The sequence below is a fragment of the Pseudomonas sp. NPDC088444 genome, assembly GCF_044900175.1.
Taxonomy (GTDB): Bacteria; Pseudomonadota; Gammaproteobacteria; order Pseudomonadales; family Pseudomonadaceae; genus Aquipseudomonas.
Genome location: NZ_JBJDNK010000003.1, coordinates 57672 through 113912, shown reverse-complemented (window position 1 = coordinate 113912; position 56241 = coordinate 57672). Strand labels below are relative to the sequence as shown.

The following is a 56241-nucleotide window of genomic DNA, read 5'->3' as shown; positions in this document are numbered from 1 at the left end:
CTGACCCTGTATCAGTTCAACGCCTGCCCGTTCTGCGTGAAAACTCGTCGTACCCTGCGTCGCCTGAACGTACCGGTCGCGCTGCGCGATGCCAAGAACAACGCGCTGGATCGCCAGACCCTGCTCAATGAAGGCGGCAAAATCAAAGTGCCGTGCTTGCGCATTGAAGAAGCGGGCAAGACCGTCTGGATGTACGAGTCCAAGGTCATCATCGATTACCTCGAAAAACGCTTTTCCGCCGTTTGACCCCCTCCTTGCAAGCAGCCTTGTCGATGACAGGGCTTGCTTGGCGATTGCCCTTTGGAGATCATGTATACAATAAAAACAAATATTGAATACATGAATGACTACTTCAGACACTGCCCCTACACATTACTGCCCCGACTGGGCGGAAGCGCTGCTCAATGGCTTCAGCCAAGTGTTACTGCAACGCAGCCCGCTGTGCGGGTTAATGTGCCTATTGGCCATTCTCATCAGCGCGCCCTCCTCCCTCGGCGGCGCCCTGCTTGGCGCAGTTGCGGGATTGCTGACCGCTCAGCGGCGCGGCTATGCCAAGGCTGATCGTCAATCCGGCCTCTACAGCTACAACGGTGTGCTGCTGGGCCTGCTGATCAGCTATCGCTTCGAATGGTCGCCTCTGCTGCCATTGCTGATCATGGCCTGCGGTGGCCTGAGCGCAATGCTGATGCACACGTGGCAGCAGCGAACACCGCGCGCTTCCTGTCTGAAGGCCTACACCGCGCCATTCGTGCTGTTCAGTTGGATTCTGCTGTTGTTCGCCGAACCGCTGCCAACCACCGGGTTGTTCGGTGCCAGCCTGATTCAGGCGCTGCCGCTGGGCTTGGGTCAGGTGTTTCTGCTGGATCACCCTTTGGCGGGCCTGTTGATTGGCGTCGGCTTGCTGATCTCCAACCGTACCGCTGCGTTGTGGGCGGCTGTAGGGTGTATCAGCGGGATCGCGTTCGCCCTTTGGCAGCAGGAAAGCAATCTGGCGCTACTGGGGCTGGCGAGTTACAACCCGGCGTTGGCAGCCTTGGCATTCAGCCATGTCCGCGATAAACCCTGGCTGCCGGGGATTGCCATCGTATTGGCGATTCTGTTGCAGCCGGGCTTTGCCGGATTGGGCCTGGCCACACTGACCGCTCCCTTCATTCTCGCGTGCTGGTTAATACAAGCGGGCAGTCGGCTGTTGCAGCAATCGGCCAGAGATTCGCGAACCTCTTCGTCGGGAAACTCATAAGCACAGACGTTTTTAATCTATTAACGAGCTGTGGGTTTTCGTTATAGTCGCGGCCATTAGCCATCGCTTTTTTCATAAGAATAATCACACGACACGACAAAGGAATTCGCAGTGAACAAATTCTTCGCCGCTTCACTACTGGCCGCCGGAATGGCTTTCGGCAGCGCTGCTCAAGCCGCACCGGAACTGATGAACGTCTCGTATGACGTGATGCGTGACTTCTACAAGGACTACAACGCCGCGTTCCAGAAACATTGGCAGGCCGAACACAAGGAAGACGTGACGCTGAAGATGTCCTTCGGCGGCTCCAGCAAACAGGCACGCTCGGTCATCGACGGTCTGCCCGCTGACGTGATCACCATGAACATGGCCACCGACATCAACGCTCTGGCCGACAATGGCGAACTGGTGCCGAAGAACTGGGTGACCCGCCTGCCGAACAACAGCGCGCCGTTCACCTCGGCGACCGTGTTCATCGTGCGCAAGGGCAACCCGAAAGCCCTGAAAGACTGGCCGGATCTGGTCAAGGATGGCGTTGAAGTGGTCGTGCCCAACCCGAAAACCTCGGGCAATGGCCGCTACACCTACCTCTCCGCCTGGGGTTACACCCTGAAGAACGGTGGCGATGAAGCGGCGGCGAAGAAATTCGTCGGCGAGCTGTTCAGCCATGTGCCGGTACTCGACACCGGTGGCCGTGGTGCGACCACCACCTTCATGACCAACCATATCGGTGACGTGCTGGTGACCTTCGAAAACGAAGCCGAGATGATTGCCCGCGAGTTTGGCCGTGATCAGTTCGAAGTCGTCTACCCGACCGTTTCCGCTGAAGCCGAACCGCCAGTGAGCGTGGTCGACAAGGTCGTCGACAAAAAAGGCACCCGCGCGCTGGCCGAGGATTACCTGAAGTACCTGTGGTCACCGCAAGGCCAGGAAATCGCAGCGGCCAACTACCTGCGTCCGCGTGACCCGGCAATTCTGGCCAAATACACCGACCGTTTCCCGAAAGTCGACTTCCTCAATGTCGAGAAAACGTTTGGCGATTGGCGCACAGTGCAGAAAACCCATTTTGTGGACGGCGGGGTGTTTGATCAGATTTATCCGGCGAAATAAGCAGCGCCCGGACATGAAAACGGCGACCTATTCAGGTCGCCGTTTTTGTTTGCCCAAACGTCCCCCATCAGAACAGGCTCCCACAGGGTGGGTGCCATTCACGAATCAATGGATAGACACAGGTCATTGTGGGAGCCGGCTTGCTGGCGAAGGCGGTGTGTCAATCAGCATTGATGTATCAGATGTACCGCATTCGCCAGGTCCTTTCGCTGCGTCTCTGATCGTTTATCAAATGGCTCAATCAATTCCCGAACTGGCGACTCAACCCCGGCGGCACGCCGCTGGAGTCGGTTTCCTGCCACGGACCGGCTGGTGAGGTGGACCAGCTCCAGCCGTTGTTCCAGCGGTAGTAGGTGCGCTGGCGGTAGAAGGTGTTGGGCACGTTATCCAGCACATGCACGCCCAGTTTCGCGTCCCAGTGGCTATTGCCACCCGGGGGTGGGGCGAAGTGGGATGAGGTTTTAGGCCCCGACGGAATCGGCGTCGAAGGCGGTGTCTGCGGCGTGGTGCGGGGTGTTCCCGGTTGCGGGGTCGGCTGCGGCTGAGGGGAGCCGCCGCCGGGGAGCGTCGGAATCGGCTCCGAACTTTGCGGCCCGGGACGCTGAACCGCACAGGCGGCGCTCAAGGCCACTACCACACTCAACAAGGCAAATCGTGCGACGCGATACATAGTTGCTTCTCTACTGTGTCTGGGCCGCACGAACAGGCGTTGCGAATGCGCTACTGATCGGGGCTGTCGATGGTCAGGGCCTGGCGGGCAGTGACGTTGCTGGGCAACGGCTGGCTGCGTCCGATCCACTCTCCGGAAGTGGGCTGGCCTGCGCGGGATACCCGAGCAACGAGTTGGACTTCGGGAAAGTTCGACAGTTTCAGCTGCGGCATCATGGCGTCAGCATCGGTCAGTTCCACTTCAACCGGCAGGTCGGCAACCGTCACCCGCTTGACCGCCAATGGCGCAGGCGGGCCAGACACCGCGCGGGCGAAGACGAACACGGTATCGCCCGGCTGGACCTTGCCTTTCAAGGCATCGGACAGGCTGACGCGTACCTTCAAATGCGCACCGGTCGCCGCGGCAACGGGCGTTTCCTGCAACGTGCCGCCACTCTTCACGAGATTATCGCTGGCTCGGGCGATCCCACCCTCCAGCGCCTTGCGGGACGGATCATTCGGCGGCAACACCGCCAGCAGGCGCGTCCAGTAATCCACGGCCTCCTGGAAGTGCTGACTCTCGAAGGCGTTGATCCCCTTGAGGCCCAGACTGGTGACTTCTTTCGGATCGAGCTTCAAGGCCTCGTCCGCCAGCCCCTGAATCTGTGGGGTCCAAGCCTTGTTCCCGGCGAAGTACAACGACTGCGCCCACTGCCCCAGCAGCTCCGGCTGACGCCCTGCCAGTTCAACCGCACGCTCAAACATCTTCGCCGCATCCGCCGGGCGATCCTGCGCCATGTAGGTTCGAGCGAGGAAATACAGGCTTTTCGCCGAATCCGGCTGAGCTTTTACAGCGCGCTCAAGACGATCGGTCATTTGCGCCAACGACGCCGGAGGCTGAGCGAACTCGCGAGTCAGCTCGACTTTATCGCTCGCACCGAAATGCAGGTACAGCGCCAATCCTGCCGCTGGCACCAGCAGCGCGACCAGCAGCGGCAATGGCTTGCCCAGACGGGAGACTCGCTCAGGCGCAGCGCCTTCGGTGTCGGCCAACAACTCACGCGCGGCTTCAGCGCGACCACTGTCCATCTGCGCCGCCGACAGCACGCCTTCGGCTTGCTGCTGTTGCAACTCGGCCAGACGCTCTTGATACAACGCGACGTTCAACGCCGTGCGATCTTCTTCGGATTGTGCGCGGCGACCGCGCACCAGGGGAATCAGCAGAAAACTCAGAGCCACCAGCAACAGCAGGCCGACCGCTAGCCAGAAATCGATCATTCGTGTGTGTTATCCAACAGATGGGCGAGGCGCTGACGCTCCTCGTCGGAAAGCTCATTGGCGCTTTGGGCGCGCTGGCCACGACGGCGCGCGACGATCACGCCAATCAACGCCACCCCGCCCAGCAACAGGCCGGCAGGACCGAACCAGAGCAGCCAGGTGTGGGCGTTCAACTCAGGCTTGTAGCGCACGAACTCGCCGTAGCGATCGACCATGAAGTCGATGATCTGCTGATTGCTCTGGCCTTCGCCAAGCATGCGGTAGATCTCTTTGCGCAGGTCGGCGGCGATGGGTGCGTTAGAGTCGGCGATGTCCTGATTCTGGCATTTAGGGCAACGCAGTTCGCGGGTCAGCTCGGTGTAACGGGCACGCTCGGCGTCGTTCTTGAAGGTGTAGGCGTCGATGGCGGCGTGGGCGGTCGTGACACAACTAAGCATCAGCACCACAGCAGTCAAACGCCGCACACCTTGTAGGCCTTCACTTGCTCGCGAGACGGCGGCACGGTCGACACATTTGCGTCGGATGTGAAAAAGCATCGCGAGCAAGCGAAGGCCTACAGGGGAACGTGAACAAGTCATGGCTTACCCTCATCCACCAGCCCCTGATACAACCCGGCCAGCTTTTCACGCCACACGGTCTCGTCAATCACACCCACGTGCTTGTAGCGAATGATGCCCTTGCGGTCGATCAGGAAGGTTTCCGGCGCGCCATAAACGCCCAGGTTCAGCCCCAGACTGCCTGCTTCGTCGTTGATGTTGAGCTGATACGGGTCGTGAAAATCCTTGAGCCACTTCAAGGCGTCGGCGTTGACGTCCTTGTAGTTGACGCCGTAGATCACCACACCCTGCTGCGCCAACTTGGTCAGCACCGGGTGCTCGACACGACAGGCGATGCACCAGGTGCCCCAGACGTTGACCAGCGCCGGTTTGCCCAGCAGGTCAGCACGGGTCAGGGGTTTGCCGTCCTGCACCGCAGGCAGGGAAAACTCCGGAAACGGTTTGTCGATCAGTGCCGACGGCAGCTCCGACGGGTCCAGGTACAGCCCTTTGTAGAGAAACGCTGCCAAGCCCAGAAACAGCACCAGCGGAATCAACAACACCCAACGCTTCATACCGCAGCTCCCGCCAGACCCAACGCTTCCCGTACTTTTGCCCTGACCTTGACCCGGTAACGCTTGTCCAGCGCCGCCAGTAAGCCACCCAACGCAGTGATCAAGCCGCCGAACCAGATCCAGCGTACGAACGGTTTGACGTGCACACGCACGGCCCAGGCGCCGTTATCCAGTGGCTCGCCCAGCGCGACGTACAGATCGCGGGTGAGGCCTGCATCGATTCCGGCTTCGGTCATCATCGAGCGCTGCACGGTGTACAGGCGCTTCTCGGGATGCAGCACGGTGATTTCTTTGCCGTCCTCCAGCACCCGAATCGTGCCTTGATCCGAGGTGAAGTTAGGCCCCTGAATGTGCTTCGCACCTTCGAAGACGAAGGTGTAGCCGCCCAGCTCGACCGAATCTCCCGGCGCCAGACGCATGTCGCGCTCGGCGCTGTTCTGGCTCGACAGCACCACGCCCAACGCCACCACGGCGATGCCGATGTGAGAAAGTTGCATGCCCCAGTAACTGCGAGTCAGCGACGTCATGCCTTTGACCAGGCCCTTGTGCCGGGTCTTGTCGAACAGGTCACGCACACCGGCCAGTAGCACCCAGGCCGCCAGCAGGAACGTGGCCAGCACCGCCCAATGGAAATCGGTCATGGCGAAACTGGCCACCACGGCCAGTACGGCACTGCCGATCAGCACTGGCGTCAGCATGTTCAGCAGCCATTTGAGCGGCGTGTCTTTCCAGCGCACCAGCACGCCGACCGCCATGACGAACATCAGCAAACCCATCAGCGGCACGAACAGCGCGTTGAAGTACGGCGGACCGACCGACATCTTCGCCCCGCTCAAGGCGTCCAGCACCAGCGGGTAAAGCGTGCCGAGCAGGATCATCGAGGCCGCCACCACCAGCACCAGGTTGTTGCCCAGCAGCAGGGTTTCCCGAGACCACAAGCCAAAACCGACGTGGCTTTTCACCACGGGCGCGCGAATGGCGAACAGCGTCAGCGAGCCGCCGACGACCATCAAGAGGAACACCAGAATGAACACACCACGGGCCGGATCGGAAGCGAACGCGTGCACCGAGGTCAGCACGCCGGAGCGCACGAGGAAGGTGCCCAGCAGGCTCAACGAGAACGCGGCGATGGCCAGCAACACGGTCCAGCTTTTGAACACGCCGCGCTTTTCCGTGACCGCCAGCGAGTGAATCAGCGCCGTACCCACCAGCCAAGGCATGAACGAGGCGTTCTCCACCGGGTCCCAGAACCACCAGCCGCCCCAGCCCAGTTCGTAATAGGCCCACCACGACCCCAGCGTGATGCCGATGCCGAGGAAGGCCCAGGCGACGATGGTCCAGGGCCGCGACCAACGCGCCCATGCTGCATCCAGACGCCCGCCGAGCAACGCGGAGATGGCGAAGGCGAACGCGACCGAGAAGCCGACATACCCCATGTAGAGCATCGGCGGGTGAATGATCAGGCCGGGGTCTTGCAGCAGCGGGTTGAGGTCGCGTCCATCTTGCGGAATCTGCGGCAACAAACGGCTGAACGGGTTGGAGGTGAGGATCAGAAACAGCAGAAAGCCGACGCTGATCATGCCCATCACCGCCAACACCCGCGCCAGCATCACTTGTGGCAACTGGCGCGAGAACACCGACACGGCAAAGGTCCAGCCGCCCAGAATCAGCGCCCAGAGCAGCAGCGAACCTTCGTGGGCGCCCCACACCGCGCTGAATTTGTAGTACCACGGCAAGGCGCTATTGGAGTTCTCGGCAATGTAGGTCACCGAGAAGTCGTCGACCATGAACGAATACGTCAAGCAGCCGAAAGCGAACAGCAGAAAGGCGAACTGGCCCCACGCCGCCGGTCGGGCCAGACTCATCCACAACCGATCACCGCGCCAGGCGCCGAACAACGGGACGACGGCCTGCACGATGGCGAAGCACAGGGCCAGGATCATGGCCAGGTGGCCGAGCTCAGGAATCATGGCTTACCCCTGTTTGGCCGGAATGGAGGGTGCGCCGGGCGCGGGCTGACCGCTGTCCTTCAACGCTTTTGTCACCTCGGGCGGCATATATTTTTCATCGTGTTTGGCTAGCACTTCATCGGCCATTACCACGCCATCGGCATTCAGTTTGCCCAGTGCGACGATGCCCTGCCCCTCACGGAACAGGTCGGGAAGAATGCCACGGTAGTGAATGGTCACCGACTTGTTGAAATCCGTGACCACGAAGGAGACGTCCAGCGAATCGGCGGATCGTTGCAACGACCCCTTCTCAACCATGCCACCGGCGCGAATTCGCGTGCCATGGGGCGCCTCGCCACTGGCGATCTGGGTTGGGGTGTAAAACAGGTTGATGTTTTCCTGCAAGGCGCTCAAGGCCAGACTCACAGCGATGCCGATCCCGGCGAGGATCGCCAGAATGATCAGCAGGCGCTTTTTTCGAAGCGGATTCACGTGTTGCTCTCCCGGCGCAGACGGCGCGCCTCTTGTTGCAGGTAACGCCGACGCGCCAGCAGCGGTGACGCGACGTTGATCGCCAGAACGGTCAGGCAGATGCCATAGGCGGTCCAGACGAACAGCCCATGCTTGCCCATGGCCAGAAAATCGCTGAAGGAATCGAAGCTCATGATGGGTCCCCTGAACGACCCAGGGCCTTGAGTACTTCATCCTTGACCCATGCGGCGCGGGACTCGCGCTTGAGCACTTCCAGGCGCATGCGCACCAATAACACCGCGCCGAAGAAGCAGTAGAAACCCAGGGCCGTGAACAGCAGCGGCAGCCACATCTCGGCAGGCATCGCCGGTTTTTCAGTCAGGCTGAAGGTCGCGCCCTGGTGCAAGGTGTTCCACCACTCCACCGAGTATTTGATGATCGGGATGTTGATCACGCCCACGATGGCCAGCACCGCGCAGGCCTTGGCGGCGCTTTCACGATTGCTGATGGCGTTGCCCAGCGCAATCAGACCGAAGTACAAGAACAGCAGAATCAACATGGACGTGAGCCGCGCATCCCAGACCCACCACGAACCCCAGGTCGGCTTGCCCCAGATGGCACCGGTGACCAAAGCCACGGCGGTCATCCAGGCACCGATGGGCGCGGCACACTGCAGCGCGACGTCGGCCATTTTCATTTTCCAGACCAGCCCAACGACGCCACAGCCCGCCAGCATCACGTAGCAGGACTGGGCCAGCATCGCCGACGGCACGTGGATATAGATGATACGGAAGCTGTTGCCCTGCTGGTAATCCGGTGGCGCGAAGGCCAGGCCCCAGACCACCCCGACGCCAATCAGCAACGCGGCGGCGATACTCAACCACGGCAGCCATTTGCCGCTGATGCCGTAAAACCACTTCGGCGAGCCGAGTTTGTGGAACCAGACCCAACTGATCCCGCTTTTCGTCTTGGCGCTGGTGTTCATCGCGCTGCCTTTTTCATCATGCTGTTCATCACGGTTTCATTCATGTGCGTGCGCTTCTGTTGACCGAAGCGTCATGTGCGGCTGTGCCAAAAGTGCAGGCCAAAAAGCTGTCCGATCGATCAGGAATCGATTATTCGCCAACACTGATTTTCAAGCCAGCGGCAATTGCAAAAGGTGTCAGCGTTATAGCGAGTGCTGTCAAACTGCCAAGCCAAAGCAGATAGCCGGTCGCAGGCATGCCCTGAAGTGCAGCTTGCAAGGCCCCGCTGCCCAGAATCAGCACCGGGATGTACAACGGCAAAATCAGCAAGGCCAGCAGCAAACCACCGCGCTTGAGCCCTACCGTCAGCGCTGCACCCACGGCGCCGAGCAGGCTCAACACGGGTGTGCCCAGCAACAATGACAATAGCAACACCGGCAGGCACGCAGTGGGCAATCCGAGCATCAGCGCCAGCACGGGCGACAACAGGACCAGCGCCAACCCGGAAAACGCCCAATGGGCCAACACCTTGGCCAATACCAGCAAGGCCAGCGGATGCGACGACAGCACCCACTGCTCCAGCGAGCCGTCTTCGAAGTCGCTGCGAAACAGCCCGTCCAGCGACAACAGCACCGACAACAGCGCCGCCACCCACACCAGCCCCGGGGACAGGGTCTGAAGCAGCTGTGCTTCCGGGCCTACGGCCAGCGGAAACAGGGCGATGACGATAGCGAAGAACACCAGCGGATTGAGTAATTCGGCGGGGCGGCGAAACAGCAAACGGGCTTCGCGGGCCACCAACAAGGTGAACACGCGACTCATACGGCCCACTGCCCCAGATCCAGATCGCGATAACCGGCCGGCGTGCGGCTCAGCGTGTGGTGCGTGGTCAAGACCACCACACCGCCCTGCTCACAATGCTGGACCAAATGCGCCTCCAGTTGCGCGACACCGTGCTTGTCCAGCGCGGTAAAGGGTTCGTCGAGCATCCACAGGCCGGGGCCTGGCAAATAAAGGCGGGCCAGGGCCACACGACGTTTTTGCCCGGCAGACAGCGTATGGCACGGCACGTCCTCGAACCCGCGCAGTCCAACCGCTTCGAGGGCCTGCCAGAGGGCGTGGACTTTAACGCTGTGGTGCAGCGCGCAGAGCCAGGTGAGGTTTTCCACGGGGGTGAGCAATTCTTTGATGCCTGCCGCGTGACCGACCCACAACAGGTTGTGCGCCAACGCGCTTCGGTGTCGTGCCAAAGGCTTGCCATCGAGCAAGACGTCGCCTGCGGTGGGCTGCATCAAGCCGCTGAGCAGGCGCAGCAGGCTGGTTTTGCCACTGCCGTTGGGGCCGCTGATCTGCACCATGTCACCGGCTGTCAGTCGCAGGTCGAGGTGCTCGAACAGCAAGCGCCCGTCGCGCTCGCACGCGAGTTCTGTGGCTTCCAGAACGGGGATCGGCATGTGGACCTTCTTTTCGGATGGCAGGTGTGCACGGTGGTTCAAGTCAGGCGCGCGGTGGCCGTTATACTTTGTTGCAGCTTAGCGAGTGCTGGATTATGCCAGCTTGAGCCATCGAGAGCGCAAATTTACCGAGTCGGGATCTGATGACAGGCGATATACCCAATCTTTCACCCGTTGCCGCCGCCACAGCGTTGCTGCGTGCGGGCGTCCCCCCGGGCGAAGTCCTCAAGCTGATGGAGCCGCGTGAAGGCTTGCTGAATGCAGGTCAGGTCGCCAACGCCGAAGTGGTCAGCCTCAAGCAACTGGGCCAGGACTTTCAGTTGTTGCTGAAATTGACGATGGACAACGGGCGCCAGACCACCCTGCCCGTCAGCAGTTCGCTGCCACTCACGCCCGGCACCACGGTGAATGTCGCTCAAGGTTCTGCCGACACGCTGACCATCAGCCTGCAAGACTTGCAAAAAGCCATCGCCAACAGCCTGACCAGCATCGACACCCGCCAGTTGCCCGCAGGTACGCTGTTGCAGGGCAAGGTATTGACCACTCAGGTCATCGCCCAGAATGTCGCGCAACTGGCCAGCCAGCCTTCGGCACCGCCCACCTACCGTTCGATTGTCCTGTTGCTCAACACTGCGCTGGCAGGCAGCAGCCTGACTGTCGACAGCCCGCAGCCACTGCGCGTGGGCACGCTGCTGAGCGCTCAGGTGCAAAACAGTCAGGCCCTGAACTTCGTCGCGTTGCCCAATCGCATGGACGAATTGGCGCTGGCCCAGCAATTGTCGACCCAGCAAAGCCGCCAAGGCTCGCTGCAAAGCCTGTTGACAGCGCTCCAGAATTTGCCTGCGCCCTCTGGCAATACACCTGACACGCTGACGCCATCACTGCGCGCCAGCATCGATCAACTGTTCGCTGACCTGCCAGACCTGCAACAGATGAGCACCGCCAAAGGCGTCGCTCAGGCATTGAATGCCAGCGGCCTGTTCATGGAGTCGCGCTTGCTGGCCGGGGAAAACCCAACCCTGATGCCGGACCTGAAAGCCAACCTGCTGCGGGTCATTTCCCAGATTCTTCCGGGCGTACCGGGGAACGTGACCTACAACGACGCTGCGGCCGCCAACACCCTGGCGCGGGCGATGCCGGGGTTCATCCGCAATGCGTTGGGCACGTTGGGACTGGTCGCGGCACCGAACATTCCGACCAACTTCCCATTACCATCCCGCACGCTGGGCAGCCCGCAAAGCCAGGACGATCTGGAGACCCTGCTCAAGTTGGCGGCGGGTGCCATTTCTCGCCTGCAAAGCCATCAATTGGGCGGTCTGGAACAGACCCGGACCAACGCCGATGGCACGCAGGTGACGACCTGGCAACTGGAAATCCCCATGCGCAACGCTCACGACGTGGTGCCATTGCAGGTCAAGTTGCAGCGCGAAGATGCGCCAGAGCGTGAAGAAAGCCCGGAAACTGCGACACAGGAGGTCAAGGAGAAGGAGAAGCTGTGGCGCGTCGAGCTGGCCTTCGATCTGGAGCCGTTGGGGCCGTTGCAGGTTCAGGCGCAACTGGTCGCGGGCAGCCTGTCGAGCCAAATGTGGGCGCAGCGGGAAGCCGCTGCCGAATTGATTTCTGCCGAGCTGGACGGCCTGCGCGCACGGCTGGTGGCCTGCGGCCTGAACGTGAAGGAACTGGCGTGCAATCGCGGGGTGCCGACTCAAGGCTCGCGGACTGTGGTGGAACAACGCTGGATCGACGAGAACGCCTGATGAGCAAGCCCGAACAGAACCCGCGCCAGGCGATTGCCCTGAACTACGATGGCCAACAGGCCCCGACCCTCACCGCCAAGGGCGACGACGCGCTGGCTGAGGCTATCCTGGCCATTGCCCGCGAATACAAGGTGCCGATCTACGAAAACGCCGAACTGGTGACCCTGCTCGCCAGAATGGAGCTGGGAGACAGCATTCCGCAGGAGCTGTACCTGACGATTGCGGAAATCATCGCGTTCGCCTGGCGCTTGAAAGGGAAATACCCCGAGGGGTTCGACCCGGATCCACAGCCGGTGGAGCGAGATATCACGCCGCGCTGAGCGACGCCAACTGTAGCGAATCGCCCGTTTTCCAGGCACAACACTGTCGCGCGGCAAACACACAATCCCTGTGGGAGCGAATTCATTCGCGATTGTGGTCGTTCAGCCGACCCACCTTTGTCGTCTGTCACAACCCATCGCGAATGAATTCGCTCCCACAGTTTCAGACCGTGCTTGCCAGGAAGAACCCTCGCGCTAGCCGATCTCACCCATTGCCATGCAACTTGCTCATCAACTGCGCCTCGGCCTGGGTCAGACCGCAGGACTGGGTCAGCTCATCGACACTGGCGCCCATGCTGACCAGACGCGCAGCCTGGGCGAAGGACAAGGTGGAAGGATCACGCTGTTCCAGGGCGGTGATCTTGTCCGGCAACGGTGCGACGATGGCCTGCAACTCGTGCAGGTCTTCGCCCATTTTCACCGTACCGCCCTGGTAGTTTTCCAGACGCCGGGCCAGTTCACGAATGCGCTGGTCACGCAGCGAGTCGGCTTCGAGCTGCTGCGTGGCCAGGGTGCGCTGACGCTTGGTATGGGCCATGAACATCGCAACGGTCGCGACCCACAGTACCGCCAGAAAAAGGACTGCAACCTCAAGGATCAATCAAATGTTCTCCAGCTCGGACCACTCTTCCTCGGTCATCATCTTGTCCAGCTCGACGAGGATCAGCAGTTCGCCGTTTTTGTTGCACACGCCCTGGATGAACTTGGCGGATTCGTCGTTGCCCACGTTTGGCGCGGTTTCGACTTCCGACTGACGCAGGTAAACCACTTCCGCGACGCTGTCGACCAGGATCCCGACCACTTGCTTGTCGGCCTCGATGATCACGATACGCGTGTTGTCGCTGACTTCAACCGGTGGCAGACCAAAGCGCTGGCGGGTATCGATCACGGTCACCACGTTGCCGCGCAGGTTGATGATGCCCAGCACGTAGCTCGGCGCTCCCGGCACTGGCGCGATCTCGGTGTAACGCAGCACTTCCTGAACCTGCATCACGTTGATGCCATACGTTTCGTTGTCCAGGCGGAAGGTGACCCATTGCAGGATCGGATCTTCGGAACCCTGTGCTGACGACTTCTTCATACCCCTAACCCCTTGCGTGTTGTGCTTTGCGAATGACGCCTTCGCGCCACCCTGTGTTTATTGGAGATGTTTATTTGCGCGTCTGCATCTGCTTGACCGCACCGCTGGCGATCAACTCGGCCAGTTCGGACACGTCCAGCAGCGCACACATGTGTTCAATCACGGTTCCAGCCAGCCACGGACGCTGACCACGATGGGTGCGCCATTTGATTTCATCAGGCTCCAGACGCAACGAACGGCTGACCTGATGCACCGCCAGCCCCCATTCATAACCTTGCACCGAGATCACGTATTGCAGGCCCTGACGGAAATCATCGCGATAGCGGTCCGGCATGATCCAGCGTGCGGTGTCCAGTACCTTCAGGTTGCCTGCCTGGCTGGGCAGAATGCCGAGAAACCAGTCTGGCTGGCCGAACAGCGGCGTCAGGTCATGCCCCGCCAGGGGATAGATCGACCCCAGGCACACCAGCGGCACAGCCAGCGTCAGACCCGCCACGTCGAACAGCAGGCACTCGAATGGTTCGGCCGCCCAGTCCGGGCGCTCGTTGGAGGTCGGTGGTGGCGTGGGCGTACGCTGCGACGGCAGGTGCACCTCGACGACCGGCTCCACCCGCGCCACTTCAGGCTCGACGACCACCGGCTCGACCACAGGCGGTGCCACAACGGGTGGCGCGATCACCGGCGGCAGAATGACCGGTTTATCCAGCACGCGAGCGACGACAGGCTCGGCCACGGGCACAGGGGCCGGGACTTCACGCGGCGCAGCGGGTTTGGTTTCTGGCGTGAAGGCAAGCGAAACCGGCGCAGGCCGAGTCACCGGCACGGCCGCCGCGACCGCTTCAGCCACCGCCGAACGCATGCGCGCGTCATGGGCCTGCTCTTCGAGCACGGCCGCTTGAAACTCATCGATGGCAGAGGCGTCTTCCAGCTCTTCGGTGGCGTCCTGAAGCAACGCGTCCAGATAGTTCTGAAGGGCCTTTTGTGGTCGTGATGCGATGTCCAGAGGGCGGTTGTTCATACAGAAGCCCGAAAATAAGTGAAGCGATGACCGCCTGCCTGAAGTATCGGCTGCACAATGGGCCGACTTGAGGACACCGCTACACGGCGCATGAATAAACGATCAGCGGCCATGTCACGCCACCTGCCCGACGAGTTGTTCGGTGAGCATGTGCTTGAGCAGGGCGCGGTAGGCCAGCACGCCCCGGCTCTTGCCGTCGAACTGCGACGGCGTGACCCCGGCCCGGCTCGCGTCACGCAGGCGGGTGTCGACCGGAATGTAGGCTTTCCAGACATGATCGGGAAAGCTGTCGCGCAGCAGCTTCAACGTCCCCATCGACGCCTGGGTGCGGCGGTCGAACAGCGTGGGCACGATGGTGTACGGCAGCGGCACTTTGCGCGAGCGGTTGATCATGGTCAGGGTGTTGACCATGCGTTCCAGGCCCTTGACCGCGAGAAACTCGGTCTGCACCGGCACCGCCAGTTGCTGACTGGCCGCCAGCGCGTTGACCATCAAGACACCCAGCAGTGGCGGGCTGTCGATGATCGCGTAATCGAAGTCCTGCCACAGTTGCGCCAGGCTCTTGGCGATCACCAGGCCCAAGCCGCTCTGCCCTGGCGTCTGACGCTCAAGGGTGGCCAGCGCGGTGCTCGACGGCAGCAGGGAAATGCGCTCATGGCTGGTGGGCAACAACAACTGGCCCGGCAGTCCTTCCGGCACCGTGCCTTTGTGCAGAAACAGGTCGAAACAGCTGTGTTCCAGCGCATCAGGGTCATGGCCGAAATAACTGGTCATCGAGCCATGGGGGTCCAGGTCGACGACAACCACGCGCTTGCCCGCCTCGGCCAGCAACCCGGCTAAAGCGATCGAGGTGGTGGTCTTGCCGACCCCGCCTTTCTGATTGGCGACTGCCCAGACTCTCATGTGTTCGTTTTCCCGCCGATCAGGACAAGGCGTGACCGGGACCGTTAAGGGGCAGATGACGAAGATTTGACGCCTTGCGGCGGTTTGGCTGGAGCCGGTGCAGTTTGTGTGCCAGCACGGCGCAATGCGGCATCGGGTTTTGCATTGGCCGTGGTGCCGGAACCGGTCAGGCTGCGGCGCACGTCCAGATTGCGCGAAATCACCAGCACCACACGGCGGTTACGAGCGCGACCATCGGCGGTGGCATTGGAGGTCAGCGGCTGGAATTCGCCGTAACCGACCGAGGCCATGCGCGCCGGGTTGATCCCGTCCATAGCCAGCATGCGCACGATGCTCGACGCACGGGCCGACGACAGTTCCCAGTTGCTCGGGTACTGCGCCGAGCTGATCGGCTGGTCGTCAGTAAAACCTTCGACGTGGATCGGGTTGTCGAACGGTTTAATGATCTTGGCCACTTTATCGATCAGGTCGAAAGCCAGGTTGCTCGGCATGGCATCGCCGCTGCCGAACAACAGGCTGGAATTGAGTTCGATCTCGATCCACAGCTCGTTGCCCCGCACGGTCATCTGATTGGAAGCGATCAGGTCGCCGAATGCGGCGTTGACATCATCGGCAATCGATTTGAGCGGGTCCTGAGCGCCCTGCCCCAATGCGGCGTCGGTCTGATCGCTGTCTTTGACCAGCGGATCGGCCGGGCGCACGGTTTGGGGTTTCTGCTCACCGATAGGGATCGGTCGCACGCTGCGTTCGGCTTCGTTGAAGACCCCGACCAGCGCCTCGGACAGCACTTTGTACTTGCCCTCGTTGAGCGAGGAAATGGAATACATCACCACGAAGAACGCGAACAGCAAGGTGATGAAATCCGCGTAGGACACCAGCCAGCGTTCGTGGTTTTCGTGCTCTTCGTGGTGGCGACGTCGACGGGCCATCAGTCCATCACTCCATGAAGCCTTGCAGCTTCAGTTCGATCGAGCGCGGGTTTTCACCTTCGGCGATCGACAGCAGGCCTTCGAGCAGCATTTCGCGATAGCGAGACTGGCGCAGGGCGACCGCCTTGAGCTTGTTGGCCACCGGCAACAGGATCAGGTTGGCCGACGCCACACCATAGATCGTCGCGACGAAGGCCACGGCGATGCCGCTGCCCAACTGATTCGGATCCGCCAGGTTGCCCATGACGTGAATCAGGCCCATGACCGCACCGATGATGCCAATGGTCGGCGCGTAACCGCCCATGCTTTCGAAGACTTTGGCGGCCTGAATGTCGCGGCTTTCCTGGGTCAGAAAATCCACTTCCAGAATGCTGCGAATGGCTTCAGGCTCAACGCCGTCGACCAGCAATTGCAGGCCCTTGCGTGAATAGGCATCGGGTTCGGTGTCGGCGACGGTTTCCAGCCCCAGCAGGCCTTCCTTGCGCGCAGTCAGGCTCCACGACACCACGCGATCAATGCCGCCTGCGAGGTCAACCCTTGGCGGAAACAGAATCCAGATGAAGATCTGAATTGCCCGTTTGAAGGCGCTCATCGGCGTTTGCAACAGGGACGCTGCGATGGTGCCGCCGATCACGATCAACGCCGCAGGCCCGTTGAGCAGCGCCCCAAGATGGCCGCCTTCGAGGAAGTTGCCGCCGATAATGGCAACGAACGCGAGAATGATCCCTATAAGCGTCAAAACATCCATTACAGACACGCCTCGACCAAGTGGCGCCCGATATCGTCCAGGCTATAAACGGCGTCAGCCAGATCGGCCTTCACAATGGCCATGGGCATGCCGTAGATCACGCAACTGGCTTCGTCTTGCGCCCAGATGTGGCTGCCGCCCTGTTTGAGCAGGCGCGCACCTTCACGGCCGTCCGCGCCCATGCCGGTGAGGACCACGGCCAGCACCTTGTCGCCGTAGGCCTTGGCCGCCGAACCGAAGGTGATGTCCACGCAGGGCTTGTAATTCAAACGTTCGTCGCCGGGCAGGATTTTCACCGCGCCGCGACCGTCGACCATCATCTGCTTGCCACCGGGGGCCAATAGCGCCAGACCGGGACGCAGAATGTCGCCGTCTTCGGCTTCCTTGACGCTGATGCGGCACAGCTTGTCCAGACGCTCGGCGAAGGCCTTGGTGAAGGCGGCGGGCATGTGCTGGATCAGCACGATGGGAGCCGGGAAGTTGGCGGGCAGCTGGGTCAGGACCCGTTGCAGCGCCACCGGACCGCCTGTCGAGGTGCCGATGGCCACCAGCTTGTAGGCCTTGCGCTTGGGCGCAGGCGACGATGCGGTGTGAGAAGCGTGAGGTGCAGGCGCCGCCGAGGGACGCGCAGGCGCGGGCGCCGGACGAGCCGCCCCCGCCGTGGGTGCCGGACTGCGCAGCGAACTGGAAACCGGTGCAGCGGGCGCAGGCGCTGCAGGCGCGCTGCTGTAGCCGCTGAAACGGCGGTTGCTGCGGGAGATGGTGTGGACCTTCTCGCACAGCATCTGTTTGACCTTCTCGGGGTTGCGCGAGATGTCTTCGAAATTCTTGGGCAGGTAATCGACGGCACCGGCATCCAGCGCGTCCAGGGTGACGCGGGCGCCTTCATGGGTCAGCGACGAGAACATCAACACCGGGGTCGGGCAACGCTGCATGATGTGGCGAACGGCGGTAATGCCATCCATCATCGGCATCTCGTAGTCCATGGTGATCACGTCAGGCTTGAGGGCCAACGCCTGCTCGATCGCTTCCTTGCCATTGGTGGCGGTGCCGACCACTTGAATCGTTGTGTCAGAGGAAAGAATTTCCGAGACGCGCCGGCGAAAGAAGCCGGAATCGTCTACCACCAGAACCTTGACTGCCATAAACACTCCAGAGGGTCTGCCCGGTAATCGGCGCAGCCCGTTTCATCAACCTCTGGTCCACCGGGGTTGCAAAGGTGGACAAGGAACCTGTGGAAGCGAATTTATTCGCGATTCGGAGTATCAGGCGCTACATCTCTGTGGATGTACTGGCCAATCGCGAATGAATTCGCTCCCACAGGGTCCATCGCTTTGCTGCAATCAAATACGCCGCGCAGCGTAGCGCTTGAGCATGCTCGGTACGTCGAGAATCAACGCGATGCGGCCATCACCGGTGATGGTGGCGCCCGACATCCCCGGCGTGCCTTGCAGCATCTTGCCCAGCGGCTTGATCACCACTTCTTCCTGGCCCACCAGTTGATCGACCACGAAGCCGATGCGCTGGGTGCCGACCGAGAGGATCACCACATGCCCTTCGCGTTGCTCCTCATGGGCGGCGTTACTGACCAGCCAGCGCTTGAGGTAGAACAGCGGCAGCGCCTTGTCGCGCACGATGACCACTTCCTGACCATCGACGACGTTGGTGGTCGACAGGTCCAGGTGGAAGATCTCGTTGACGTTGACCAGCGGGAACGCGAAGGCCTGATTGCCCAGCATCACCATCAGGGTCGGCATGATCGCCAGGGTCAGCGGCACCTTGATGACGATCTTCGAGCCTTGGCCCTTGGTCGAGTAGATGTTGATCGAGCCGTTGAGCTGGGCAATCTTGGTTTTCACCACGTCCATGCCCACGCCACGGCCCGACACGTCGGAGATCTCGGTCTTGGTCGAGAATCCCGGCGCGAAGATCAGGTTGTAGCAGTCGGTGTCGCTCAGGCGATCTGCCGCATCCTTGTCCATGACCCCGCGCTTGACTGCGATCGCGCGCAGTACCGCCGGGTCCATGCCTTTGCCGTCGTCGGAAATCGACAGCAGGATGTGGTCGCCTTCCTGTTCCGCCGAAAGCACCACACGACCGCCACGGGCCTTGCCCGACGCTTCGCGCTCTTCCGGCGACTCGATGCCGTGGTCGACCGCGTTGCGCACCAAGTGCACCAACGGGTCGGCCAACGCTTCGACCAGGTTCTTGTCCAGGTCGGTTTCTTCACCCACCAGTTCAAGGTTGATTTCTTTCTTGAGCTGACGCGCCAGGTCGCGAACCAGACGCGGGAAGCGGCCGAAGACTTTCTTGATCGGCTGCATGCGGGTCTTCATGACCGCGGTCTGCAAGTCAGCGGTGACCACGTCCAGGTTGGACACGGCCTTGGACATGGCTTCGTCGCCGCTGTTGAGGCCCAGGCGCACCAGACGGTTACGCACCAGCACCAACTCGCCGACCATGTTCATGATTTCGTCCAGCCGCGCGGTGTCGACGCGCACGGTGGTTTCCGCTTCGGTCGGTGCCTTGTCGCCGCCCGCCGCAGGGGCCGGGGCACGGGCCGGTGCCGGAGCGGCAGCCGGTGCAGGGGCTGCTTTGGCAGGCGCAGCGGGTGCCGCCGCCGCAGGCTTGACGGGTTCGGCTTTAGGCGGTTCAGCCTTCGCAGGCTCGGCTTTCTTGACCGGTGCAGCGGTCGCCGCAGCGGCCGCACTGGCCCCCACGTCTCCCGAGAACGCGCCCTTGCCGTGCAACTGATCGAGCAGCGCTTCGAATTCGTGGTCGGTGATTTCATCCGACGGCGTATCTGCCGACGCTGGCGCAGCGGCCTCGGTCGCAGCAGGCGCAGCCGCCCCCCCGGTGGCGTCGGCGGAGAACGTCCCCTTGCCATGCAACTGATCGAGCAGTGCTTCGAACTCGTCGTCGGTGATTTCGTCGCTGGCCGGCTCACTCGCCGCAGCGGACGCCGCAGGCGGAACCACAGCGTCGACCGCGAACTGGCCTTTGCCATGCAACTGGTCGAGCAAGGATTCGAATTCGGCGTCGGTGATTTCATCACTGGCCGCTTCATCCGCCGCCGCAGGGGCCGAAACCGGCGCCACAGGCGCAGACACGGCGGCACCGGCCGCTTCGGCCTTGACCGCATTGAGCGAGTCCAGCAGCTGTTCGAATTCCTGATCGGTGATGTCGTCGGAGGCTGGCTCCGCCACTGCTTCGACGACCGGTGCAGGCGCGGGTGCTGCGGCGACTTCGTCCGCCGACGCAGGCTCGGCCAGGCGCGACAGCGCGGCAAGCAATTCAGGCGTGGCAGGCGTAATGTCCGAGCGCTCACGCACCTGACCGAACATGCTGTTGACGGTGTCCAGGGCTTCGAGCACCACGTCCATGAGTTCCGCATCGACCCGACGCTCACCTTTGCGCAGGATGTCGAACACGTTCTCGGCGATGTGACAGCATTCAACCAACTCGTTGAGCTGGAGGAAGCCGGCGCCCCCTTTTACAGTGTGAAAACCGCGAAAAATTGCATTGAGCAGATCCGCATCATCCGGCCGGCTTTCCAGCTCGACCAACTGCTCGGACAACTGCTCCAGAATCTCGCCGGCCTCTACCAGAAAATCCTGAAGGATTTCTTCATCGGCGCCGAAGCTCATTGGGGGTGCTCCTAAAATTAACCGTCAACCGATCCAGGGGCCGCACCTTGGGTCTGCGCGGGTGGCCTTCGTCGAAGCCTTCACGCGCCACACCTGCGGCCACTTTCACATAGAACCTGAGCGCTGGAACTTCAGAACCCGAGGCTGGATAGCAGATCGTCTACATCATCCTGACCGGATACGACGTCTTCACGTTTATCGGCATGAATCTGCGGACCTTCACCCTTGGAATGAAGTTTTTCCTGTTCTTTTTGCTGCCGGAACGCTTCCTGATCGTGCTGGATACCGGCAAAACGATCGACCTGGCTGGCCATCAACACCAGCTTGAGCAAATTGCTCTCCACCTCGGTGACCATCTTGGTCACACGCTTGATCACCTGTCCGGTGAGGTCCTGATAATCCTGAGCCAGCAGGATGTCGTTCAGGTGGCTGGCGACCTCGTGGGTCTCCTTCTCGCTACGGCTCAGAAAGCCCTCGACGCGGCGGGCCAGATCGCGAAACTCTTCGGCGCCAATCTCGCGACGCATGAAGCGTCCCCAGTCTGCGCTCAAGGCCTTGGCATCGGCGCTCAGGCCATTCATCAAGGGCGTGCTCTGTTCCACCAGGTCCATGGTTTTGTTGGCCGCACCTTCCGTGAGCCTGACAACATACGACAAGCGCTCGGTGGCATCCGTGATCTGGGACACCTCTTCGGCTTGCGGCATGTGCGGGTCAATCTGGAAATTGACGATGGCACTGTGCAACTCGCGCGTCAGCTTGCCGACTTCCTGATACAAGCCGCGATCACGGGTCTGGTTCAGCTCGTGGATGAGTTGCACGGCTTCGCCGAACTGGCCTTTTTCAAGGCTGGTCACCAGCTCCTGTGCATGTTTCTTCAGGGTCGACTCGAAGTCACCCATTGATGAATCTTTAGGATCCATAGCGCCCTCGCAGCGAACATCAGCTATTGACGCGCTCGAATATCTTCTCGATCTTTTCTTTGAGTACCTGAGCGGTGAACGGCTTCACGACATAGCCATTCACACCGGCCTGTGCGGCCTCGATGATCTGCTCGCGCTTGGCTTCTGCCGTGACCATCAACACTGGAAGGTGACGCAGGCGCTCGTCGGCTCGCACCTGACGCAGCAGGTCGATGCCGGACATGCCAGGCATGTTCCAGTCGGTCACCAGGAAATCGAAAGCACCGCTCTGCAACATTGGCAACGCGGTAGTGCCGTCATCTGCTTCGGCCGTGTTGGTGAACCCAAGGTCACGCAACAGGTTTTTTATGATCCGCCGCATCGTTGAGAAGTCATCAACGATGAGGATTTTCATGTTCTTGTCCAATTCGACCTCCAAGCAGTCTTTAACGCGCCCAGCTCCCGGACGCGCGTTCAATCAATACCGGTGCAGCAACTTGACCGGTGACACGAAAACGAGAGGGCTTTGGAATCGAAAGGTACGAGCGCAGCGGAAAAGCGTCCTGAAGACCTGATCCGACCGGCTCCTGCCTTGTCTCTTTTGCTTCCCACATCACATCTTGCACAGCCGGTCTTACAAGCAACCCGCAGCCTCTATCACGAGGCTGCGCAATCTATCAGCGCGCGCGCCATTCTCCCAGCCGTCCACGCAGACGCGCGGCGCACTGGCTGTGCAACTGGCTGACACGGGATTCGCTGACCCCCAGGACCTCACCGATTTCCTTGAGGTTCAGCTCTTCGTCGTAGTACAGCGCCAGCACCAGGCGTTCACGCTCGGGCAGGTTGGCAATGGCATCGGCCAGTGCGCTCTGGAAGCGCTCGTCTTCCAGGTCCCGCGACGGTTCCAGCGACTGGCTCGCGCCATCCTCGTGCAACCCTTCATGCTCGCCGTCCTGCAAGAGGTCGTCGAAACTGAACAGGCGGCTGCCCAAGGTATCGTTCAAAATCCCGTAATAATCATCGAGACTCAATTGAAGTTCGGCAGCAACCTCGTGATCTTTAGCGTCGCGGCCGGTTTTTGCTTCAATCGCACGAATGGCGTCGCTGACCATGCGCGTGTTGCGGTGAACCGAACGTGGCGCCCAGTCCCCCTTGCGCACTTCATCGAGCATCGCGCCACGGATACGAATACCCGCGTAGGTCTCGAAACTCGCACCCTTGGTGGAGTCGTACTTGGTCGACACTTCGAGCAACCCAATCATGCCCGCCTGAATCAAGTCCTCGACCTGAACACTGGCCGGCAGACGCGCCAGCAGATGGTAGGCGATGCGTTTGACCAGCGGGGCATAACGCTCAATCAGCTCGTACTGGGAATCCTTGGATGATTTGCTGTACATGCGATAGCCACTTGCAGTCATGACACAGGCCCTGCACTGGTCTGATGAACCAGGCGCTCAACGAAAAATTCAAGGTGGCCACGCGGGTTCGCCGGCAGTGGCCAGGTGTCGACCTTTTGCGCGATGGCCTTGAACGCCAGCGCACATTTGGAACGTGGAAACGCTTCGTAGACCGCACGCTGCTTCTGCACGGCCTTGCGCACGCACTCGTCGTACGGCACAGCACCCACGTATTGCAGGGCCACGTCGAGGAAACGGTCGGTGACCTTGGTCAGTTTGGCGAACAGGTTGCGCCCTTCCTGCGGGCTTTGGGCCATGTTGGCCAGCACACGGAAGCGGTTCATGCCGTAATCGCGGTTGAGCAGTTTGATCAGCGCGTAGGCGTCAGTGATCGAGGTCGGTTCATCGCACACCACCAGCAGCACTTCCTGTGCCGCGCGCACGAAACTCACCACCGACTCACCAATCCCGGCAGCGGTGTCGATCACCAGCACGTCCAGGTTGTCGCCGATTTCGCTGAAGGCCTGAATCAGACCGGCGTGTTGTGCCGGGCTCAGTTGAACCATGGTCTGGGTGCCGGAGGCCGCCGGTACGATGCGCACACCGCCCGGGCCTTGCAACAGGACATCGCGCAGCTCGCAACGGCCTTCAATAACGTCAGCCAGGGTGCGTTTGGGGGTCAGCCCCAACAAGACGTCGACGTTGGCCAGACCCAGATCGGCGTCCAGCAACATAACGCGGCGCCCCAGCTCGGCCAGAGCCAGCGAGAGGTTCACTGACACATTGGTCTTGCCTACGCCACCTTTGCCACCGGTCACCGCGATAACCTGAACGGGATGCATGCTGCCCATAGTTAATTCTTTACCTTGTCTTGCTTAGACCCAAGCCACATTTCGGGCTGCACGTTCACTGAGTGAACAATGCCTGGCAGACCAACGATGCAGGTATTTTCCATTGTCATTTTCCTTACCTAGCCCGCGCGCTTGCCGGTGCTGTGATAAAGATCCGCAAACATATCCGCCATTGCTTCCTCGCTCGGCTCCTCCTGCATCTGCACACTGACGGCACGGCTTACCAACTGGTGCCGACGGGGCAGATGCAGATCATCCGGTATCCGTGGGCCATCGGTCAGATAGGCCACGGGCAATTCGTGTGTCACCGCCAGGCTCAGCACTTCGCCAAGGCTTGCGGTTTCGTCGAGTTTGGTCAGGATGCACCCGGCCAGACCGCAACGCTTGTAACTGTGATAGGCCGCGGTCAGCACTTGCTTCTGGCTGGTGGTGGCCAGTACCAGGTAGTTGCGCGCCTTGATGCCGCGACCGGCCAGGCTCTCCAGTTGCAGGCGCAATGCCGGGTCGCTGGCTTGCAGGCCAGCGGTGTCGATCAGCACCACGCGCTTGCGCAACAGAGGCTCCAGCGCCTGCGCCAGAGACTGGCCCGGGTCGACGTGGGTCACCGGCACATTGAGAATCCGGCCCAGCGTCTTGAGCTGCTCCTGAGCCCCGATGCGGAAGCTGTCCATGCTCACCAGCGCGATATTTTGCGCGCCGTATTTCAACACATAACGGGCTGCGAGTTTGGCCAATGTAGTGGTCTTGCCCATACCGGCCGGACCGACCATGGCAATCACCCCACCCTCTTCCAGCGGCTCGACGTCCGGTGTGACGATCATGCGCGCCAGATGAGCCAGCAACATGCGCCAGGCATGAGGCTGATCATCGACATCCGGGACCATATTCAGCAGGTCACGGGACAGAGGGCCAGACAGGCCCACACGCTGCAAACGACGCCACAGGTTGGCCTGCTGCGGACGGCTGCCTTGCAACTGGTTCCAGGCCAGCGAACCGAGCTGGACTTCCAGCAGTTCGCGCAGGCCATTCAACTCCGAACGCATCGACTCGTAAGCGCGTTGGCTAATCCCCGGTTCGGCGGCGGATTGACGCTCAGCGCGCTCGGCACGGTCGGCGGCAATAGCGGCGTGGATCGAGGGGCGGAACGGTTCATCCAGCGTCGGTTCGATCTGCTTGCTGTCGTCCATCGCAAGACCGGCAAACAACTGCCGGTTGGCGACCGTGTCCAGCTCGCTACGGCTGGTCAGCTCGGCCTGTGCGGTGACGATGCGCGACTGAGTCTTGCGCAGCTCGTCTTCCAGCTCGATATTCGGCACACGCGGCGCCAGCGCCGACAGTTTGTAATCCAGCGCGGCTGTCAGTTCCACACCACCGGCGATCCGCCGGTTGCCGATGATGGCGGCTTCAGCGCCCAGCTCATCACGAACCAGTTTCATGGCTTGTCGCATATCGGCGGCGAAAAAACGCTTAACTTGCATGACTCACTACCTCAGCCGTTCGGCCCGACAGTCGCTACGATGGTGACTTGCTTATTGTCAGGAATTTCCTGATAAGCCAAAACATGCATGTTCGGAACCGCCAGGCGCCCAAAGCGGGACAACATGGCGCGAACCGGACCTGCAACCAACAAAATGACCGGCTGACCCTGCATCTCCTGACGCTGCGCCGCTTCGATCAACGAGCGCTGAAGCTTCTCAGCCATACTCGGTTCGAGCAGAACGCCTTCTTCCTGACCCTGACCTGCCTTCTGCAGACTATTGAGCAATATCTGTTCCAACCTTGGCTCAAGGGTGATAACAGGCAGCTCCGGCTCAATGCCCACAATGCTTTGCACGATGGCGCGGGACAGGCCGACCCGTACGGCGGCCACCAATGCGGCGGTATCTTGACTCCGGGCGGCATTGTTGGCGATAGCTTCGGCAATGCTGCGAATATCGCGCACCGGCACCTGCTCGGCCAACAGCGCCTGCAACACCTTGAGCAGCGCCGATAACGACAGCACGCCCGGCACCAGCTCTTCAGCCAGTTTCGGCGAACTCTTGGCCAGCAGCGTCATCAGTTGCTGCACTTCCTCATGACCGATCAGCTCATGAGAGTGCTTGTACAGAATCTGGTTCAAGTGGGTCGCGACGACAGTGCTGGCATCGACCACGGTGTAACCGAGGGACTGGGCTTGGGCGCGCTGGCTGATTTCGATCCAGACTGCCTCCAGCCCGAACGCCGGGTCTTTGGCAGTGATGCCGTTGAGGCTGCCGAACACCTGACCGGGGTTGATCGCCAGCTCGCGGTCGGGGTAGATCTCGGCTTCGGCCAAGGTCACGCCCATCAGCGTCAAACGATACGCGCTCGGCGCCAGGTCCAGGTTGTCGCGAATGTGTACGGTTGGCATCAGGAAGCCCAACTCTTGCGACAACTTCTTGCGCACGCCCTTGATCCGCGCCAGCAGTTGCCCACCCTGATTGCGGTCTACCAGCGGGATCAAGCGATAACCCACTTCCAGGCCGATCATGTCGATCGGGGTCACATCGTCCCAGCCCAGCTCTTTCGACTCCTGGGCACGGGTTGGCGATGGCAACAGGTCCTGTTGACGCTTGACCTCTTGAATCGCGGCCAGCTTGGCCTGGTTCTGTTTTTTCCACAGCAGGTAAGCCCCCCCTGCTGCCAACAGGCCCAGACTGATGAACGAGAAGTGCGGCATGCCCGGCACCAGGCCCATGATCACCATGATCGCCGCCGACACCGCCAGCGCCTTGTGCGAGGTGAACATCTGGCGGCTGACCAGCTTGCCCATTTCTTCGGAACCCGATGCACGGGTCACCATGATCGCGGCGGCAGTGGACAGCAGCAGCGAAGGCAGTTGCGCCACCAAACCGTCACCGATGGTCAGCAGGGCGTAAACCTTGCCTGCGTCGGAGAAGGTCATGTTGTGTTGCAGGATGCCCACCAGCATGCCGCCGATGAGGTTGATGAACAGAATCAGCAGACCGGCGATGGCGTCGCCGCGCACGAACTTACTGGCACCGTCCATGGAGCCGTAGAACTCGGCTTCCTGGGCGACTTCAAGACGGCGACGCTTGGCTTCGGCCTGATCGATGAGACCGGCGTTGAGGTCGGCGTCGATGGCCATCTGTTTACCGGGCATGGCGTCGAGGGTGAAGCGCGCGCTCACCTCGGAAATACGACCGGCACCTTTGGTCACGACCACGAAGTTGATGATCATCAGGATCGCGAACACCACGATACCGACGACGTAGTTACCGCCGATCACCACTTCACCGAAGGCCTGAATCACCTTACCGGCAGCGGCGTGGCCGTCCTGACCGTGGAGCATGACGACGCGGGTCGATGCGACGTTCAGCGCCAGGCGCAGCAAGGTCGCGATCAGCAGAATGGTCGGAAAGACCGAGAAATCCAAAGGCCGTAGGGCGTACACGCAGACCAGCAACACGACGATGGACAGCGCGATGTTGAAGGTGAAAAACACGTCCAGCAGAAACGGCGGCATCGGCAACATCATCATTGCCAGCATGACCAGCAACAACAGCGGCACGCCCAACTGACCACGACCCAGACCGACCAGCCCGGAGCGTGCGTTAGTGATTAATTGAGAACGATCCACCGATTCTGTACCTGCGCGTTAAATCAAACTTTTGACGCCAGAGGCGTTGTAACGCAGGTATTGCAAAAACCTGTCCAACTCTTGGATTGGATTGAATATATCAGAGTGCCATTATTGGGGAATGTGGTGTGGTCGACATAATTTGACGTTAGATTCTTTCTCTGATGCCAGGCCCTACTAATTATCCCGCCGCAAATCCGGCGGAATCGGTAGATTGTCTTTCAACGGATCAGGCCGTTTGCCCTTCCCGGCCCGGAACTGACGAATCTGATAGACATACGCCAAGACCTGCGCCACCGCCAGATACAACCCGGCAGGAATCTCGTTTTCCAACTCGGTGCTGTAATAGATCGAACGCGCCAGCGCCGGGGACTCCAGCAACTGGATTTCGTGCTCGGCGGCAATCTCGCGAATCTTCAGCGCAATGAAGTCCGTCCCCTTGGCCAGCAACACCGGCGCACCGCCCTTGTCCGGGTCGTACTTGAGCGCCACGGCGTAGTGGGTCGGGTTGGTGATGACCACGTCTGCCTGGGGCACCGCCGCCATCATCCGCCGCTGCGACATCTCACGCTGCAACTGGCGAATCCGCTGTTTGACCTCGGGTCGCCCTTCGTTGTCCTTGTGCTCGTCGCGCACTTCCTGCTTGGTCATCAGCAGCTTTTTGTGCGCATCCCACAGCTGCACCGGCACGTCCACGGCCGCGATGATCAACAGCCCGCAGGCCATCCACAGCGTGCTCCAGCCCACCAGTTGCAGGCTGTGGGCCATGGCCATTTCCATCGGTTCATGGGCAATGGCCAACAGGTCGTTCTTGTCCTTGGCCAGCACCATGATCGCCACGATCAAGATGATGAAAAATTTGGCGAGGGACTTGAGCAGCTCGATCAGCGATTTGGGCGACACCATGCGCTTGAGCCCGGCCAGCGGGTTCAAGCGACTGAATTTGGGCGCCATCGACCCTGCAGCGAACAACCAGCCACCCAGCGAAATCGGCCCGATCAGTGCTGCAATGGTCAGCGCGACCAACAACGGCGTGACGGACATCAAGGCGACTTTGCCTGACGCCATCAGCATCAGGCTCATGCTGCGTTCTTCCATCAGCGCGTCGCGGGAAATGACGAAATTGTCCCGCATCAACTGCATCATCATTTCGGCCATGGACCCGCCGAACGCCAGCAAACCGGCGGCGCCGACGATCATGACGATGACGGTATTGAGTTCTTTGGAACGGGCGATCTCGCCCTTTTCTCTGGCCTCACGTTTTCGTTTGTCCGTGGGGTCTTCTGTCTTGTCCTGACCGCTCTCGCTTTCAGCCATGTCAGCGCGCCTTGACCATGTCTTTGAGCAACTGCAAGGCGTCCACCGCCAGCGGTTGGTACTGATTGAGAATGTCGCCGAGGGAGATCCACAAAATCCCCATGCCCAGCACCAGTGTCAGCGGAAAACCAATCGAGAAGATGTTCAGTTGCGGCGCCGCACGGGTCATTACGCCCATCGCGATGTTGACTACCAACAAGGCTGTGATCGCGGGCAGCACCAGAATCAGCGCAGCGCCCAACACCCAGCCCAGACGCAGCACCAGCTCCCAGAAATTGGCCGTCATCAGCCCCTGCCCCACGGGCAAGGTGGTGAAGCTTTCGATCAGCACTTCAAACACCACCAGGTGGCCATTCATGGCAAGAAACAACAGCGTGACCAGCATGGTGAAGAACTGGCCGATCACCGCCACCGAGACACCGTTGACCGGGTCGACCATGGACGCGAAGCCCATGCCCATCTGGATCGCAACGATTTGCCCGGCAATCACGAACGCCTGAAAGAACAGTTGCAACGACAGGCCCAGCGCAGCGCCAATGATGATCTGCTGGGCAATCAGCAGCAGCGCGCTGAGGTCCAGCGCATGCACTTCCGGCATCGGCGGCAGACTCGGCGCGACGACCACGGTGATCGCCAGCGCCAGATAGAGACGCACCCGGCTCGACACCAGCGTGGTGCCGAACACCGGCATGGTCATCAGCACGGCCGCGATACGAAACAGCGGCAGCATGAACGCCGCCACCCAGGTGCTGATCTGCGTGTCGGTCAGCGCCAGAACAGGTTCCATTGCCGACTCAGCCGATGACTTGGGGAATGCTGGTGTACAGCGTGATGATGTAATCCATGAACGTGCGCACCAGCCACGGGCCAACGGCGATCAGGGTCACCAGCATCACCAGCAGGCGAGGCAGGAAGCTCAAAGTCTGTTCGTTGATCTGGGTGGCGGCCTGAAACATCGACACCAGCAGGCCGACGATCAGGCTCGGCACCACCAGAATCGCCACCATGGTGGTGGTCAGCCACAGGGCTTCACGAAACAGGTCTACAGCAACTTCCGGGGTCATGCCGCGCACTCCTCGTCAAACAGATTCATACGCCACCAAAGCTGCCAGCCAGCGTACCGATGATCAGCGCCCAACCGTCCACCAGCACGAACAACATGATCTTGAACGGCAGCGAAATGATCAGCGGCGACAGCATCATCATACCCATGGCCATCAGCACGCTGGCGACCACCAGGTCGATGATCAGAAACGGGATGAAAATCATGAAACCGATCTGAAACGCGGTCTTCAATTCCGAGGTCACGAACGCGGGCACGATGATGGTCAGCGGCGCGGCATCCGGGGTCGGAATGTCGGTGCGCTTGGACAGGCGCATGAACAGGTCCAGATCGCTGGAGCGGGTTTGCGCCAGCATGAAGTCCTTGATCGGCACTTCAGCCTTGGCCACCGCATCCTGCGCGGTCATCTTCTCGGCCAGATAAGGCTGCAGCGCGTCGGTGTTCACACGGTCGAACACTGGGGCCATGATGAACAGCGTCAGAAACAGCGCCATACCGGTGAGGATCTGGTTCGACGGCGTCTGTTGCAGCCCCAGCGCTTGGCGCAGGATCGAGAACACGATGATGATCCGCGTGAAGCTGGTCATCAGCATGACGAATGCCGGGATGAAGCTCAGCGCCGTCATGATCAGCAGGATTTGCAGGCTGACCGAATACTCTTGCTGGCCGTTGGCACCCGTGCCCAGCGTGATCGCCGGAATCGACAACGGGTCGGCGGCGAGCGCCAGCGGCGCTGCCAGCAGCAACAGCAGCGTCAAAACAATGCGCATCAGTTCTTATCCTTCTGACCCTGTTTGCCCAGCACTTCCATCAGGCGCTTGGCGAACTCTGGCGTGGCGTGCTGAGTGGCAGGCACCTCGACGGGCTCGTTCATCACATGCAATGCGGTGATGCTGCCAGGCGACACCCCCAACAAGACCTGCTCGTTACCGACCTGAACCAGCACCAGTCGATCGCGCGGCCCCAAAGCGCGGGAGCCGACCAGTTCGATGACCTGATTGCCCGCAGGGCCGGTGCTCTGAACCCGACGCAGGAGCCACGCCAGACCAAAGATAAGCGCCACCACCAAGCCCAGGCCCAGCACCAGTTGCATCAACTGGCTGCCAATGCCGCTGCTCAACGCGCTGACCGGCGGCACGACCGCAGGCGCCGTGTTCGACGCCGCAGTGCCGGCAGCCGGCGCGGCGGGTGCCACGGCATCGGCCGCCAACACCGCCCAGGACATCAACACGACAGGCGCTGCCAGCAGGCCCTTGAGCCGCTTCACGAGAAAAGCGCTCACTTAACGCAGCTTCTTGATACGTTCGCTCGGGCTGATCACGTCGGTCAAACGGATGCCGAACTTCTCGTTCACCACCACCACTTCACCGTGAGCGATCAGCGTGCCGTTGACCAGCACATCCAGTGGCTCACCCGCCAGACGGTCCAGCTCGATCACCGAGCCCTGGTTCAGTTGCAGCAGGTTGCGGATGTTGATGTCGGTGCTGCCCACTTCCATGGAAATGGACACCGGAATGTCGAGAATCACATCCAGATTGGGGCCGTCCAGCGACACCGGGCCGGTCTGCTTCGGCACACTGCCGAACTCTTCCATCGCCATGCGGTTGCCCGAGGACTGACCGGCATCGGCCGCCAGCAGCGCGTCGATGTCCGCCTGACCACCCTCACCCGCTTCACCCAGGGCCGCAGCCCACTCGTCGGCCAGTGCCTGGTCGTCTGTGGAGTTCATTTCGTTTTCATCAGCCATGGTTGTCCTCGTCGAGCAATATTCGTTGACACAGCAATTCGTTTACACAGCGCATTCTGAAACTGACAGCACCCGTCAGCGGCGTTCGACCGGCTCGACCACTTGCAGGGCCAGGTTACCCTTGTGCGAACCGAGCTTGACCTTGAACGACGGCACGCCATTGGCGCGCATGATCAAGTGATCGTTCAGCTCCACCGGAATCACGTCACCCGGCTGCATGTGCAGGATGTCCCGCAATTTGAGCTGACGACGGGCCACGGTGGCGCTGAGCGGCACCTGCACGTCCATCACGTCCTGCTTGAGCGCATTGACCCAGCGTTCGTCCTGATCGTCCAGATCGGACTGGAAACCGGCGTCGAGCATTTCACGCACCGGCTCGATCATCGAATACGGCATGGTCACGTGCAGGTCGCCGCCACCGCCGTCGAGTTCGATGTGGAACGTCGAAACGACAATGGCCTCACTGGGGCCGACGATGTTGGCCATGGCCGGGTTCACTTCCGAGTTGATGTACTCGAAATTGACTTCCATGATCGCCTGCCAGGCTTCCTTCAGGTCGATGAACGCCTGATCCAGCACGATCCGCACCACGCGCAGTTCGGTCGGGGTGAATTCCCGGCCTTCGATCTTGGCGTGACGGCCATCGCCGCCGAAGAAGTTGTCCACCAGCTTGAACACCAGCTTGGCGTCCAGGATGAACAGCGCAGTGCCGCGCAACGGCTTGATCTTGACCAGGTTCAGGCTGGTGGGCACGTATAGCGAATGCACGTACTCGCCAAACTTCATCACCTGCACGCCGCCCACCGCCACGTCCGCCGAACGGCGCAGCAGGTTGAACATGCTGATGCGGGTGTAACGGGCGAAACGCTCGTTGATCATCTCCAGGGTCGGCATGCGTCCACGGACGATGCGGTCCTGACTGGTCAGGTCATAACTTTTGACGCTGCCCGGTTCGATAACGCTTTCGGTCTGTACCAGACCATCGTCCACGCCATGCAGCAGCGCGTCGATTTCATCCTGGGACAGCAGGTCTTGCACGGCCATGTCGTGGTCCTACTGCAGTACGTAGTTAGTGAAAAGAACCTGTTCGATGACGCTTTTGTTCAACTCTTTCTGGCCAACTTCCTGCACCACCGCAGCGGCCTTCTGGCGCAGCATTTCCATGCCGACCGGCGTTGCGATGGTGTCGAATGGCTGACCGGAGAACATCATCACCAGATTGTTGCGAATGACCGGCATGTGCACTTTCAGCGCTTCCAGATCGGCGTGATCGCGGGCCAGCAGGGTAATGCTGACCTGCATGTAGCGCTGACGGCCGTTGACGTTGTAATTGACCACGAACGGCGGAGTCAGTGGCTCGAAGATCGCCTCTTTCTTGACGTTCGCAGCTTCTGCAGCCGCCACAGCCGGATCCGGCTTGCTTTCAGCCTTGTGCATGATGAACCAGGTCGCACCGACCGACAGACCGATGGCCAGCAACAGACCAACCACCACCAGGATGATGATCTTCAGTTTGCCTTTCTTCGCCGGGTCTTTAACTGCTGCGTCGTCGCTCTTCGCCATGCCAATAATCCGTCACTATCCAAAGGGTTCGGTGTTGCGTGACAGAGGGAGAGCAAGGTGTGTGCCAGAGTTGAAAACAGAAGGGGGAGAACGACTGTGGGAGCGAATTCATTCGCTCCCACAGGTGTTGCGGCGTGACAGATCGATCCGCCACGCGATGAATCAAGCGTAGTAATCGACCGCGCTGGAACCCACGACGGTCAGCGGTGCGCTGGCCACGGCACTGGCAGCATCGATCGGGGCGCCGTCGGCGATCAGGTCGCTGCCGCTGGCATTGCCCGAACCGCTGGCGCCGTTACCGCGCTGGGCGTTGCCGCCGGACTGCTGTTGCGCCTGTTGCTGCATGTTGCGCGACTGATCGGACACGTTCACGTCCACCTGCCCCATGCCCTGCTGGGCAAAGGAGTCGCGCAGACGGGCCATCTGGCTTTCCAGCGCATCACGCACACCCACGTGGGCGCTCATGAAGGTGACCTGCGTCTGCTGGTCTGCCGCCATATTGACGCGAATGTCCAGACGGCCGAGTTCAGCCGGTTCCAGTTGAATATCCGCCTGTTTCAAGTTTTGACTGGACAGGTACATCACGCGGTTGACCACGCCTTCGGTCCAGCCACTCTGATTCATCGCCAACGGCTGATTGAGCAATGGCGATGGCGTCGCAGAACCCGGCTTGACCTGGGCCGCCTGAGACAATGCCGCCAGACGATCAGCGAAGTTGTCGACGCGCGTATCGCTGCTCGCCCCTTTGACGTCTTTCAGGCCGTCGGCCAGCAGACTGCCGAACGCCTTGTCACCGCCACTTTCGGTGGCGTTCTTGTCGACAGGCTGATCGCCCAAGGCCGCCAGATTACCGGCCAGCATCTGCGCCGGATCGGCATTCGGATCCTGTTTGCCGGTGGTCTTGCTGGCGTCGGTCAGGTGTGCGGAGTTCTGCGCGGTCTGCTGGGTCTTGTTCTCCAGCGCGACCTGAACCGCCGTCAACCCTTCCAGTGGATCGGCCGACGGATCGAAAGTGTCATCGGAAGCATCGGTGGCCGTCGCCGCGGTCGGCGCTTGAACGGTCGGCGGTGGAATCACTTGCGCGGTACTGGCCAGCAGCGCCGCCGGATCCACCACAGGCTGCGGATCGACCACTGGCTGCACAGGTTCAGTGACCGGCGGCGTGACCGCCAACGTCGGGTCCAGCACCGAGTCAGCGACAGTGGCGTCGACAACCGTCGAATCGGTGGAAGCGTTCGACGCGTCTGAGGTGTCGTCGTCGGAATCGTCGTCGCTGTCGTTGTCGGCGCGGTTGTCGGTTTTACTGTTCACCGTCTTGGCAGGCAAGCCATTGCCGTTACCGGCAACGGTCTTGTCGGAAGCGGCAGATGAGTGGCTGGCGCTGTCCTTGCGGTCTGCTGCCGGACTCTTGGCGCTGGACGGTTTGGCCGGGCTGTCATCGACACTGGACGGCTTGGGGCCGGCCTGTTTGGCAAACACGCTCGAAAAGCTGGAAGTGTTGTCCTTGACGGGGTCTGGCGCCTTTGCCGACGTGGCGGCGCTGGCTTTCTGGGCTTTGGCAGCGGTCAGAGCCGTCAATAAAGGGTTGTTGGCAAGGGCCATGTTGATCTCCGCAAGAGCACGATTGCACAGATGTCTAGCAAATGGCGGGCCAGCTTCTGAAAATCTGGCGATCGGAGCTCATCGACCGATGAGGCTGGTCTGCAATTCGACATCGAAAAAATCGCGCACCACCCGGTGCTCAACCTCGATGGCTTTGATCAATTGCTTGACTTGGGCATCAGTAGCAGTGACAGGCCCATGGGAAAGGTCTTCAAGCTGACGGCACAACTGCGCCAGATCGACGGCGCCCATGTTGCTGCAACTGCCTTTGAAGCTGTGGGCCATCATGCCGACCTGCTCCATCTGGCTGGCCGATGCTGTCGAGAAGCCCGGTGCCAGGATCAGTTGGTTCAGATCCCTGACGCGCTTTTCGGAATCCTTGATGAACACCTCCAGCAGCGCCGGGTACTCACCCTCCATGACATCACGCAATGTGCCGAGAACGGCCAGATCCACATGATTTTCCAAGACTTGTTCGCTCCTTGATCAAGAATCGCGGGATTATGCCAGACCCTCCCAGACGAACTCCACAGAGGCCGTCCGACCATCCGTCGACCACTGACAGCGGTCGCTAAGCTCCCTGACCAGACTCAACCCACGCCCGGACAGCTGATTGACCGCAGGCGGCAGCGCCAGCACCTGCTCGACATTGAATCCGTTGCCACTGTCGTGCACCTGAACGATCAGCCGACCGCCACCCTGCGCCACCGGGATTATCTGGAAGTTAAACCGGATGAAACCGTCTTCCAGGTTATCCAGCCGCTCGCCGCGCTGCTGGTAGTACAGAGCAAAACCCGCCGCGTCCTGCTTGAGCGCCGAATCCAGCCCCAGCACACCATGCTCCAGCGCATTGCTGTACAGCTCAGCCATCACGGTGTACAGCTCGCCGCTTTGCTGACGCAGGCCGTGCACTTCCTGCAACAACTGCAACAGGTAGGGCAAAGGGTTGAAACGTTTGAGGGTCGATGCCCGGAATTCAAAGCTCGCCGACCAGTCCAGCGGGCTGGAATCGCCACTGTCACTGTAAATGACCGATGGCGGGCCAAGAGATTCCGGCTCCGTGAAGCCCACTTCGACCATGCTCACGTCATCGCGCACTTGCCCGCGAAAGCGCGCCAGCGCCCACTGCACCTCTTCCATCAGCAGGTCGGGGTTGCGATTGGAGACGAACACGTTCTGTAAACGCCGCGCGCCGAACATCTCGCCGCTCTCGTCGGTGCTGTCCACCACCCCATCGGAGAGCAGGAACACCCGATCACCGGCTGCGAAGGGATAGACCTGCGTGTTGTCGTCAAAACTGCTGGCGCTCAGCACGCCCAACGGCAAGTGAGAGGACACCAGCGGCGTGTGCGGGCGACCATCGGCATGCAGCAGATAACCGTCGGGCAAACCGCCGTTCCAGACCTCGACCTGCTGCTGCTTGAAGTTCACGCAGATCAGCGCGGCGCAGCAGAACATATCCACCGGCAGAATGCGTTTGAGCTTGGCGTTCATCTCGCGCAGGGTTTCTGGCAGCCCATAGCCCTTGGCGGTCATGCCGTAGAAGACTTCCGCCAATGGCATGGCGCCCACCGCCGCCGGAAGGCCATGGCCGGTGAAGTCGCCCAGCAGCAGGTGCATGTTGCCGGACGGCGCCCAGGCCGCCAGCAGCAGGTCGCCGTTGAACAGCGCATAAGGGGATTGCAAGTAGCGAATATTGGGAGCGCTCAAGCAACCGGAGTGGGCGATCTGATCGAACACTGCCTTGGCCACGCGCTGTTCGTTGAGCAGGTATTTGTGGTGCCGGGCAATCAGGTCGCGTTGCTGCAGAACGGTTTCCTGCAACAGCCGCAGGCGGTTCATGGCGTTGATCTTGGCCGCCAGCACCACCTGGTTGTAAGGCTTGGCCACGAAATCATCGCCCCCGGCGTCCAGACAACGTGCCAGCGCCTCGCCTTCGGTCAGCGATGTCAGGAAAATGATCGGGACCAGCGACTCCCCCGCCAACTCCTTGATTTGCCGTGCGGCCTCAAATCCGTCCATCACCGGCATCAGGGCGTCGAGCAGGATCAATTGCGGGCGGCTGCGCTCGAACACCGCAACGGCCTCGGCACCGTCGCAGGCATTCAGCACTTCATGGCCCTGGCGACTGATGATCGCCGACAGCAACATGCGGTCACTGGCATTGTCGTCAGCGATGAGGATCTTCAATCGCTCAGGCGGCGCAGATTCCACCATCAGCCGATATGGAAGAGTTTGGCGAAGTTGGAAATGGCAAGAATCTTGACCACGTCAGCGCTGCAGTTTTCCAACCGCACGTCGGCGCGGTCACCGCCGGCATGATCACGCAGCAACAGGAGCATACCCAGCGCCGAACTGTCGAGGTAATTGGTGTCTTTCAGGTCGACCACATAACGGGTGGCGCGGGTTTCTTTCTCGTAGGCCCCGCGAAAATCCTGATGCGTGGAAAAGTCGAAACGTCCCTTGATCTTGATGGTCAGTTGCTGCCCGTCGGGAGCACGCTCGGAGGTTACTGACATAGGCAAATCCCTTATATGAAACAGCGTCAGACGGGTGAAGTTTTAGCACTGCTTGTGCGGCGCGGCAAATGGAGATTGCGGTGAGCGGTCGGCGTCAGGCACAACGCAGAGCCTTTTGGGAGCCGGTTGGGCGGCCAAAGCGGTTGATCAGTGATAAATGAACTGACTGACAGGCCCATTCGCCAGCAAGCCGGCTCCCACAGATTCAGCGTCGAGCTGAAGATTTGGATTCGACGCGACTTTTGTGGGAGCCGACTTGGTGGCGAAAGCGGTATGTCGATGACTAGGTTCTCAACTGACCCAACGCGTTCACCGGCCCAGTGAGCGCTCACTGAAGATCACGACATCACCCGCTAGAACGCCTCATGCCGCGGCAAGCGCTGGGACAGTTCATCCAGCAGCTTCTGCTCGCGCTTGTCTTCCAGCGCCCGGGCTTCGTCGATGTAGCGCTGCACCAGTTTGCGCAAGCCTTCCACCCGCGCGTAGGCCTTCTGCCATTCGCCGCGCGCCTTGTTGAGGTTGTTCTGGTGCCAGTTGAGGCTCTGCCGTTGCTGACTGACGGCAGTTTCGAGCTGATTGAGGAAGCGCTGATAGTTCATCAGCCACTGGCCGGACACCCCATGAGCGCCCTTGTTGATCCACTGCTGTTGATAGTCGGAACGAAATTTTTCCAGCTCGGCGAGCTTGCCTTCCGCCAGCCGGACCTGCCCCTGAAAATGCCCCAGGCGCTGGACGGCGGCCTTTTCGGCCTTCTCGGCCATTTCCACCACCGGCGCCAGGCGGCCCGCGCGAGTCTGCGCCATGGCCTATCAGCCTCCGCCCTGGGGATTGAAGATCTTCGCCAACTGCTCCTCACTGCTCTGCATGCTTTCGTTGTCGTGCAACCCTTGACGCAGGTACTGAACGAGCTGCGGTTGCAGGTTGATGGCCAGGTCCGTCTCGCGATCACCACCGGCGACGTACGCGCCGACGCTGATCAAATCGCGACTCTGCTGGTAACGCGACCACAACTGCTTGAAGTACTGCGCCTGCACCATGTGCTGCGGATCGACCACCGACGGCATGACCCGGCTGATGGACGCTTCGATGTCGATGGCCGGGTAATGCCCTTCCTCAGCCAAACGTCGGGACAGCACGATGTGCCCGTCGAGCACGCCCCGCGCCGAGTCGGCAATCGGGTCTTGTTGGTCGTCGCCTTCGGACAGCACGGTGTAGAACGCAGTGATCGAACCCCCGCCCTTTTCCGCATTACCGGCACGCTCGACCAGCTTCGGCAACTTGGCGAACACCGAAGGCGGATAACCTTTGGTCGCGGGCGGCTCGCCGATGGCCAGCGCGATTTCCCGCTGGGCCTGGGCGAAACGTGTCAGCGAGTCCATCAGCAACAGGACGTTCTTGCCCTTGTCGCGGAAATATTCAGCGATGCGCGTGCAGTACATCGCTGCGCGCAGCCGCATCAGCGGCGCATCATCCGCCGGGGACGCGACCACCACCGAACGCTTGAGGCCTTCTTCGCCGAGAATGTGCTCGATGAACTCCTTCACCTCACGGCCCCGCTCGCCGATCAGCCCGACCACGATGATGTCGGCCTCGGTGAAGCGGGTCATCATGCCCAGTAGCACGGACTTACCCACACCAGTCCCTGCGAACAGGCCCAGGCGCTGACCGCGACCAACCGTCAACAACCCGTTGATGCAGCGAATGCCCACGTCCAGTGGCTGGCTGATCGGATCGCGCTTGAGGGGGTTGATGGTCGGGCCATCCAGCGGCACCCAGTCTTCGGCCTTCATGCCGCCCTTGCCGTCCAGCGGGCGACCGGCGCCATCCAGCACACGACCGAGCATGGTCATGCCCATCGGCAGGCGACCGGTGTCCGGCAGTGGCACCACCCGGGCGCCCGGCGCGATACCGGCGACGCTGCCCACGGGCATCAGAAAGACCTTGCCCCCGGCGAAGCCCATGACTTCGGCCTCGACTTCCACTGGGTGATGGTTGTCATCGTTGATCACCACACAGCGGCTGCCCATCGCCGCGCGCAAGCCTTCCGCTTCGAGGGTCAGGCCAACCATGCGCAGCAGACGCCCTTCTACCACCGGCTGAACCGGCAGACGAACGGCTTCAGCATAGGTGCTCAGGCGCTTGCCAAAGCTGGTGCGTTCAAGACGCATCGGAGGCGTCCGGGGTCTTGTTCAGCGCATCTTCAGCGCTCTTGATAGCCGCCTCCAGATCGACGCTGACGTCCGGCATGGCCGGGTGCAGCGCCTGCTCATGAAGCTGATCGAACATCTTGGCGATGGCGACGCTCAAGCGGGTTTCGACCGTTGCGTCGATACGGCTGTGTTCGGTCTCCACCCGACAACCGCCCGGTTGCAGCGTGTCGTCTTCAAGGATGCGCCAGTTTTCTTCATGGCGCTCACGCAGGGCTTTGACCTGAGCGAAATCCTGAGAGTTGACCAGAATCCGCACGTTGTTGGCGCCCATGGGCAGCAGACGTAATGCGTCTTGCAAGACCTTGCCGATCTGGCTGGAGTCGGTCTTCAGCTCACGCTGTATCACTTCCCGCGCCAGATGCTCGACCAACTGAACCACCGACTTTTCAATCTGCGCGTCCTGATCGGCAATCGGCTCGAACAGATGACTCATCAGGGTTTCCAGGCTTTGCAGCTTGGCGGCCAGCGCCACCTCGGCTTCCTGACGCACCTTCAACTGGGTGCTGTGAAAGCCCTCTTTCTCGCCGATGGCAAAGCCTTCGTTGTAGGCGTCCTGACGGATGCTCTCCAGCTCTTCCAGCGTCAGCGGCTGGACTTCCTCCAGCGGGACTTCTTCGCTTTCGGCAGGTTCCGGCTCTTCAATCTCGGGTTCAGGCTCAGGCTCCACATGAGGGTCGAAGCTGGGCAATGCCCAGACATCGATCCCTCGCAGATCCTTGGCCCGAATGAGCTCGCTGGGTGCTTCTTTATCGGAGCTGAACATCGACTACCTACTCTTAAATCATTTCCTCGCCACCCTTGCCGCCGAGAACGATCTCCCCGGCCTCCGCCATACGACGGGCAATGGTGAGGATCTCTTTCTGTGCAGCTTCCACGTCGCTGACGCGAACCGGGCCTTTGGCTTCCAGGTCGTCGCGCAGCAATTCGGCGGCCCGCTTGGACATGTTCTTGAAGATCTTTTCCTTGATCGCCTCGTCGGAGCCCTTGAGCGCCAGCACCAGCACGTCGGAAGAGACTTCGCGCAGCAACGCCTGAATGCCACGGTCGTCGACATCGGCCAGGTTGTTGAAGACGAACATGAGGTCTTCGATCTGGGTCGACAGGTCTTCGTCCACCTCGCGGATGGAATCCATGAGCTGGCCTTCGACCGAACTGTCGAGGAAGTTCATGATGTCCGCCGCACGTTTGATACCGCCCAAGGTGGTACGCGAGGTGTTGGCGTTGCCCGAGAACTGCTTCTCAAGGATCTGGTTCAATTCTTTCAGGGCCGCGGGCTGCACGGTGTTCAACGACGAGACGCGCAGGATGATATCCAGACGCACCTTGTGGTCGAAATGGCCGAGCACTTCACCGGCCTGGTCAGCATCCAGATAAGCGACGACGATGGCCTGGATCTGCGGGTGCTCATAGCGAATGACGTCCGCAACAGCACGCGGTTCCATCCACTTCAGGCTGTCCAGACCACTGGTGTTGCCACCCAGCAGAATGCGGTCGATCAGGCCGTTGGCCTTGTCCTCGCCCAGCGCCTGGGTCAGCATCTTGCGGATGTAACCATCCGATCCGATGCCGACGCCGGTCTGATCGCCGACCAGATCGACGAATTCGCCCATCACCTGCTCGACCTGCTCGCGGTGCACATTGCGCATCTGCGCCATGGCTACACCGACACGCTGGACCTCTTTGGGACCCATGTGACGCAGAACCTGCGCGGCGTCCGTCTCACCCAGGGTGAGCAGCAGGATCGCGGCCTTGTCAACGCGGGTCAGTTTGACCGCTGCACGAGTCTCACTCATCTGTGTTGATCCACTCTTTTACGACCTGAGCCACACGAGCCGGGTCTTCAGCCACCAGGCTCTTGATTGCGTTGAGCTGCGCGTCATAACCCTCACTCGGGCTCGGCAGCAGGATGCTTTGCGGACCGCCCAGACTCACGCGGTCATTGGACAGCTCACCGTCCAGACCCACCATGCCGCCCAACTCGACGTCGCCGTCAGCATGCTTGCCTTTCGGGTTGGTGATGTTGTTCAGCACCGGACGCAGCACGCCGAACACCAGCACCAGGATGAAGATCACGCCCATCGCCTGTTTGACGATGTCCCAGAACCATGGTTGCGAGTAGAACGGAATGTCGGGAATCACTTCGCCACGGTCGGTGGAGAACGGCACGTTGATCACGCTCACGCTGTCGCCACGGGCGGCGTCGAAACCGACGGCGTCCTGCACCAGACGGGTGAAGCGCGCCAGTTGCTCGGCGGTCCACGGCACCGTCGTGGTTTCCCCGTTGGCCGGGTTGACCTTGACCTGATCGTCCACCACGACCGCCACCGACAAGCGATTGATCTTGCCCTGCTGCTGTTTGGTGTGGCTGATGGAACGGTCCAGTTCGAAGTTCTTGGTCGACTGGTTACGCTTGTCCGACGGGTACGGCGCGAGCATCGGCTGGCCGGTGGCCGGGTCCATGATCTGCTGACCGTTGGCGTCCAACAGAGGCTGGCCGGGCGCGATCGGACCGGCAGCACCCGCTGCACCACCGCCCGTGGTTTGCGGCGCCGTGGCCGGACCTGGAGGCTGGTTGCTCAGTGCGCCCGGCACACCTTGCGGACCGCTGCTGCTGGAGCGCTGTTCGCTGGTGGTCTGCTCGCTGCGCAGTGCAGGCTGATCAGGGTTGAAGCTTTCTGCGGTGGATTCGACGGCGCTGAAGTCGACATCCGCCGACACTTCGGCCTTGTAGCGGTCGTTGCCCAGCACCGGTTGCAGGATGTTCTGCACACGCTGGGTCAGCATGCTTTCCATGCGACGGGTGTAGTCGAATTGCTTGCCCGCCATGGTCAGCTCGGAATTCTCCGCCTGATCGGACAGCAGGTTGCCCTTCTGGTCGACCACAGTGACCTGAGATTTGGTCAGCTCAGGAACGCTGGTCGCCACCAGATTGACGATGGCCATGACCTGACCCGGCTCAAGGCTACGACCGGCATACAGCTCAACCAGCACCGAGGCGCTGGGCTTGCGGTCATCGCGAACGAACACCGAGCTTTTCGGGATCGCCAGGTGCACGCGAGCAGCCTTGATGTTGTTCAACGCGGAAATGGTGCGCGCCAGTTCGCCTTCCAGACCACGGCGATAGCGGGTGGCCTCCATGAACTGACTGGTGCCCAGGCCCTGGTCCTTGTCCAGAATCTCGAAGCCGACGTTGCCGTCGTTTTGCGCGATCCCGGCACCGGCCAGTTTGATGCGGGCACGGGAGAGGTCTTCGGACTTGACCAGCAAGGCACCGGAGTTCGGCTCGACGGTGTACGGAATGTCGGCCTGGGCCAATGTGTCCATGACCTGCTTGGTGTCCATGCCGGACAGGCTGCCATACAGCGGCTTGTAGTCCGGTTGTTGCGACCAAAGCACGACGGCAAAACCAATCGCCACGCTGGCGGCCAGACCGACCATGAGGCCGACCTGACGCAACATGGTCATCTCGGAGAGATTTTGCAGGAACGCCAGACCGAACATCGGCGGCTTGCTTCCTGTCGCACCCGCTTTGGCAGGTACGTTATCGGCGACGGCTTCAGCCATGACTTAAATCGTCCTCAAACCGGCATTTGCATGATGTCTTGGTACGCCTGAACCAGCTTGTTGCGTACCTGGGTCAGCGCCTGAAACGAAACGCTGGCTTTCTGCGAGGCAATCATCACGTCAGTGAGGTCCACGCCGCTCTTGCCCACTTCGAAGGCCGTTGCCAACTGATTGGACGCCTGCTGGGTGTCATTCACTTTATTGACGGCCATGCCGAGCATGTCGGAAAAGCTCGTCGCACCGGTCTGCTCAGGGGCATTGACGGCCTTGGGCATGGCCATCGCATCCATTTGCATGGAGCGCATGTCCAACATCAAGCGATTAAATTCAACACCTTGGCTCATGACTTCTCTCTCAAAAGGGCCGCAAATTTTTGACACCGATTCAGCGGTTACCCATGCAGTAGCAACAACGGTGCCAGACCAATGGCGGCACAGTGCCACCTTTTCATGAAAGTATTGGGAGGGTTACAGAATGGATAGCTACACCCAAGAATTACGGAAACCTGTGGGAGCCGGCTTGCTGGCGATAGCGCAGTGTCCGTTACTGATTCACGACTGATCCGACGCATTCGCCAGCAAGCCGGCTCCCACAGCGATCGGTGTTTCTTTCAAGAAGCAAACAGATACCCCTCGACATCCATCCCCGCATCCCGCATCTGCGCCAGCTTGTAGCGCAACGTACGCGGGCTGATACCCAGGCGTTCAGCGGCTTCCTTGCGGCGGCCGCGCTCGGCACGCAGGGTGTCGATGATCAACTGGAACTCTCGACGCCGCAGGTCCTCACCCAATGCCCCCGCCGATTCACCACCGGCCGCATCCGGCGACGGATCAATGACGCCCGGGGTTGTCGGCAGCATCGACGAAACCTGAAGGACCGGCGCCGGTGCAGGCACCGAGGCAAACGAAACAGGCCCGGCCAGACAGAAGTCTTCGGCCTGAATCACCCCGCCCTGTTGCAGAATCAGCGCCCGTTGGACCGCGTTATCCAGCTCACGCACATTGCCCGGCCAGCTGTAGCCCACCAGACACTTCTGCGCATCGGCAGACAGGCGCACCGGCGCATGCTTCATTTTATTGACGTGCTTGGCCAGCAGCCGCTCGGCCAACGGCAGAATATCGCCGGGACGCTGACGCAACGGATGCCAGGCCAGCGGGAACACCGACAGCCGATAGTACAAGTCTTCACGGAAGCGCCCCGCCGCCACTTCCCCCGCCAGATCACGGTTAGTGGTGGCCAGCACGCGAATATCCAGCTCGATGGGCTTGCGTGCCCCGACCCGCTCCACTTCTCGCTCTTGAAGCACGCGCAGCAACTTGGCCTGCAAGCCCATGGGCATCTCGGAAATCTCGTCCAGCAGGATGGTGCCGCCGTCAGCCTGTTCGAACTTGCCCGCCTGGGCTGCGATGGCGCCGGTGAACGAGCCTTTCTCGTGGCCGAACAACGTGGCTTCGAGCATGTTGTCCGGAATCGCTGCACAGTTGATCGCAATGAACGGCTTGCCCGCCCGTGGCGACTGCTGATGAATGAACCGCGCGAGCACTTCTTTACCCGTGCCCGACTCGCCGGAAATCAACACCGTCGATTCACTTTTCGCCACCCGGGCCGCCAGATTCAACAACTGCGCACTGGCAGGCTCGACCGCGACCGGCCCCTCCCCCTCGGCAGGCCCCAGGCGCCCCAATGCATGCCGGGCGACCAGCGCCAGCAACGCCTTGGGTTCGAATGGCTTGACCAGATAATCGGCGGCGCCTTGACGCATCGCTTCGACGGCCCGGTCCACCGAGCCGTGTGCGGTCATTAATAGAACCGGCAATTGCGGGTAACGGCTGCGCAATTGGGCCAGCAACTGATGCCCGTCCATGCCGGGCATATTGACGTCGCTGATCACCAGACTGAACGCGCTGTCGCCCGCCGCGACCAGTGCATCCTCAGCGCAGCCCACGGCCCGGTAATCATGCCCGGCCAACTCCAGGGTTTCGCCCAATGCTTCACGCAGGGAAGGGTCATCCTCGACCAGTAATACCTTGATCGTCATGAAAGGTTACCTGCGGTGCCGACGCCGGGAATCAGCGGTAAGGATACGATGGCACAGGTGCCGCGGCCCGGGCGCGAACGGAATTGCACCTGCCCCTGGTGAGCCCTGGCGACGGCCGTCACCACCGCCAGCCCCAGACCGGTGCCGGTGGTTTTGGTGGTAAAGAACGGCTCCCCCATCCGGGCCAGCGCAGCGGCGTCGATGCCACTGCCGTTGTCACTGATGCACAACCGCAGGGTGTCACCCCGGTTGTACGCATGAATTTTGACGCGAGCGGACGCAGAACTGGCCTGCACCGCGTTCTCGATCAGGTTGAGCAGCGCGCCGACCAGGGTATCGCGGTTGCACAGCAACTCGCCCTCGTTACTGTCGCATTGCCAACGCACGCCGACATCACGCACGTGGGTGTGGGCGGCGGATTCCAGCGCCTCGACCAACGCGCCCGGCGTGACCCGATCTGTCAGCGGCAACTCGCCTCTGGCGAATACCAGCATGTCACGGACCTGATGTTCCAGCTCGTGAAGGCGCTCTTTCAGGCGCCCGGCGAAACGCTGCTGGGTCTCGACGTTCAGCGCCTGCTCAGTCAAATGGCTGGCATAAATCATTGCCGCCGACAATGGCGTGCGGATTTGATGCGCCAGCGAGGCGACCATGCGCCCCAAGGAAGACAAGCGTTCGTGGCGCGCCAACTGGCTTTGCAAATGACGGGTTTCAGTCAGGTCGTTGAGCAGGACCAGTTGGCCCGGCTCGGCGTCCAGCGAGCGCGTCGAGATAGAAAGGCGACGCCCGTCCTTCAGGGAGATTTCGTGACCGTCATCTTCCCGTGGTGCGAAGCAACGCGCGATGACGTGACGCCAGAGCATGCCGATCAACGGTTCGCCCAGCAAATCGATGGCCGCGGGGTTCGCCTCGCGGACGATGCCTGTGCCATCGATCACGATCACACCGCCCGGCAGCAGGTCGAGCAGGTTTTGCAAACGGTTGGCCAGCCGTTCTTTCTCGGCCAGTTCCTGCATCCGTTGGGCGCTGACGACTGCCAATTCGCCCTTGAGCTCGGTGACCCGGGCTTCCAGCAGGCTGTAGGAATCGGTCAGTTGTGCCGACATCTGATTGAACAAGGCGAACGCCTGCTCCAACCCTTGTCGACTCTCTACTTCCGGGGACGGCTGCACTTGCGAACCCGCGGGTACAGGTTCGGAAGACATCTGAGCGGCCTGGGGCATAGTTGATCTCTCGCGTGGCGGACCGTCAGTAAACGGTATGTTGCGAGAGACTTAGCAATCCCCGTGCCGAAAAAAAACCGCTGAAAAATCAGCGGTTTCTCTTTTACGCGTCAAACGAGTGTCAGTCGTCGAACTGATCGTCGCCCTCGCGGCGGCTCATCCCGTACTTGCGCATCTTCTCCACCAGCGTGGTACGACGGATGCGCAAACGTTCAGCCGCTCGCGCCACGATGCCGTTCGCATCGTCCAGTGCCTGCTGAATCAGGCCCTGCTCCAGACCACCCAGATAGTCCTTCAAATCCAGACCTTCCGGAGGTAGCATCGCGCCATTGGCGAAATTTGGCGTATGACCGTTGATCGCCACACGCTCTTCCAGATCGCTGCGCAGACTGTCCACCAACTGCTCGTCTTCGTCATCGACGTAGCGGAATTTCTTCGGCAGTTCGGCGACACCGATCACACCATAGGGGTGCATGATCGCCATGCGCTCCACCAGGTTGGCCAGTTCGCGAACGTTGCCTGGCCAGCCGTGACGACACAGCGACATGATGGCGGCGGAATTGAAACGAATCGAGCCACGCTTCTCATGCTCCATGCGCGAAATCAGCTCGTTCATCAGCAGCGGGATGTCTTCCACCCGCTCACGCAACGGCGCCATTTCAATCGGGAACACGTTGAGGCGGTAGTACAGGTCTTCACGGAAGCCGCCGGTCTCGATCATGTCTTCGAGGTTCTTGTGGGTCGCCGCAATGATGCGTACGTCAACGCTCTGGGTCTTGTTGCTACCCACACGCTCGAAGGTGCGCTCCTGTAACACGCGCAGCAGCTTGACCTGCATCGGCAGTGGCATGTCGCCGATTTCATCGAGGAACAGCGTGCCGCCGTTGGCCAATTCGAAGCGCCCTGCCCGGCTGGTGATCGCCCCGGTGAAGGCACCTTTCTCGTGACCGAACAGTTCGCTTTCCAGGAGCTCGGCCGGAATGGCGCCACAGTTCACAGGCACGAACGGCGCATCGCGACGTTTGGAATGGTAATGCAGGTTGCGCGCGACCACTTCCTTACCGGTGCCCGACTCACCCAGGATCAGCACGCTGGCGTCGGTATCGGCCACTTGCTGCATCATCTGGCGCACGTGCTGAATGGCACGGCTGGTGCCGACGAGGCTGCGGAACAGATTGGGTTCGCGTTGACGACCGCGCTCGCGGGCCTGGTCGTACATCTCGCGATAGACCTGGGCGCGGTGCAGGGAATCCAGCAGCTTGCTGTAGCTGGGCGGCATCTCGACGGTGGACAGCACGCGTCGGCGCAAGTCTTCGGCCAGCTCGGCAGAAGAATTTTCGCCCATCAGCAGGACGGGAAGGAACTCATCCCAGGCGGCGATGGTCTTAAGCAGCCCTTGAAGACTGCCCGGGCCATTGACGGTGCCAACCAGCACGCAAAGGACTTCTCGAGTGGATGCCAGAGACCCCACGACCTGCTGCCAGTCGGAGCTGGAGCAAGACAGGTTCTCATCGCCGAGAAAATTCAGAATCACCGCCATGTCACGGCGGCGTTGGCTATCGTCATCGATCAGCAGAATCTTGATTTCACGCCACATGCAATAGCAACTTCCCTAGTCAACTCGATGCCCATTCGGGGGCAAGCTTGGCTTTGTATGGTCCGCAGAGACGCTACAACAACCAGAAATTAGTGAACATCACTAGTTAAGTCAAAAAACCGTACACAGTCAATTTTATGGCGCACAAATTTTTTCGATCAACCAAGCGTCAACCGAACAGATGGTAAACCTTTGCGGCGTTTTGCGCTCGCTGGATTTGCGTCATTTCTTCGACTATTGCCTGACGCTCCCCCACCGCGATGTCAATCATCTGTCTGTATACGCCTAACAGCTCTTCCAGATTGCTGCGCAACTGCGGCTCATCGTCATTGGCCTCACGAATGACTTCGTCGACACAGGCGCGACAGGCCAGGTCCAGCTTGCTGATGGCCGCCCAGTCACGCTCGGCGAGCGCGTCGACCAGAGCTTCGCGGGTTTCTTCGATTCGCTTGAGTGCAGCACTCATGGTGATCTCCTTTACAGCGCAGGTTGCTGATCGCCGATCGCGTCCCAACCTTCCTTCACTGTAGTCAACAGACCGCTGACTTCGTCGAGAATTCTTGGGTCGGTCTTGATGTTGGCCTCGGCCAGGCGCTTCATCATGTACACATACAGGTTGTCGACATGGGCCAGAGCTTCAGCCTGTTTTTCCATGTCCAGACCTTCGCGCAGGCCTCCGACAATTTCGATCGCCTTGCCAATCAGCACGCCTTTGGCGGCGATGTCTTTGCGCCCGATGGCACCTTTGGCCTGAGCGATGCGGTCAAGCCCCGCCTCCATCAGCATCTGCACGAGGCGATGCGGCGTGGCGACGGCGGTCTGCGCGTGTGAATTGACCTTCTGATACTGCCGAAGGGCTGCCATCCGGTTCATGTACTTACCTCACACATCTTTAAGTGTCTATGTTCAGGCTATCGGCACGGGTTTGAGAAACTTTAAGGCCAGATGCCAAAAACCCGGCACTTTGGCCGGGTCCTGGTTGTTCACTGTTTCATCAACCGCTTTGCTGAGCGTTCAGCGAGTCGAAGAACGACGTGATGCTGGTGGCAGAGGCTTTCAACTGCCCGACCAACAAGTCCATCGCGTTGTATTTCGCGGTCAGGGTCGCGGTCAGGTTGGTGACGCGCAGATCCAGCGCTGTTTGCTCGTCAGTCAGATCGTTCTGCTGAGCATTCAGGCTCGCGGTGCGGGTGTCAAAAATCCCGCCCGTTTGGGTGTACGGCGTGATCGCGGCGGTCATGCGCGCCAGCAGGCCGTTCTTGCCATCGCCCGTGCCGGAGAACAGTTGCTGCACATCACCCGCCAGGCCCTGGGTGTTGATGGCCTTGTCGAACTTGGTGCTATCCAGAGACAGCGTACCGTCGGTTTGCGAAGTGGTGATGCCCAGCTGCGAGAGCACCGACAGGTTGCCGTCAGCGCCGGTGGTGACCAGCTCGTTACGCAGCGCCGACAGAATCGAACGCGGCATGGCGTCGCCGGTCAGGGCGGCCGGGGTCACGGTCGCACCGGTGGTGGCGTCGGCAGTGTCGCTGATAGTGGCTTTGGTCACCGAGCTGACCGCATTCACGACGGTGTTGTACGCGTCGATGAAGGTCTGCAGCGAGGCTTTCAGGCCGTCGGTGTTGGTGGCCACTGTAACGGTGGAACTGCCTTCAGCGAGGAGCGTCATGGACACGCCGCCCAGGCTCTTGTCGATGGTGTTGCTGGCACTGGTGACCGTCAGACCGTTAATGGTCAGACTGGCGCTGGCCGCCTTGGCGGTGACATAGCCCGCGCTGTTGACGTCCGTTGGATCAAGCTTGGCGTCAGCCGCGATATTGAACTGCGCCACATCGCTGGTCGCCGTGATATCGGAACCCGCACCGGTTTTGGTGGAGTTGAACACCAGACGCGAACCCTTGTCATCGGTGATGATGCTGGCACTGATGCCGGAGGTGCTGGTGGTGGCATTGATCTGCTTGGCAACCGACGTCAGGGTCGCGCCATCAGGAATGGTGATGCTGGTGTTAATGCCATTTTGAGTGAGTGTCAAATTCCCACTCGGAATGGCACTGGTGGCGCCGTCGGTGAATGCACCGGTTGCAACACTGGAGCTGGTTGCCAGATTCTTGACATTGATGCTGTAAGTACCCGGCACCGCAGAGTTGTCCGAGGTCACCGTCAACTTGGTGGCATCAGAGGCTTTGGCGGCATAGCCGGAAAACGACGGAGAATTGGTCTTGCCCAGATTGGTCAAGGCCGTCTGGAACGTCGACATCGCGCTTTTCAACGTACCAATCCCGGACAGCTTGGTGGTGACCAGCTTGGTCTGGGTGGTGATTTGCGTCTGTTTGGCCAGCTTGTCGGAGTTCACCAGCGCGGTGACGATGTCACTGATCGCCAGGCCCGAACCCAAGCCGGTGGTGGTGGTAATTGGACTAGCCATCTATTTCTCCTTTCGGTGTTGAGTCGGTCTTTTGACTGCACGACAGCTCAAAAGAACCGCCTTCACGTTTCATGCCAGTTAAACTTTTGCATCGAACAACAGGCTGTTTGCATTTTTCAGACTGTCGGCGATCTTCAGAGCTTCGGCGGACGGCAACTGCCGCACGACTTCGCCCGTTTCAGTGGCAATCACTTTCACGACCACCTGACCGGATCCCTCGTCGATCGAGAATTCCAGATTGCGGCGGACCGATTGAAAGAACTTTTCCATTTCCTGGACGGCTGCTTGCAACTGCTGAGTCTTCTTTTCGTCGTCAGAGTCTTTACTCGTCGCCGTGTCCGCGTCTGCCGAAACGGCTGAAGCTTGAACGACTTGAGGCGCCACGGCTTGCTTGTCTGTGACAGCAGCAGGCACGGATGGCAAAGACTGCACCGTGGGGTAAGCCATGTTCAATCGGGTGCTTAGGTCCATGTCTTTAACCTCTCAAAGTAAAAAGCGGGAGAGCACGCAAGCACACTCCCCCGCCAAAACCCTAGCCGATATTACTGAAGCAGCTTCAGAACAGCGGATGGCAGCTGGTTAGCCTGGGCCAGAACAGAGGTGGAAGCTTGTTGCAGAGTCTGTTGTTTGGTCAGGTTAGCGGTTTCAGCTGCGAAGTCGGTGTCTTGAATACGACCCAGTGCAGCGGTGGCGTTTTCGTTGACGTTCTGCAGGTTGGAGATGGTGCTGGTCAGACGGTTTTGCGAAGCACCCAGGCTTGCACGCGTGGCGTTGATGGTCGCCAGAGCGGTGTCGATTGCCGAGATGGCGGCGTCGACGTTGGTGTGTGCAGTGGCGTTGCTGGTGCCGCTGATCGAAGTGGTGCCGCTCGCTACGCCCAGTGCCGAAGCAGTGAAAGTACCGGTCAGGACCAGGTCGATGTGGTTCGAAGTACCAGTGTTCGAGCCAACTTGCAGAGTCACGGTGCTCGCGGTGCCGTCCAGCAGGTTCTTGCCGTTCAGGTTAGTCGAGTTGGCGATACGGGTCAGTTCGTCCGACATCTGAGAGTATTCAGCGTCCAGAGCGGTACGGTCAGCAGTGCCGTTGGTGTCGTTTCGGGACTGTACGGCCAGTTCACGCATACGCTGCAGGATGTTGGTCGATTCTTGCAGAGCGCCTTCAGCGGTCTGAGCGATCGAGATACCGTCGTTGGCGTTCTTGATGGCTACAGTCTGACCACGGATTTGCGAAGTTTCGCGAGTGGCGATCTGCAGGCCGGCTGCGTCGTCTTTAGCGCTGTTGATTTTCAGACCGGAAGACAGACGGGTCATCGAAGTCGACAGTGCATCGGAAGCCTTGCTCAGGTTCTTCTGAACAGCCAAGGAAGCTACGTTGGTGTTTACGCCTAAAGCCATGATGAATTCCTCGTTGGTTGGGTACTGCGGCTTTCCGGCCCTGGCAAGCGCCGGGTGTGGCCTAGAGAACCTTCGTAATGTTTATCGTCGTATCTGCAAGGAGCTTGAGGGCTTTTTCAAAATTTTTTGCCACCAGAGCGCCACCCCTGCTTTTGACGGGGGTTACACAGCGTTTCGGCGCAACTCGCTCAAGCTTTAATCACAACGCTAAGCCATTCATTACCCACGAGTTTTTTGACCGAACGCGCCACAGGACGCGTCCGGCGATTCATCGCTTATAGCAGCGAATATTTTTATTGCAGCAGCTTCAGGACCGCCGCCGGGAGCTGGTTGGCCTGGGCCAGCACAGCCGTCGACGCCTGTTGCAACGTTTGCTGCTTAGTCATTTCTGCCGTTTCCGCCGCGAAATCCACATCCTGAATTTGCCCCTTGGACGCTTCAGCGTTCTTGACCATGTTTTGCAGGTTTTCCATCGCGCTGGACATCCGGTTCTGATTCGCCCCAAGGTCCGCACGGGCTGCGTTGATTTTGCTGAGCGCCAAATCGATCGCCTTGACGGTGTATTCAATGTTTTCGATACGGGCTGCTTTATTGAGAGCGATATCACTCGCTTTAGCGTCCCCCACCACCTTCTCCGCGTCAGCCAGTTTCTTTTTAGCTGCGTTCAACGTATCGATGTCTGTCTGGGCGGGAGTAGCAATGGCCGCGAACGTCTTTTCAGCGGTCGCCAGATCGGTTGTCGCAGTCTTCACATCATCCATCATGGCCTGCGTCACGCTGTTAGAGATATTCCGGAAACCCGTACCATCGATCGTCAACGGCGTATATTCCCCCTTCACGACGGCCCTAGACCCTGAGGTTGTTGCATCAGCTGCGACAGCGGGTATGTCCTCACTCGCCGCAAGAATGGATTTGGCAGAGAAATCCTGATCAAGGGTCAGACTGATTTTTTCGGTCGAGCCGACGTTTGCACCAATCTGAAAGCTGAGCTCTCCCGCGCTTCCATCCAACAAACGAAGTTCCGCGCCAAAGGTCGTTCCTGCGGCAGAACGCGTAATTTCGGCATTCAATTTTAGAAACTCGGCATTCAAGGCATCGCGTTCTTTTGGACCTTTATCGCCGTTCGCTGCTTGAATAGCGAGATCACGCATGCGCTGCAAGTTATTCATGTTCTGATCTAAAGCACCTTCGGCCGTTTGAATGATCGATATCGCCGCGCCGGCATTGCGCAACGCAACCGTCATGCCGCGAACTTGCGTCGCCAGGCGCGTTGCCAACTGCATGCCTGCGGCATCATCCTTCGCGCTGTTGATCCGCAACCCTGAAGATAGACGAGTCATAGCTGTGCTTAGCGAATCAGAGGACCGATTTAAATTCCGTTGCACAGACAGCGAAGCAATATTGGTATTTACAGTCAAAGCCATTTTTAATTCCCTCGTTGATAGAAACGGTTGGCTTTCAAAAAACGGGGAAGTCCATTTCTCCCGGAAAAGCCTAACGGTCCCGCTATCGACGATTCACCCAATGCCTTTAATCACTAAACCTCAACATCACCGGTGCCATCACGACAAATGAAGGGCAATTAACACGCTAACGTATTCAGAAATATCAGATTTAAAAAAACATAAAAAAACGGCCTCTTCGGGCCGTTTCTTCGATACCAATTTATTTATATGTAGGAACTTTCTGCGTTTTTTCTCGCAGGAGAAATAATCACTGAACACACAACGCTACAAACTCCCCCTCCAGCCAGTCCGCTAATCCAATCCAGTCCTGCCGTTCCTGGCACTGCAAAATCGCAGTCAACACTTGCGCCCATTCGGCCTGTTGATCCGCGGGACGGGCGGTAAAGGTTGGCAGCGCTGCGTCGATCAACTCGACCATTTTCAATGCCCCTTCGATGTCGCGTCCCAGCCGAAACAACCGAGCGCAGCGACGAGCATCGTGGGAGATGTGTTCAAGGTCTGTCATGGTGCCGTCCAGTCCGGGTCGAAGTGGGTGCCGGTGATAAGGGCACCGTCGCGGCTGGTGTTGAAGAACCGCACGTCGGGGTGTTGGGTGATGTAGCGCTCCAACTCGATCAGATAACTGCGAAAGTTGAGCTGTGTCTTGACCTTGTGCCCACGCCCGTCGAGCACCCAGTGTTTGGCGATATTCAATTCCGGGCCAAGCGCGCCGTCCTGCCAGCCCGTGTGGGTCTTGCCACCGGGGAAGGCGAAGTCGGCGCCGAACAGGGTGATGCTCGCCGCGCCCATCTGCACGGCCAGGTCGACGGCCGGGTGAATGACGCTGCCGCCCACGAACAGACTCGCCCTGGGAGTCTGCTGGCGAATCTCTGCGTACATCGGGCTGGATGAGTAACCAACGAATCGCGGTCCTTGCCAGGCGTTCAGCATGGCAGCGTCCTGTCCGGGCAAATACACCAGCGTGATGCCTTCGGAATCTGGGGCAGGCAGGTGTCGGCTGCTGATGCGATGGTCGATGCTGACCACGATGTCCGGCCGGATGCCCTGATTGCGCAACGGCACGTAAGCGGTGTCGACGCAGATCAGCAACGGCCGTTGAGCGCTCTGCGAGACGTTCGACAAACGGGGCAAATGTTGTTGCAGGCTGGGGCCGGTGGCGATCACAAACACATCACGGCCCGCGTGCGTGCCGAAAAGCGCGGCCACATCGCTGTCCGATTCCAGCAGCGCCCTGCCCTGTTTCAGACGCTCGATGTTTTCCGGGTTGTCGGTGGAGAATTCGCGGTTATTGAAATTGACGTGCACCTCGCTGACCAGACGATCGCGAATCCGCGCACTGCTGTCGTCGGCGAGCACCATTTCGGCAGGCAACGCGAAGAACGGCAACTGGATTTCCGTTCGCTCGTCGGCATACGCCAGCACCACCCGAGGGTCGCTCAGCCAGTCATCCTGTTCGAGCAGTTGCAGCACCAACGCGAACAACGCGCCATTGAGAATGTGCACATGCAGGGCTTGGAGGCTGGAAGATCCCAGCATGACGCGCTGTACATCCCCCAACCCAGTCCCGTACACATGGGCTTCGGCACACTGGGCAGGGAAACTGGCCGCCTGCAATTGCGCCTCGGCGATCCGGTCATGGCGGCTGGTGAGCTGAATTCCCGCCACTGACAGCGTCCATGCCTGACCGTCCACCTGCTCGGCGGGCACGGCCCAGGCATCCTCAGCGTGCAGCCGAAGAGCAATGTGGGGCCAGCGCTGCTCGATGACGGCGAGGTTGCGCTGGAAAATCTCGCTCATGAGCGCGTCCTTATCAAACGAGAGGAATAAAAAAACGGCGACCTGATGATCAGTGTCGCCGTTTTGACTGACTCAGGGTCAAGGACGATAAAGGATCGCCGAACCCCACGACAAGCCTACGCCGAAGCCGCTGATGGCCACGCGTTTCCAGGTCGAGTCGAGCATGTGCTTTTCCAGCAACAACGGCACGCTGGAAGAGACGGTGTTACCGGTTTCGAGCATGTCCTTGACGAACTTCTCGGCCTGAGCACCTTCTTCGAAGCGGCGCGCGACGGCATCGACGATAGCCGCACTGCCCTGGTGAATGCAGAACGCATCGATATCGGAGGATTGCAGGCTGGACTCTTCCAGCAATTCATTCAAGTGCGCAGGCACTTTCACCAGCGCGAAGTTGAACACCTGGCGGCCATTCATATAGAAGTTGCCGTTGATGGTCTTGAGGAATTCAGCACCACTGCCATCGCTGCCGAATTTGGACTTGCCCAGATGCCACTGCGCGTCTTCACCCATCCAGGTGGCGGTGGCGGCGTCGCCGAACAGCATGGTGGTGTTGCGGTCGTCGGGGCTGACGATTTTCGAATACGGGTCCGAGGTCACCAGCAGGCCGTTCTTCAACCCCGTAGCTTCCATGAAACCTTTGATCGCATAAAGGCCGTAGACGTAGCCCGAGCAGCCCAGCGAAATGTCGAACGTGGCGACGTTGGTCGACAGGCCGAGCTTGTGCTGAACGATGGCGGAGGTGTGCGGCAGCCCTTCTTCGTCGCCGTTCTGGGTGACGACGATCAGCACGTCGATGGCGTCGCGAGACAGTTCCGGGTTGTTGGCGAACAGCTTGTTGGCGGCTTCGACACACAGGTCAGAGGTTTCCTGAGCATCGTCTTTGCGTGGCAGAAAAGCGGAGCCGATCTTGCCGAGGATGAAGTCTTCATCCTTCCCGAATTTTGCACCCTGCGCGTAATTGTCGACGCCGGCTGTCGGCACGTAACTCGCTATGCTTTTAATGCCAATCATTCTGGCTTCCCAATCAAAAACGCTGAACATCGCCCGTCGCCCTGAGGCGGGGCATTGAAAATCCGGGGGGCTTGAAGCCTAAAAAACCGAGTCATCAGGCGTTGAATCAGCCAGAACACCGCTGAATTCGGCCAGATGTCGTCATTGCAGCAAGCACGATACAGTGGAGATGCCCGGAGTGACTCGCAGGTCACCAAAAGTTTTACAAGCTTTTAGCTGACCGGGCAGTGCGGCGCAAGGGTCGATTGGCTTTACGACAGGCAATTGACATGAAGATGTCACCAAAATGCGGTTGTGGGTGGCAGGGCAC

59 protein-coding genes (1 of these 59 cut by a window edge) are annotated in these 56241 nt (G+C 60.3%); 5 read left to right on the top strand and 54 right to left on the bottom strand.

Annotation, left to right across the window (positions count from 1 at the left end; all coding sequences use genetic code 11):
- The 3 genes from ACI2KB_RS07525 to ACI2KB_RS07515 all read left to right on the top strand — a co-directional run.
- A protein-coding gene (locus ACI2KB_RS07525) for a glutathione S-transferase N-terminal domain-containing protein (protein ID WP_404632995.1) crosses the window boundary here: on the top strand, positions 1 to 246 show its 3' portion. Its footprint begins 126 nt before the window's first position; 246 of the gene's 372 nt are visible here — the last part of the coding sequence; the start codon falls outside the window, past its left edge; the stop codon is at positions 244 to 246.
- A 97-nt stretch (positions 247 to 343) separates the two neighbouring features.
- On the top strand, positions 344 to 1240 hold the full coding sequence (locus tag ACI2KB_RS07520) for an urea transporter (RefSeq protein WP_404632993.1): 897 nt from the start codon (positions 344 to 346) through the stop codon (positions 1238 to 1240).
- Positions 1241 to 1390: 150 nt separating this feature from the next.
- Positions 1391 to 2350, top strand: coding sequence for a sulfate ABC transporter substrate-binding protein (locus ACI2KB_RS07515; protein ID WP_404633550.1), 960 nt, complete (start codon positions 1391 to 1393; stop codon positions 2348 to 2350).
- Between the two features lie 241 nt (positions 2351 to 2591).
- Here the strand turns inward: ACI2KB_RS07515 and ACI2KB_RS07510 are convergent, their stop codons facing one another.
- The 10 genes from ACI2KB_RS07510 to ccmA form a co-directional block, all read right to left on the bottom strand.
- Entirely contained in the window at positions 2592 to 3020 is a 429-nt protein-coding gene (locus ACI2KB_RS07510) for a hypothetical protein (RefSeq protein WP_404632991.1), read from the bottom strand.
- 50 nt (positions 3021 to 3070) lie between these two features.
- Positions 3071 to 4276 carry a c-type cytochrome biogenesis protein CcmI gene (ccmI, locus tag ACI2KB_RS07505; RefSeq protein WP_404632989.1) on the bottom strand — a complete coding sequence of 402 codons (1206 nt, stop codon included), beginning with the start codon at positions 4274 to 4276 and terminating at the stop codon, positions 3071 to 3073.
- Positions 4273 to 4713, bottom strand: a complete 441-nt coding sequence (locus ACI2KB_RS07500; RefSeq protein WP_404633548.1) for a cytochrome c-type biogenesis protein — start codon at positions 4711 to 4713, stop codon at positions 4273 to 4275. Before ACI2KB_RS07500 ends, ccmI begins: the two co-directional genes overlap by 4 nt.
- Before the next feature lie 137 nt (positions 4714 to 4850).
- Positions 4851 to 5387, bottom strand: coding sequence for a DsbE family thiol:disulfide interchange protein (locus ACI2KB_RS07495; RefSeq protein ID WP_404632987.1), 537 nt, complete (start codon positions 5385 to 5387; stop codon positions 4851 to 4853).
- Positions 5384 to 7357 carry a heme lyase CcmF/NrfE family subunit gene (locus ACI2KB_RS07490; protein WP_404632985.1) on the bottom strand — a complete coding sequence of 658 codons (1974 nt, stop codon included), beginning with the start codon at positions 7355 to 7357 and terminating at the stop codon, positions 5384 to 5386. The genes ACI2KB_RS07495 and ACI2KB_RS07490 overlap by 4 nt, the downstream gene beginning before the upstream one ends.
- 3 nt (positions 7358 to 7360) lie before the next feature.
- Positions 7361 to 7828 carry a cytochrome c maturation protein CcmE gene (gene ccmE, locus ACI2KB_RS07485; protein ID WP_404632983.1) on the bottom strand — a complete coding sequence of 156 codons (468 nt, stop codon included), beginning with the start codon at positions 7826 to 7828 and terminating at the stop codon, positions 7361 to 7363.
- On the bottom strand, positions 7825 to 8001 hold the full coding sequence (gene ccmD, locus ACI2KB_RS07480) for a heme exporter protein CcmD (RefSeq protein ID WP_404632981.1): 177 nt from the start codon (positions 7999 to 8001) through the stop codon (positions 7825 to 7827). The genes ccmE and ccmD overlap by 4 nt, the downstream gene beginning before the upstream one ends.
- Complete coding sequence (locus tag ACI2KB_RS07475) at positions 7998 to 8792, bottom strand: heme ABC transporter permease (protein ID WP_404632979.1); 795 nt, start codon at positions 8790 to 8792, stop codon at positions 7998 to 8000. Before ACI2KB_RS07475 ends, ccmD begins: the two co-directional genes overlap by 4 nt.
- A gap of 130 nt (positions 8793 to 8922) precedes the next feature.
- Positions 8923 to 9594, bottom strand: coding sequence for a heme exporter protein CcmB (gene ccmB, locus ACI2KB_RS07470; RefSeq protein ID WP_404632977.1), 672 nt, complete (start codon positions 9592 to 9594; stop codon positions 8923 to 8925).
- Entirely contained in the window at positions 9591 to 10226 is a 636-nt protein-coding gene (ccmA, locus tag ACI2KB_RS07465; RefSeq protein WP_404632975.1) for a cytochrome c biogenesis heme-transporting ATPase CcmA, read from the bottom strand. Before ccmA ends, ccmB begins: the two co-directional genes overlap by 4 nt.
- Before the next feature lie 143 nt (positions 10227 to 10369).
- Here ccmA and ACI2KB_RS07460 point away from each other — a divergent pair, with 143 nt between their 5' ends.
- The gene (locus tag ACI2KB_RS07460; RefSeq protein ID WP_404632973.1) at positions 10370 to 11983 is read left to right on the top strand and encodes a flagellar hook-length control protein FliK; all 1614 of its coding nucleotides are present in this window, start codon (positions 10370 to 10372) and stop codon (positions 11981 to 11983) included.
- Positions 11983 to 12303 carry an EscU/YscU/HrcU family type III secretion system export apparatus switch protein gene (locus ACI2KB_RS07455; RefSeq protein ID WP_404632971.1) on the top strand — a complete coding sequence of 107 codons (321 nt, stop codon included), beginning with the start codon at positions 11983 to 11985 and terminating at the stop codon, positions 12301 to 12303. The genes ACI2KB_RS07460 and ACI2KB_RS07455 overlap by 1 nt, the downstream gene beginning before the upstream one ends.
- A 205-nt stretch (positions 12304 to 12508) precedes the next feature.
- Here ACI2KB_RS07455 and ACI2KB_RS07450 read toward each other — a convergent pair whose 3' ends face one another.
- From ACI2KB_RS07450 to ACI2KB_RS07235, 44 genes are all read right to left on the bottom strand, one after another.
- Positions 12509 to 12904, bottom strand: coding sequence for a DUF2802 domain-containing protein (locus ACI2KB_RS07450; protein ID WP_404632969.1), 396 nt, complete (start codon positions 12902 to 12904; stop codon positions 12509 to 12511).
- A complete protein-coding gene (locus ACI2KB_RS07445) occupies positions 12905 to 13384 on the bottom strand; it encodes a chemotaxis protein CheW (RefSeq protein WP_400599594.1) in 480 nt (159 codons plus the stop codon).
- Positions 13385 to 13454: 70 nt separating this feature from the next.
- Positions 13455 to 14402, bottom strand: a complete 948-nt coding sequence (locus tag ACI2KB_RS07440) for a CheW domain-containing protein (protein ID WP_404632967.1) — start codon at positions 14400 to 14402, stop codon at positions 13455 to 13457.
- 114 nt (positions 14403 to 14516) lie between these two features.
- Positions 14517 to 15305 carry a ParA family protein gene (locus ACI2KB_RS07435; protein WP_404632965.1) on the bottom strand — a complete coding sequence of 263 codons (789 nt, stop codon included), beginning with the start codon at positions 15303 to 15305 and terminating at the stop codon, positions 14517 to 14519.
- Positions 15306 to 15349: 44 nt separating this feature from the next.
- Positions 15350 to 16234: a flagellar motor protein MotD gene (motD, locus tag ACI2KB_RS07430; RefSeq protein WP_404632963.1), complete on the bottom strand. Its 885-nt coding sequence runs from the start codon at positions 16232 to 16234 to the stop codon at positions 15350 to 15352.
- 7 nt (positions 16235 to 16241) lie between these two features.
- On the bottom strand, positions 16242 to 16982 hold the full coding sequence (locus ACI2KB_RS07425) for a flagellar motor protein (RefSeq protein ID WP_404632961.1): 741 nt from the start codon (positions 16980 to 16982) through the stop codon (positions 16242 to 16244).
- Entirely contained in the window at positions 16982 to 18127 is a 1146-nt protein-coding gene (locus ACI2KB_RS07420) for a chemotaxis response regulator protein-glutamate methylesterase (RefSeq protein WP_404632959.1), read from the bottom strand. The genes ACI2KB_RS07425 and ACI2KB_RS07420 overlap by 1 nt, the downstream gene beginning before the upstream one ends.
- A gap of 198 nt (positions 18128 to 18325) precedes the next feature.
- Positions 18326 to 20629 (bottom strand): chemotaxis protein CheA, encoded by a 2304-nt coding sequence (locus tag ACI2KB_RS07415; RefSeq protein ID WP_404632957.1) that lies wholly within the window; start codon positions 20627 to 20629, stop codon positions 18326 to 18328.
- 131 nt (positions 20630 to 20760) lie between these two features.
- Positions 20761 to 21549: a protein phosphatase CheZ gene (locus ACI2KB_RS07410; protein WP_404632955.1), complete on the bottom strand. Its 789-nt coding sequence runs from the start codon at positions 21547 to 21549 to the stop codon at positions 20761 to 20763.
- Between the two features lie 19 nt (positions 21550 to 21568).
- Positions 21569 to 21943, bottom strand: a complete 375-nt coding sequence (locus ACI2KB_RS07405; protein ID WP_175500148.1) for a chemotaxis response regulator CheY — start codon at positions 21941 to 21943, stop codon at positions 21569 to 21571.
- Positions 21944 to 22205: 262 nt separating this feature from the next.
- A complete protein-coding gene (fliA, locus tag ACI2KB_RS07400; RefSeq protein ID WP_081568863.1) occupies positions 22206 to 22946 on the bottom strand; it encodes an RNA polymerase sigma factor FliA in 741 nt (246 codons plus the stop codon).
- Positions 22943 to 23776, bottom strand: a complete 834-nt coding sequence (gene fleN / locus ACI2KB_RS07395; protein ID WP_108240145.1) for a flagellar synthesis regulator FleN — start codon at positions 23774 to 23776, stop codon at positions 22943 to 22945. Before fleN ends, fliA begins: the two co-directional genes overlap by 4 nt.
- A 119-nt stretch (positions 23777 to 23895) precedes the next feature.
- Entirely contained in the window at positions 23896 to 25254 is a 1359-nt protein-coding gene (flhF, locus tag ACI2KB_RS07390; RefSeq protein ID WP_404632953.1) for a flagellar biosynthesis protein FlhF, read from the bottom strand.
- An 11-nt stretch (positions 25255 to 25265) separates the two neighbouring features.
- Positions 25266 to 27395 (bottom strand): flagellar biosynthesis protein FlhA, encoded by a 2130-nt coding sequence (gene flhA / locus ACI2KB_RS07385; RefSeq protein ID WP_404632951.1) that lies wholly within the window; start codon positions 27393 to 27395, stop codon positions 25266 to 25268.
- A 177-nt stretch (positions 27396 to 27572) separates the two neighbouring features.
- Complete coding sequence (gene flhB / locus ACI2KB_RS07380; protein ID WP_404632949.1) at positions 27573 to 28712, bottom strand: flagellar biosynthesis protein FlhB; 1140 nt, start codon at positions 28710 to 28712, stop codon at positions 27573 to 27575.
- A gap of 1 nt (position 28713) precedes the next feature.
- Entirely contained in the window at positions 28714 to 29499 is a 786-nt protein-coding gene (fliR, locus tag ACI2KB_RS07375) for a flagellar biosynthetic protein FliR (protein ID WP_404632947.1), read from the bottom strand.
- Positions 29500 to 29506: 7 nt separating this feature from the next.
- Positions 29507 to 29776, bottom strand: coding sequence for a flagellar biosynthesis protein FliQ (fliQ, locus tag ACI2KB_RS07370; RefSeq protein ID WP_404632945.1), 270 nt, complete (start codon positions 29774 to 29776; stop codon positions 29507 to 29509).
- 25 nt (positions 29777 to 29801) lie between these two features.
- Positions 29802 to 30545 carry a flagellar type III secretion system pore protein FliP gene (fliP, locus tag ACI2KB_RS07365; protein ID WP_404632943.1) on the bottom strand — a complete coding sequence of 248 codons (744 nt, stop codon included), beginning with the start codon at positions 30543 to 30545 and terminating at the stop codon, positions 29802 to 29804.
- Positions 30545 to 31000, bottom strand: a complete 456-nt coding sequence (gene fliO / locus ACI2KB_RS07360; RefSeq protein ID WP_404633546.1) for a flagellar biosynthetic protein FliO — start codon at positions 30998 to 31000, stop codon at positions 30545 to 30547. The genes fliP and fliO overlap by 1 nt, the downstream gene beginning before the upstream one ends.
- Positions 31001 to 31057: 57 nt before the next feature.
- A complete protein-coding gene (fliN, locus tag ACI2KB_RS07355) occupies positions 31058 to 31522 on the bottom strand; it encodes a flagellar motor switch protein FliN (protein ID WP_404632941.1) in 465 nt (154 codons plus the stop codon).
- A gap of 75 nt (positions 31523 to 31597) precedes the next feature.
- Positions 31598 to 32566, bottom strand: coding sequence for a flagellar motor switch protein FliM (gene fliM / locus ACI2KB_RS07350; RefSeq protein WP_404632939.1), 969 nt, complete (start codon positions 32564 to 32566; stop codon positions 31598 to 31600).
- 9 nt (positions 32567 to 32575) lie between these two features.
- Positions 32576 to 33085, bottom strand: a complete 510-nt coding sequence (gene fliL, locus ACI2KB_RS07345) for a flagellar basal body-associated protein FliL (protein WP_404632937.1) — start codon at positions 33083 to 33085, stop codon at positions 32576 to 32578.
- 162 nt (positions 33086 to 33247) lie between these two features.
- On the bottom strand, positions 33248 to 34687 hold the full coding sequence (locus ACI2KB_RS07340) for a flagellar hook-length control protein FliK (RefSeq protein WP_404632935.1): 1440 nt from the start codon (positions 34685 to 34687) through the stop codon (positions 33248 to 33250).
- A 78-nt stretch (positions 34688 to 34765) separates the two neighbouring features.
- Positions 34766 to 35155 carry an Hpt domain-containing protein gene (locus ACI2KB_RS07335; RefSeq protein ID WP_404632933.1) on the bottom strand — a complete coding sequence of 130 codons (390 nt, stop codon included), beginning with the start codon at positions 35153 to 35155 and terminating at the stop codon, positions 34766 to 34768.
- A gap of 33 nt (positions 35156 to 35188) precedes the next feature.
- A complete protein-coding gene (locus ACI2KB_RS07330; protein WP_404632931.1) occupies positions 35189 to 36904 on the bottom strand; it encodes a SpoIIE family protein phosphatase in 1716 nt (571 codons plus the stop codon).
- On the bottom strand, positions 36904 to 37206 hold the full coding sequence (locus ACI2KB_RS07325; protein ID WP_404632929.1) for an STAS domain-containing protein: 303 nt from the start codon (positions 37204 to 37206) through the stop codon (positions 36904 to 36906). The genes ACI2KB_RS07330 and ACI2KB_RS07325 overlap by 1 nt, the downstream gene beginning before the upstream one ends.
- 353 nt (positions 37207 to 37559) lie before the next feature.
- Positions 37560 to 38009, bottom strand: coding sequence for a flagellar export protein FliJ (fliJ, locus tag ACI2KB_RS07320; RefSeq protein ID WP_404632927.1), 450 nt, complete (start codon positions 38007 to 38009; stop codon positions 37560 to 37562).
- A 6-nt stretch (positions 38010 to 38015) separates the two neighbouring features.
- Positions 38016 to 39374 (bottom strand): flagellar protein export ATPase FliI, encoded by a 1359-nt coding sequence (gene fliI / locus ACI2KB_RS07315; RefSeq protein ID WP_404632925.1) that lies wholly within the window; start codon positions 39372 to 39374, stop codon positions 38016 to 38018.
- A complete protein-coding gene (fliH, locus tag ACI2KB_RS07310; RefSeq protein ID WP_404632923.1) occupies positions 39364 to 40179 on the bottom strand; it encodes a flagellar assembly protein FliH in 816 nt (271 codons plus the stop codon). Before fliH ends, fliI begins: the two co-directional genes overlap by 11 nt.
- A gap of 13 nt (positions 40180 to 40192) precedes the next feature.
- On the bottom strand, positions 40193 to 41209 hold the full coding sequence (gene fliG, locus ACI2KB_RS07305) for a flagellar motor switch protein FliG (RefSeq protein ID WP_404632921.1): 1017 nt from the start codon (positions 41207 to 41209) through the stop codon (positions 40193 to 40195).
- Positions 41202 to 42980 carry a flagellar basal-body MS-ring/collar protein FliF gene (gene fliF / locus ACI2KB_RS07300; RefSeq protein WP_404632919.1) on the bottom strand — a complete coding sequence of 593 codons (1779 nt, stop codon included), beginning with the start codon at positions 42978 to 42980 and terminating at the stop codon, positions 41202 to 41204. The genes fliG and fliF overlap by 8 nt, the downstream gene beginning before the upstream one ends.
- 14 nt (positions 42981 to 42994) lie before the next feature.
- A complete protein-coding gene (fliE, locus tag ACI2KB_RS07295; protein WP_404632917.1) occupies positions 42995 to 43324 on the bottom strand; it encodes a flagellar hook-basal body complex protein FliE in 330 nt (109 codons plus the stop codon).
- Between the two features lie 266 nt (positions 43325 to 43590).
- A complete protein-coding gene (locus ACI2KB_RS07290; RefSeq protein ID WP_404632915.1) occupies positions 43591 to 45018 on the bottom strand; it encodes a sigma-54-dependent transcriptional regulator in 1428 nt (475 codons plus the stop codon).
- The gene (locus ACI2KB_RS07285) at positions 45015 to 46223 is read right to left on the bottom strand and encodes a sensor histidine kinase (RefSeq protein ID WP_404632913.1); all 1209 of its coding nucleotides are present in this window, start codon (positions 46221 to 46223) and stop codon (positions 45015 to 45017) included. The genes ACI2KB_RS07290 and ACI2KB_RS07285 overlap by 4 nt, the downstream gene beginning before the upstream one ends.
- 139 nt (positions 46224 to 46362) lie before the next feature.
- Complete coding sequence (gene fleQ / locus ACI2KB_RS07280) at positions 46363 to 47838, bottom strand: transcriptional regulator FleQ (protein ID WP_404632911.1); 1476 nt, start codon at positions 47836 to 47838, stop codon at positions 46363 to 46365.
- A gap of 169 nt (positions 47839 to 48007) precedes the next feature.
- Positions 48008 to 48304, bottom strand: coding sequence for a flagellar protein FliT (locus ACI2KB_RS07275; RefSeq protein WP_404632909.1), 297 nt, complete (start codon positions 48302 to 48304; stop codon positions 48008 to 48010).
- Positions 48305 to 48315: 11 nt separating this feature from the next.
- The gene (gene fliS, locus ACI2KB_RS07270) at positions 48316 to 48711 is read right to left on the bottom strand and encodes a flagellar export chaperone FliS (protein WP_404632907.1); all 396 of its coding nucleotides are present in this window, start codon (positions 48709 to 48711) and stop codon (positions 48316 to 48318) included.
- Positions 48712 to 48832: 121 nt separating this feature from the next.
- Entirely contained in the window at positions 48833 to 50263 is a 1431-nt protein-coding gene (fliD, locus tag ACI2KB_RS07265) for a flagellar filament capping protein FliD (protein WP_404632905.1), read from the bottom strand.
- A 78-nt stretch (positions 50264 to 50341) separates the two neighbouring features.
- Entirely contained in the window at positions 50342 to 50734 is a 393-nt protein-coding gene (locus tag ACI2KB_RS07260; RefSeq protein ID WP_404632903.1) for a flagellar protein FlaG, read from the bottom strand.
- A gap of 71 nt (positions 50735 to 50805) precedes the next feature.
- Positions 50806 to 51657: a flagellin domain-containing protein gene (locus ACI2KB_RS07255; RefSeq protein ID WP_404632901.1), complete on the bottom strand. Its 852-nt coding sequence runs from the start codon at positions 51655 to 51657 to the stop codon at positions 50806 to 50808.
- 293 nt (positions 51658 to 51950) lie between these two features.
- Positions 51951 to 53081, bottom strand: a complete 1131-nt coding sequence (locus ACI2KB_RS07250) for a flagellin (RefSeq protein WP_404632897.1) — start codon at positions 53079 to 53081, stop codon at positions 51951 to 51953.
- A gap of 289 nt (positions 53082 to 53370) precedes the next feature.
- The gene (locus ACI2KB_RS07245; RefSeq protein WP_404632895.1) at positions 53371 to 53628 is read right to left on the bottom strand and encodes a hypothetical protein; all 258 of its coding nucleotides are present in this window, start codon (positions 53626 to 53628) and stop codon (positions 53371 to 53373) included.
- Positions 53625 to 54920, bottom strand: a complete 1296-nt coding sequence (locus ACI2KB_RS07240) for a motility associated factor glycosyltransferase family protein (RefSeq protein WP_404632893.1) — start codon at positions 54918 to 54920, stop codon at positions 53625 to 53627. Before ACI2KB_RS07240 ends, ACI2KB_RS07245 begins: the two co-directional genes overlap by 4 nt.
- A gap of 78 nt (positions 54921 to 54998) precedes the next feature.
- Entirely contained in the window at positions 54999 to 55931 is a 933-nt protein-coding gene (locus tag ACI2KB_RS07235) for a ketoacyl-ACP synthase III (RefSeq protein WP_404632891.1), read from the bottom strand.
- Positions 55932 to 56241 lie beyond the last annotated feature (310 nt).

Coding starts and splice junctions, on each gene's coding strand:
- flhF (WP_404632953.1), bottom strand. CDS start 25,254: ATGCAAGTTAAGCGTTTTTTCGCCGCCGATATGCGACAAGCCATGAAA.
- ACI2KB_RS07515 (WP_404633550.1), top strand. CDS start 1,391: ATGGCTTTCGGCAGCGCTGCTCAAGCCGCACCGGAACTGATGAACGTC.
- ACI2KB_RS07255 (WP_404632901.1), bottom strand. CDS start 51,657: ATGGCTTTAGGCGTAAACACCAACGTAGCTTCCTTGGCTGTTCAGAAG.
- ACI2KB_RS07250 (WP_404632897.1), bottom strand. CDS start 53,081: ATGGCTTTGACTGTAAATACCAATATTGCTTCGCTGTCTGTGCAACGG.
- ACI2KB_RS07500 (WP_404633548.1), bottom strand. CDS start 4,713: ATGCTTAGTTGTGTCACGACCGCCCACGCCGCCATCGACGCCTACACC.
- ACI2KB_RS07455 (WP_404632971.1), top strand. CDS start 11,983: ATGAGCAAGCCCGAACAGAACCCGCGCCAGGCGATTGCCCTGAACTAC.
- ACI2KB_RS07285 (WP_404632913.1), bottom strand. CDS start 46,223: ATGTCTTCCGAACCTGTACCCGCGGGTTCGCAAGTGCAGCCGTCCCCG.
- ACI2KB_RS07330 (WP_404632931.1), bottom strand. CDS start 36,904: ATGGTGGAATCTGCGCCGCCTGAGCGATTGAAGATCCTCATCGCTGAC.
- fliP (WP_404632943.1), bottom strand. CDS start 30,545: ATGCGCATTGTTTTGACGCTGCTGTTGCTGCTGGCAGCGCCGCTGGCG.
- ACI2KB_RS07435 (WP_404632965.1), bottom strand. CDS start 15,305: ATGAGAGTCTGGGCAGTCGCCAATCAGAAAGGCGGGGTCGGCAAGACC.
- ACI2KB_RS07415 (WP_404632957.1), bottom strand. CDS start 20,629: ATGAGCTTCGGCGCCGATGAAGAAATCCTTCAGGATTTTCTGGTAGAG.
- ccmB (WP_404632977.1), bottom strand. CDS start 9,594: ATGAGTCGCGTGTTCACCTTGTTGGTGGCCCGCGAAGCCCGTTTGCTG.
- fliA (WP_081568863.1), bottom strand. CDS start 22,946: ATGACTGCAAGTGGCTATCGCATGTACAGCAAATCATCCAAGGATTCC.
- fleN (WP_108240145.1), bottom strand. CDS start 23,776: ATGGGCAGCATGCATCCCGTTCAGGTTATCGCGGTGACCGGTGGCAAA.
- ACI2KB_RS07325 (WP_404632929.1), bottom strand. CDS start 37,206: ATGTCAGTAACCTCCGAGCGTGCTCCCGACGGGCAGCAACTGACCATC.
- ACI2KB_RS07425 (WP_404632961.1), bottom strand. CDS start 16,982: ATGGATGTTTTGACGCTTATAGGGATCATTCTCGCGTTCGTTGCCATT.
- fleQ (WP_404632911.1), bottom strand. CDS start 47,838: ATGTGGCGTGAAATCAAGATTCTGCTGATCGATGACGATAGCCAACGC.
- ACI2KB_RS07405 (WP_175500148.1), bottom strand. CDS start 21,943: ATGAAAATCCTCATCGTTGATGACTTCTCAACGATGCGGCGGATCATA.
- ACI2KB_RS07460 (WP_404632973.1), top strand. CDS start 10,370: ATGACAGGCGATATACCCAATCTTTCACCCGTTGCCGCCGCCACAGCG.
- fliQ (WP_404632945.1), bottom strand. CDS start 29,776: ATGACCCCGGAAGTTGCTGTAGACCTGTTTCGTGAAGCCCTGTGGCTG.
- ACI2KB_RS07495 (WP_404632987.1), bottom strand. CDS start 5,387: ATGAAGCGTTGGGTGTTGTTGATTCCGCTGGTGCTGTTTCTGGGCTTG.
- ACI2KB_RS07260 (WP_404632903.1), bottom strand. CDS start 50,734: ATGGACCTAAGCACCCGATTGAACATGGCTTACCCCACGGTGCAGTCT.
- fliI (WP_404632925.1), bottom strand. CDS start 39,374: ATGCGTCTTGAACGCACCAGCTTTGGCAAGCGCCTGAGCACCTATGCT.
- flhB (WP_404632949.1), bottom strand. CDS start 28,712: ATGGCTGAAAGCGAGAGCGGTCAGGACAAGACAGAAGACCCCACGGAC.
- fliE (WP_404632917.1), bottom strand. CDS start 43,324: ATGAGCCAAGGTGTTGAATTTAATCGCTTGATGTTGGACATGCGCTCC.
- fliR (WP_404632947.1), bottom strand. CDS start 29,499: ATGGAACCTGTTCTGGCGCTGACCGACACGCAGATCAGCACCTGGGTG.
- ACI2KB_RS07290 (WP_404632915.1), bottom strand. CDS start 45,018: ATGACGATCAAGGTATTACTGGTCGAGGATGACCCTTCCCTGCGTGAA.
- ACI2KB_RS07410 (WP_404632955.1), bottom strand. CDS start 21,549: ATGGATCCTAAAGATTCATCAATGGGTGACTTCGAGTCGACCCTGAAG.
- fliH (WP_404632923.1), bottom strand. CDS start 40,179: ATGTTCAGCTCCGATAAAGAAGCACCCAGCGAGCTCATTCGGGCCAAG.
- ACI2KB_RS07275 (WP_404632909.1), bottom strand. CDS start 48,304: ATGAGTGCTGCACTCAAGCGAATCGAAGAAACCCGCGAAGCTCTGGTC.
- ACI2KB_RS07490 (WP_404632985.1), bottom strand. CDS start 7,357: ATGATTCCTGAGCTCGGCCACCTGGCCATGATCCTGGCCCTGTGCTTC.
- ccmI (WP_404632989.1), bottom strand. CDS start 4,276: ATGATCGATTTCTGGCTAGCGGTCGGCCTGCTGTTGCTGGTGGCTCTG.
- fliO (WP_404633546.1), bottom strand. CDS start 31,000: ATGTCCTGGGCGGTGTTGGCGGCCGATGCCGTGGCACCCGCCGCGCCG.
- fliN (WP_404632941.1), bottom strand. CDS start 31,522: ATGGCTGATGAAAACGAAATGAACTCCACAGACGACCAGGCACTGGCC.
- fliG (WP_404632921.1), bottom strand. CDS start 41,209: ATGAGTGAGACTCGTGCAGCGGTCAAACTGACCCGCGTTGACAAGGCC.
- ACI2KB_RS07475 (WP_404632979.1), bottom strand. CDS start 8,792: ATGAACACCAGCGCCAAGACGAAAAGCGGGATCAGTTGGGTCTGGTTC.
- ACI2KB_RS07245 (WP_404632895.1), bottom strand. CDS start 53,628: ATGACAGACCTTGAACACATCTCCCACGATGCTCGTCGCTGCGCTCGG.
- ACI2KB_RS07440 (WP_404632967.1), bottom strand. CDS start 14,402: ATGAACAACCGCCCTCTGGACATCGCATCACGACCACAAAAGGCCCTT.
- fliJ (WP_404632927.1), bottom strand. CDS start 38,009: ATGGCGCAGACTCGCGCGGGCCGCCTGGCGCCGGTGGTGGAAATGGCC.
- fliM (WP_404632939.1), bottom strand. CDS start 32,566: ATGGCCGTGCAAGACCTGCTGTCCCAGGATGAAATCGACGCGCTGCTG.
- ACI2KB_RS07510 (WP_404632991.1), bottom strand. CDS start 3,020: ATGTATCGCGTCGCACGATTTGCCTTGTTGAGTGTGGTAGTGGCCTTG.
- fliS (WP_404632907.1), bottom strand. CDS start 48,711: ATGAACCGGATGGCAGCCCTTCGGCAGTATCAGAAGGTCAATTCACAC.
- ACI2KB_RS07445 (WP_400599594.1), bottom strand. CDS start 13,384: ATGAAGAAGTCGTCAGCACAGGGTTCCGAAGATCCGATCCTGCAATGG.
- ACI2KB_RS07240 (WP_404632893.1), bottom strand. CDS start 54,920: ATGAGCGAGATTTTCCAGCGCAACCTCGCCGTCATCGAGCAGCGCTGG.
- fliD (WP_404632905.1), bottom strand. CDS start 50,263: ATGGCTAGTCCAATTACCACCACCACCGGCTTGGGTTCGGGCCTGGCG.
- ACI2KB_RS07420 (WP_404632959.1), bottom strand. CDS start 18,127: ATGGCAGTCAAGGTTCTGGTGGTAGACGATTCCGGCTTCTTTCGCCGG.
- ACI2KB_RS07340 (WP_404632935.1), bottom strand. CDS start 34,687: ATGGCCCTTGCCAACAACCCTTTATTGACGGCTCTGACCGCTGCCAAA.
- fliL (WP_404632937.1), bottom strand. CDS start 33,085: ATGGCGAAGAGCGACGACGCAGCAGTTAAAGACCCGGCGAAGAAAGGC.
- fliF (WP_404632919.1), bottom strand. CDS start 42,980: ATGGCTGAAGCCGTCGCCGATAACGTACCTGCCAAAGCGGGTGCGACA.
- ACI2KB_RS07235 (WP_404632891.1), bottom strand. CDS start 55,931: ATGATTGGCATTAAAAGCATAGCGAGTTACGTGCCGACAGCCGGCGTC.
- ccmD (WP_404632981.1), bottom strand. CDS start 8,001: ATGAGCTTCGATTCCTTCAGCGATTTTCTGGCCATGGGCAAGCATGGG.
- ACI2KB_RS07520 (WP_404632993.1), top strand. CDS start 344: ATGACTACTTCAGACACTGCCCCTACACATTACTGCCCCGACTGGGCG.
- motD (WP_404632963.1), bottom strand. CDS start 16,234: ATGGCCCGTCGACGTCGCCACCACGAAGAGCACGAAAACCACGAACGC.
- ccmA (WP_404632975.1), bottom strand. CDS start 10,226: ATGCCGATCCCCGTTCTGGAAGCCACAGAACTCGCGTGCGAGCGCGAC.